53 protein-coding genes (2 of these 53 running past the window's edge) are annotated in these 57,039 nt (G+C 59.9%); 17 read left to right on the top strand and 36 right to left on the bottom strand.

Annotated features, from left to right (window positions below; genetic code table 11):
- The 4 genes in view from E4O97_RS24165 to E4O97_RS24180 are tightly spaced (each overlapping or abutting the next) and all read right to left on the bottom strand, a layout consistent with a single transcriptional unit that may run on beyond the window.
- Positions 1-373, bottom strand: partial view of an HlyD family efflux transporter periplasmic adaptor subunit gene (locus E4O97_RS24165; protein WP_248162456.1) — the start only. It extends 881 nt beyond the left edge of the window; only the first 373 of its 1,254 coding nucleotides appear in the window; its start codon is at positions 371-373; its stop codon lies off the left edge, out of view.
- On the bottom strand, positions 363-1,841 hold the full coding sequence (locus E4O97_RS24170; RefSeq protein ID WP_248162457.1) for a TolC family protein: 1,479 nt from the start codon (positions 1,839-1,841) through the stop codon (positions 363-365). The genes E4O97_RS24165 and E4O97_RS24170 overlap by 11 nt, the downstream gene beginning before the upstream one ends.
- Positions 1,834-3,033 carry an ABC transporter permease gene (locus E4O97_RS24175; RefSeq protein WP_248162458.1) on the bottom strand — a complete coding sequence of 400 codons (1,200 nt, stop codon included), beginning with the start codon at positions 3,031-3,033 and terminating at the stop codon, positions 1,834-1,836. The genes E4O97_RS24170 and E4O97_RS24175 overlap by 8 nt, the downstream gene beginning before the upstream one ends.
- Positions 3,030-3,737: an ABC transporter ATP-binding protein gene (locus tag E4O97_RS24180; protein ID WP_248162460.1), complete on the bottom strand. Its 708-nt coding sequence runs from the start codon at positions 3,735-3,737 to the stop codon at positions 3,030-3,032. Before E4O97_RS24180 ends, E4O97_RS24175 begins: the two co-directional genes overlap by 4 nt.
- Positions 3,738-4,094: 357 nt before the next feature.
- On the opposite strand from E4O97_RS24180, the gene E4O97_RS24185 reads away from it, so the two are divergent.
- The 3 genes from E4O97_RS24185 (at position 4,095) to E4O97_RS24195 (ending at position 8,984) form a co-directional block, all read left to right on the top strand.
- Positions 4,095-4,826, top strand: a complete 732-nt coding sequence (locus tag E4O97_RS24185) for a TetR/AcrR family transcriptional regulator (RefSeq protein WP_014718925.1) — start codon at positions 4,095-4,097, stop codon at positions 4,824-4,826.
- A gap of 31 nt (positions 4,827-4,857) precedes the next feature.
- Entirely contained in the window at positions 4,858-5,025 is a 168-nt protein-coding gene (locus E4O97_RS24190; protein ID WP_248132736.1) for a hypothetical protein, read from the top strand.
- Positions 5,026-5,240: 215 nt separating this feature from the next.
- Entirely contained in the window at positions 5,241-8,984 is a 3,744-nt protein-coding gene (locus E4O97_RS24195) for a hypothetical protein (RefSeq protein WP_216091715.1), read from the top strand.
- A 126-nt stretch (positions 8,985-9,110) separates the two neighbouring features.
- On the opposite strand, the gene E4O97_RS24200 is transcribed toward E4O97_RS24195, so the two are convergent.
- Positions 9,111-10,172, bottom strand: a complete 1,062-nt coding sequence (locus tag E4O97_RS24200) for an FUSC family protein (RefSeq protein WP_216091714.1) — start codon at positions 10,170-10,172, stop codon at positions 9,111-9,113.
- Positions 10,173-10,335: 163 nt separating this feature from the next.
- Entirely contained in the window at positions 10,336-11,952 is a 1,617-nt protein-coding gene (locus E4O97_RS24205) for an NADP-dependent glyceraldehyde-3-phosphate dehydrogenase (protein WP_078821670.1), read from the bottom strand.
- 138 nt (positions 11,953-12,090) lie between these two features.
- Here E4O97_RS24205 and E4O97_RS24210 point away from each other — a divergent pair, with 138 nt between their 5' ends.
- Complete coding sequence (locus E4O97_RS24210; protein WP_032880609.1) at positions 12,091-12,951, top strand: Dyp-type peroxidase; 861 nt, start codon at positions 12,091-12,093, stop codon at positions 12,949-12,951.
- 29 nt (positions 12,952-12,980) lie between these two features.
- On the opposite strand, the gene E4O97_RS24215 is transcribed toward E4O97_RS24210, so the two are convergent.
- Positions 12,981-13,502 (bottom strand): DUF3087 family protein, encoded by a 522-nt coding sequence (locus E4O97_RS24215; protein WP_103734493.1) that lies wholly within the window; start codon positions 13,500-13,502, stop codon positions 12,981-12,983.
- 115 nt (positions 13,503-13,617) lie between these two features.
- Between E4O97_RS24215 and E4O97_RS24220 the strand changes: the two genes are divergently transcribed.
- Positions 13,618-13,797: a hypothetical protein gene (locus E4O97_RS24220; protein WP_005789140.1), complete on the top strand. Its 180-nt coding sequence runs from the start codon at positions 13,618-13,620 to the stop codon at positions 13,795-13,797.
- Between the two features lie 12 nt (positions 13,798-13,809).
- The gene (locus E4O97_RS24225) at positions 13,810-14,004 is read left to right on the top strand and encodes a DUF6021 family protein (protein WP_005789138.1); all 195 of its coding nucleotides are present in this window, start codon (positions 13,810-13,812) and stop codon (positions 14,002-14,004) included.
- 30 nt (positions 14,005-14,034) lie between these two features.
- Here E4O97_RS24225 and E4O97_RS24230 read toward each other — a convergent pair whose 3' ends face one another.
- Positions 14,035-14,271 carry a DUF6555 family protein gene (locus tag E4O97_RS24230; RefSeq protein ID WP_005789137.1) on the bottom strand — a complete coding sequence of 79 codons (237 nt, stop codon included), beginning with the start codon at positions 14,269-14,271 and terminating at the stop codon, positions 14,035-14,037.
- A gap of 120 nt (positions 14,272-14,391) precedes the next feature.
- Here E4O97_RS24230 and E4O97_RS24235 point away from each other — a divergent pair, with 120 nt between their 5' ends.
- On the top strand, positions 14,392-15,225 hold the full coding sequence (locus tag E4O97_RS24235; protein WP_248162462.1) for an arylamine N-acetyltransferase: 834 nt from the start codon (positions 14,392-14,394) through the stop codon (positions 15,223-15,225).
- A gap of 125 nt (positions 15,226-15,350) precedes the next feature.
- Positions 15,351-16,103: an outer membrane beta-barrel protein gene (locus E4O97_RS24240; RefSeq protein ID WP_032880612.1), complete on the top strand. Its 753-nt coding sequence runs from the start codon at positions 15,351-15,353 to the stop codon at positions 16,101-16,103.
- Between the two features lie 59 nt (positions 16,104-16,162).
- Here E4O97_RS24240 and E4O97_RS24245 read toward each other — a convergent pair whose 3' ends face one another.
- The 24 genes from E4O97_RS24245 to E4O97_RS24360 all read right to left on the bottom strand — a co-directional run bounded on the left by E4O97_RS24245 (position 16,163) and on the right by E4O97_RS24360 (position 43,276).
- Positions 16,163-16,477: a transcriptional regulator gene (locus E4O97_RS24245; RefSeq protein WP_248162464.1), complete on the bottom strand. Its 315-nt coding sequence runs from the start codon at positions 16,475-16,477 to the stop codon at positions 16,163-16,165.
- Positions 16,467-16,817, bottom strand: a complete 351-nt coding sequence (locus E4O97_RS24250) for a toxin (RefSeq protein ID WP_043046578.1) — start codon at positions 16,815-16,817, stop codon at positions 16,467-16,469. The genes E4O97_RS24245 and E4O97_RS24250 overlap by 11 nt, the downstream gene beginning before the upstream one ends.
- Before the next feature lie 237 nt (positions 16,818-17,054).
- Entirely contained in the window at positions 17,055-18,518 is a 1,464-nt protein-coding gene (gene nuoN, locus E4O97_RS24255; protein ID WP_003192122.1) for an NADH-quinone oxidoreductase subunit NuoN, read from the bottom strand.
- A 7-nt stretch (positions 18,519-18,525) separates the two neighbouring features.
- On the bottom strand, positions 18,526-20,058 hold the full coding sequence (gene nuoM / locus E4O97_RS24260) for an NADH-quinone oxidoreductase subunit M (RefSeq protein WP_103734497.1): 1,533 nt from the start codon (positions 20,056-20,058) through the stop codon (positions 18,526-18,528).
- A 55-nt stretch (positions 20,059-20,113) separates the two neighbouring features.
- Complete coding sequence (gene nuoL / locus E4O97_RS24265; protein ID WP_046068643.1) at positions 20,114-21,967, bottom strand: NADH-quinone oxidoreductase subunit L; 1,854 nt, start codon at positions 21,965-21,967, stop codon at positions 20,114-20,116.
- The gene (gene nuoK / locus E4O97_RS24270; protein WP_003174727.1) at positions 21,964-22,272 is read right to left on the bottom strand and encodes an NADH-quinone oxidoreductase subunit NuoK; all 309 of its coding nucleotides are present in this window, start codon (positions 22,270-22,272) and stop codon (positions 21,964-21,966) included. Before nuoK ends, nuoL begins: the two co-directional genes overlap by 4 nt.
- Before the next feature lie 2 nt (positions 22,273-22,274).
- Positions 22,275-22,778 carry an NADH-quinone oxidoreductase subunit J gene (gene nuoJ / locus E4O97_RS24275; protein ID WP_003174726.1) on the bottom strand — a complete coding sequence of 168 codons (504 nt, stop codon included), beginning with the start codon at positions 22,776-22,778 and terminating at the stop codon, positions 22,275-22,277.
- A gap of 9 nt (positions 22,779-22,787) precedes the next feature.
- Entirely contained in the window at positions 22,788-23,336 is a 549-nt protein-coding gene (gene nuoI, locus E4O97_RS24280) for an NADH-quinone oxidoreductase subunit NuoI (RefSeq protein WP_003174725.1), read from the bottom strand.
- 11 nt (positions 23,337-23,347) lie between these two features.
- On the bottom strand, positions 23,348-24,355 hold the full coding sequence (gene nuoH / locus E4O97_RS24285; protein ID WP_003192116.1) for an NADH-quinone oxidoreductase subunit NuoH: 1,008 nt from the start codon (positions 24,353-24,355) through the stop codon (positions 23,348-23,350).
- Complete coding sequence (nuoG, locus tag E4O97_RS24290) at positions 24,352-27,066, bottom strand: NADH-quinone oxidoreductase subunit NuoG (protein ID WP_103734498.1); 2,715 nt, start codon at positions 27,064-27,066, stop codon at positions 24,352-24,354. Before nuoG ends, nuoH begins: the two co-directional genes overlap by 4 nt.
- Positions 27,067-27,201: 135 nt before the next feature.
- The gene (nuoF, locus tag E4O97_RS24295; protein WP_005789119.1) at positions 27,202-28,557 is read right to left on the bottom strand and encodes an NADH-quinone oxidoreductase subunit NuoF; all 1,356 of its coding nucleotides are present in this window, start codon (positions 28,555-28,557) and stop codon (positions 27,202-27,204) included.
- Complete coding sequence (gene nuoE, locus E4O97_RS24300) at positions 28,554-29,051, bottom strand: NADH-quinone oxidoreductase subunit NuoE (protein WP_003232080.1); 498 nt, start codon at positions 29,049-29,051, stop codon at positions 28,554-28,556. The genes nuoF and nuoE overlap by 4 nt, the downstream gene beginning before the upstream one ends.
- 2 nt (positions 29,052-29,053) lie before the next feature.
- Complete coding sequence (nuoC, locus tag E4O97_RS24305) at positions 29,054-30,838, bottom strand: NADH-quinone oxidoreductase subunit C/D (protein WP_033896875.1); 1,785 nt, start codon at positions 30,836-30,838, stop codon at positions 29,054-29,056.
- A 72-nt stretch (positions 30,839-30,910) separates the two neighbouring features.
- Positions 30,911-31,585: an NADH-quinone oxidoreductase subunit B gene (locus E4O97_RS24310; protein WP_003174719.1), complete on the bottom strand. Its 675-nt coding sequence runs from the start codon at positions 31,583-31,585 to the stop codon at positions 30,911-30,913.
- A 10-nt stretch (positions 31,586-31,595) separates the two neighbouring features.
- Complete coding sequence (locus E4O97_RS24315; RefSeq protein ID WP_003192109.1) at positions 31,596-32,009, bottom strand: NADH-quinone oxidoreductase subunit A; 414 nt, start codon at positions 32,007-32,009, stop codon at positions 31,596-31,598.
- A gap of 637 nt (positions 32,010-32,646) precedes the next feature.
- Complete coding sequence (aceA, locus tag E4O97_RS24320; protein ID WP_003174717.1) at positions 32,647-33,972, bottom strand: isocitrate lyase; 1,326 nt, start codon at positions 33,970-33,972, stop codon at positions 32,647-32,649.
- A gap of 494 nt (positions 33,973-34,466) precedes the next feature.
- Positions 34,467-35,204, bottom strand: coding sequence for a secretin N-terminal domain-containing protein (locus tag E4O97_RS24325; protein ID WP_032880618.1), 738 nt, complete (start codon positions 35,202-35,204; stop codon positions 34,467-34,469).
- A gap of 230 nt (positions 35,205-35,434) precedes the next feature.
- The gene (locus E4O97_RS24330; RefSeq protein WP_032880619.1) at positions 35,435-35,857 is read right to left on the bottom strand and encodes a GNAT family N-acetyltransferase; all 423 of its coding nucleotides are present in this window, start codon (positions 35,855-35,857) and stop codon (positions 35,435-35,437) included.
- Entirely contained in the window at positions 35,850-37,016 is a 1,167-nt protein-coding gene (locus tag E4O97_RS24335; RefSeq protein WP_248162465.1) for a cupin domain-containing protein, read from the bottom strand. Before E4O97_RS24335 ends, E4O97_RS24330 begins: the two co-directional genes overlap by 8 nt.
- Before the next feature lie 83 nt (positions 37,017-37,099).
- Positions 37,100-38,470, bottom strand: a complete 1,371-nt coding sequence (gene purB, locus E4O97_RS24340) for an adenylosuccinate lyase (RefSeq protein WP_005789106.1) — start codon at positions 38,468-38,470, stop codon at positions 37,100-37,102.
- A gap of 125 nt (positions 38,471-38,595) precedes the next feature.
- Positions 38,596-39,219 carry a high frequency lysogenization protein HflD gene (gene hflD / locus E4O97_RS24345; RefSeq protein ID WP_005789104.1) on the bottom strand — a complete coding sequence of 208 codons (624 nt, stop codon included), beginning with the start codon at positions 39,217-39,219 and terminating at the stop codon, positions 38,596-38,598.
- Positions 39,216-40,340, bottom strand: a complete 1,125-nt coding sequence (gene mnmA, locus E4O97_RS24350; protein WP_248162466.1) for a tRNA 2-thiouridine(34) synthase MnmA — start codon at positions 40,338-40,340, stop codon at positions 39,216-39,218. Before mnmA ends, hflD begins: the two co-directional genes overlap by 4 nt.
- 59 nt (positions 40,341-40,399) lie before the next feature.
- Complete coding sequence (locus E4O97_RS24355) at positions 40,400-40,846, bottom strand: NUDIX hydrolase (protein ID WP_032880622.1); 447 nt, start codon at positions 40,844-40,846, stop codon at positions 40,400-40,402.
- 204 nt (positions 40,847-41,050) lie between these two features.
- Positions 41,051-43,276: an NADP-dependent isocitrate dehydrogenase gene (locus E4O97_RS24360; protein ID WP_005789097.1), complete on the bottom strand. Its 2,226-nt coding sequence runs from the start codon at positions 43,274-43,276 to the stop codon at positions 41,051-41,053.
- A gap of 493 nt (positions 43,277-43,769) precedes the next feature.
- On the opposite strand from E4O97_RS24360, the gene icd reads away from it, so the two are divergent.
- Positions 43,770-45,026, top strand: a complete 1,257-nt coding sequence (icd, locus tag E4O97_RS24365; RefSeq protein ID WP_005789095.1) for an NADP-dependent isocitrate dehydrogenase — start codon at positions 43,770-43,772, stop codon at positions 45,024-45,026.
- A 74-nt stretch (positions 45,027-45,100) separates the two neighbouring features.
- On the opposite strand, the gene E4O97_RS24370 is transcribed toward icd, so the two are convergent.
- Positions 45,101-45,382: a cold shock domain-containing protein gene (locus E4O97_RS24370; RefSeq protein ID WP_050549411.1), complete on the bottom strand. Its 282-nt coding sequence runs from the start codon at positions 45,380-45,382 to the stop codon at positions 45,101-45,103.
- A 218-nt stretch (positions 45,383-45,600) separates the two neighbouring features.
- On the opposite strand from E4O97_RS24370, the gene clpS reads away from it, so the two are divergent.
- Together clpS and clpA are read left to right on the top strand one after the other, a co-directional pair.
- Positions 45,601-45,969 carry an ATP-dependent Clp protease adapter ClpS gene (clpS, locus tag E4O97_RS24375; protein ID WP_005789091.1) on the top strand — a complete coding sequence of 123 codons (369 nt, stop codon included), beginning with the start codon at positions 45,601-45,603 and terminating at the stop codon, positions 45,967-45,969.
- Between the two features lie 29 nt (positions 45,970-45,998).
- A complete protein-coding gene (gene clpA, locus E4O97_RS24380; RefSeq protein ID WP_032880624.1) occupies positions 45,999-48,269 on the top strand; it encodes an ATP-dependent Clp protease ATP-binding subunit ClpA in 2,271 nt (756 codons plus the stop codon).
- A 248-nt stretch (positions 48,270-48,517) separates the two neighbouring features.
- Here the strand turns inward: clpA and infA are convergent, their stop codons facing one another.
- The 3 genes from infA to aat form a co-directional block, all read right to left on the bottom strand.
- Positions 48,518-48,736 carry a translation initiation factor IF-1 gene (gene infA, locus E4O97_RS24385; protein WP_002553999.1) on the bottom strand — a complete coding sequence of 73 codons (219 nt, stop codon included), beginning with the start codon at positions 48,734-48,736 and terminating at the stop codon, positions 48,518-48,520.
- 100 nt (positions 48,737-48,836) lie between these two features.
- The gene (locus E4O97_RS24390) at positions 48,837-49,544 is read right to left on the bottom strand and encodes an arginyltransferase (RefSeq protein ID WP_005789087.1); all 708 of its coding nucleotides are present in this window, start codon (positions 49,542-49,544) and stop codon (positions 48,837-48,839) included.
- 56 nt (positions 49,545-49,600) lie between these two features.
- Positions 49,601-50,281 carry a leucyl/phenylalanyl-tRNA--protein transferase gene (gene aat, locus E4O97_RS24395; protein WP_248162472.1) on the bottom strand — a complete coding sequence of 227 codons (681 nt, stop codon included), beginning with the start codon at positions 50,279-50,281 and terminating at the stop codon, positions 49,601-49,603.
- A 499-nt stretch (positions 50,282-50,780) separates the two neighbouring features.
- On the opposite strand from aat, the gene E4O97_RS24400 reads away from it, so the two are divergent.
- The 6 genes in view from E4O97_RS24400 to cysG are tightly spaced (at most 56 nt apart) and all read left to right on the top strand, a layout consistent with a single transcriptional unit that may run on beyond the window.
- Positions 50,781-53,189, top strand: a complete 2,409-nt coding sequence (locus E4O97_RS24400) for a DNA translocase FtsK (protein WP_005789085.1) — start codon at positions 50,781-50,783, stop codon at positions 53,187-53,189.
- A 56-nt stretch (positions 53,190-53,245) separates the two neighbouring features.
- Entirely contained in the window at positions 53,246-53,869 is a 624-nt protein-coding gene (gene lolA, locus E4O97_RS24405; protein ID WP_223018501.1) for an outer membrane lipoprotein chaperone LolA, read from the top strand.
- 27 nt (positions 53,870-53,896) lie between these two features.
- Positions 53,897-55,219, top strand: coding sequence for a replication-associated recombination protein A (locus E4O97_RS24410; protein WP_032880626.1), 1,323 nt, complete (start codon positions 53,897-53,899; stop codon positions 55,217-55,219).
- Positions 55,219-55,593 carry a fluoride efflux transporter CrcB gene (gene crcB / locus E4O97_RS24415; protein ID WP_005789082.1) on the top strand — a complete coding sequence of 125 codons (375 nt, stop codon included), beginning with the start codon at positions 55,219-55,221 and terminating at the stop codon, positions 55,591-55,593. Before E4O97_RS24410 ends, crcB begins: the two co-directional genes overlap by 1 nt.
- A gap of 15 nt (positions 55,594-55,608) precedes the next feature.
- Positions 55,609-56,889, top strand: a complete 1,281-nt coding sequence (gene serS, locus E4O97_RS24420; protein ID WP_005789081.1) for a serine--tRNA ligase — start codon at positions 55,609-55,611, stop codon at positions 56,887-56,889.
- Positions 56,890-57,039, top strand: partial view of a siroheme synthase CysG gene (gene cysG, locus E4O97_RS24425; RefSeq protein ID WP_032880627.1) — the 5' portion only. It continues 1,245 nt past the right edge of the window; the window shows 150 of its 1,395 coding nt (coding positions 1-150); it begins with the start codon at positions 56,890-56,892; its stop codon lies beyond the right edge, outside the window.

Below are 57,039 nucleotides of genomic sequence, written 5' to 3' on the forward strand. Positions count from 1 at the left end.
TGTCCCAGTCCTGCATTTCCTGCACAGTGCGCCGGGCCTTGAGCTGGGCGGAGAGGGCGTCGCGCAACTGCACTTCAAGAGTCGCCGGGTCCATGCGCAACAGCACCTGGCCGGCCTCGACGCGCTGGCCTTGTTCGACCAGGTTGGCCAACACGTTGCCGTCGAACGGCGCCGTGAGGGTGACGGTAGTGTCAGGCTCGATCTTGCCCACCAGGCCGATCTGGTGCACCAGCGGGTCGGGTTTTACCGCTAGCCACTGCTCGGTCGGACCTGCCTGCTCGGCGCCGTTGCGCTGGTTGAGCAGACTGATTGCCGCGCCAGCCAACAGCAGGATCGAAACAACGACTAGCAGCGTTTTTTTCTTAGTAGTCATTGAGGGCGATTTCCCAACTTTCCAGCGTCATGCCCAGGGTCAGGTCGAGTTGAGTCTGGGCGTTCAAATAAGCGATCAGCGCGTTGAGCTGGGCATTTTCGGCGTTGCGAAGGTCGGTTTCGAAGCTCAACACCTGGAAGTTAGTGGAGCGTCCGGCACTGAGTTTTTCCCGTTCGATTTCGATCTTGCGCCGTGACAACTCCACGGCACGCTTGGAAATTTCATATTGGCGCCAGCGGGTGCCGAGGTCACGCACCACGTTGTTGACGTTGCGCTCCAGCTCCTGGCGCGCATCGGTAATGCGGATTTCCTGGTCCTCGACGTTCACTCGCGCACGTACTTCGGCCTGGCGCGTGCTGATGTCGCCAATGGGGATCTGCACCTGCACCCCGGCGTAGCTGTCCCAGGTACGGTTATTGTCATGGCCGTTGTTGTTGTCGGTGGCGGCGCGCACCTGGTTGGCGCCGGCGACCAGGTCCACTTGCCAGCGCCCGGAGTCCTTGGCGATCACCAGGTTGAGGTCGGCCTGTTGGCTACCGAGCAGGGCGGCGAGGTATTCCGGTTGCTGGTTTTGCGCCAGGTTGAAGGCTTGGCGTTGGTCAATTTCCATGGGGTTGGCCTCCAGGGCTTCGGTGGCGCGCACTGGTGTCGACAGGTCCAGCGCCAGCAGGCGCAGCAAGGCCAGGCGGCTGGTGTCCAGTTGATTGCGAGCTTCTTCCACGCCCAACTGCTGGGTGGCGATGTCGGCTTCGGTTTGGACGATCTCGAACTCGGCCATGCGCCCGGCGCTGATCAGTGCCTTGTTCACGTCCAGCAAGGTGTTGGAGCGCTTGAGCGCGTCCTGCACGATCACCAGTTGTTCCTGGGCACGCAGCAGTTCGCGATAGGTGGCGATGATTTGGCTGATGGTCTGCGCCACGGTGGCCTTGAGGTTCAGGCGGTTGGCCTGCTCGGCCAGGCGCGACAGGCGCAGCGGCGCGGTGGTGGCGTCCCAGCCGGCGCCGCGCATCAGCGGTTGGATGATCGCCAGGTCGAGCCCGTCGCTGCGGTAACGGCCGGCGCGGTTGGCGTTGTTCAACTGCTGGGTCCAGGCCATGCTCAAGCGCGTGCCGTATTCGCCGAGCAGGCTGCTGGTGGGCGCGACGTTGGCGTTGCGCGCATTGTCTTGGGAGCCGCGGGTGCTGCGGTAATAGCTGTTGAGGGTGAGCTTGGGGTTGAACAGATCTTCGGCCACGCGCAGATCGAACTTCTGCGCCACTCGTTGCAGGTAGGCGCTGCGAATCGCCGGGTTATTACGCAGGCCCAGGTACACCGCGTCACCCAGGGTCATGGTGGTGGCCTGGGCATTCAGCGACACGCCGCGCTCGTAGCCGCTGCGGGTACTGCTGGGCGCCGAAGGGTTGATAACCATCTCGGCAGTCATGCCCGGCAGGCTGATCAGCAGAAGGAGCAGCCCGCACTTATTCATCGCGCAGGGCCTCCACCGGCTGTAACCGCGAGGCCGAGACCGCCGGGTAGATGCCAAAGAACAAACCTACCAGTAACGTACTGCCCACCCCCAGGGGCAGGGCGGCCACCGCCAGGGCAAATGCCCAGCCCGACAGCCACGCATACAGCCAGGCGGCGGTCATGCCCAGCACCGCACCGCACAGCGCACCCACGGCGGTGAGCGTGACGGCTTCGAGCAGGAACAGGTTGCGGATATCGCGCTGGCGTGCGCCCAGGGCCATGCGTATGCCGATCTCGCGGCGGCGCTCCGAGACATTCATCAGCATCACGTTCATCACCCCGACACCGCCGCCCACCAGGGAAATCGCGCCAAGGGCCAACAGCAGGTAGGCGAAGGTGCGACTTTGGCGCGTCATGCCGTCGATCATCTGCTGGGGCACCGTGATATTGACGTCGTGGTCGCTGAGTTGGGGTTGCAGCGCAGCGGTGGCGTCCCTCGCGATACGCTCCATGTCCTGCCCTGGCGCCGCACGGATGATCACATTGCTGATCTGCGGGGTGGCATAGATGCGGCGCATACCTTCGGCCGGAATAAACAACGACTCGTTGGCCTGCACTGGCATCAGCATGGCCCGGGGCTGGTCGTGCAGGATGCCCACGATCAGAAACAGGTAGTCGTTGATGCGCACGCGGTCGCCCAGTTGCAGTGGGTCGCCCGGCGCACTGAGGGCCTGGGCAAGTGGGTCACCAATCACAGCGAAAGTTTCGCTGGCGTCGAAGGCCGACAGGAAGCGCCCCTCGCGCACGGCCAGGCGCATGGCGGCCTGTATATCCGGCGTGCTGCCGACCAGGTTGGCATTGGTGGTGCGCCCATGAAACACGATGGGCCCGCTGAACAGGCTGAGCGCGCCGATATGGGCAATGCCCGGTACGGCCAGGCGTACGGCGTCGAGGTCGAGTTGGGTACGTATCGGCACATTGCTGCTGCCCTTGGGCGGGAACTGGGCGATGAGGGTATCGGTGCCCATGTCCTTGAAGATCATCGCGGCATCCACTGCCGCGTTGTGGCCGATATTGATCAGCGCCACTACCGAGGAGCTGCCGATCACAATGCCCAGCAGCGCCAGGATCGAACGTTTGCCCAGGGTGCGCAGGCTGATCAAGGCTTCATGCAGCAGTTGGCTGAGGCTCTGCTCGACCCGCAGGCTCATGGGCGCTCGGCCTCGTGCACCACACCGTTGCGCACCAGGATCTTGCGCTCCAGGCGCTCGGCAATGTGGGCGTCGTGGGTGACGATGATCAGCGTCACCTGCTGCTCACGGTTGAGGCTCAGCAGCAGGTCCATGATTTCCTGTGCGGTGGTGCTGTCGAGGTTGCCGGTGGGTTCGTCGGCGAGGATCACCGAGGGTTTGCCGACCAGTGCGCGGGCAATGGCGACGCGCTGACGCTGGCCGCCGGAGAGGTCGGCCGGGCGATGGTGGGCGCGCTCGGCCAGGCCGACTTGATCGAGCATACGCTGGGCCTGTTCCACCGTTTCATGCCGCGATACGCCGCGATAACTCAAGGGCAGCGCGACGTTGTCCAGGGCGCTCAGGCGGGGCAGCAGGTTGAAGCTCTGGAACACAAAACCGATCTGCTGGTTGCGGATCGCGGCCAGTTCGTCGGGCGTGGCATTGAAAATATCGTGACCGGCAAAGTGGTACTGGCCGCAGTTGGGCAGGTCCAGCAGGCCGAGAATGTTGAGCAGGGTGCTTTTGCCGGAACCGGAGGCACCGAGGATGCCGCAGCTGTCACCGCGAGCGATGGACAGGCACACGTCATTGAGAATGCTCAGTTCCTGCCCGGCGAGCTGATAACGCTTGCCGATGCCTTGCAGGGAGATCAAGCCGGGTTGCGTGGGGGTGTCTGTCATCATGACTACGCCTGCAGTCACGACGGTACTGCCATGCCCCCGGAAAATCCTTGTAACAAGTTCGGGAGCTGCCTGTACGCGTCACGGACTGGTTTTATTTCTTGTTTTTAAAATATTGTTTGAATAGTACCTGCGTTCAATCTGCTTCGCCAGCCATGGATGTAGAGCGGTTTTACCCTTTGAAACGTTCTGCCGAATGCAGGTTTCGGACCGGTAGAAATCCTTTCAATAGGTCTCGATAGCCCGGTTATACAGGCTTTTAGTGATATGGCGGAGTGTCACTACTTGCTTTCGCCGGGCCGCCCCGGTATAAAAAAATCAAATTATTTTTTAAAACAATATTTCCGCCGTGGAACCCTTATGGTCGCGAAGAAACTCAGCGCTCCAAACGTTACCAAGACTCGATTGCTGGATGCGACAGAGGCCCTCTTCATCAAGTACGGCTACGACGCCGTGTTGCTACGCCAGATAACCGAACGCGCCCAGGTCAACCTGGCGGCGGTGAACTACCACTTCGGGGACAAGGACTCCCTGATGAAAACCTTGCTGATGCAACGCCTGGAGCCGCTCAACGAGCAGCGCCTGGAATTGCTCGCCCGCTGCGAAGCCGAATCCGATGGCCCGCTGGATTGCGACACGCTGCTCGGCGTGCTGTTCGCCCCGGCCATGGGCCTGGAACGCAGCGACCCGGCCAGCGGGGAAGGGCGCTCGTTCATTCGCTTCCTTGGCCGGGTTTACAGCGACACCTCGCCGTTTATCCAGGAATACCTCAAGGTGCATTACCAGCCGGTGTTCCAGCGCTTCTTCGAAGCCTTCGCCCTGGCACTGCCAGACCTGCCGCGCAATGAGCTGGGCGTACGCCTGCAATTTGCCCTCAAGGCGATTTCCGGGGTCATGGCCGGCACCGAACTGCGCCTGCTGATGAACTCCATGAGCCTGGGCCGCCCGGCCACGGATGCCGAGGTGATGGCCAAGCTGATCACGCTGGTGTCGGCGGCGATTCGGGTGCCGCAGCAAAGTGCAGAGGCTGAAACGGCGTTGGCGAAGGTGCTGGATACCCAGCGCGCCATTCGCGAACAAGCCACACGCTGAAGCCACTCCCCAAACCCCTGTAGGAGCGAGCTTGCTCGCGAAAAACGTCAACGATAACGCGGGCATTCTGGTTAACCGCGGCGTCATTGCGTTCTTCGCGAGCAAGCTCGCTCCTACAAAAGCGGGGCGTTTTCCAGCGCCAAAAAGCAGGCAAAAAAAAGCCCGCTGGGGCGGCGGGCTTGATATGCAACGTTTGTAACGGATGAGGCTTCACACTACGTCTCGGCTTGTGAATAAAACGTGAAAAATATGTAAGAGAAAGTGTGAATGTGCGGGCATTGTATCAACGGCACTTTTGTTCGCTGTATTACCACTCGTCGCTACTGTCATCTTTGACAGCTAGACGCCTATCCCCTTCAAGCGTCTGATTTCCTTGTTCCATAGCCGTCCAGGCCTCACCCAAGGAGTTCAGTCATGTCCAAATTACCAGCCCCCGAGGAACGTTTTCCGGTTGTGCGAAGCTCATCCACTCCCCGCAATGATCTCGACCTGCCGGTCTACTCGACCCCGGTGCTCAACGTGGTTGGGGCTGACAGGGGCCTAGGCGTGCGACATCTCGATACTTACCTATATGTAACCATTGTGCGCTGGACTAATTTGCAAGCGGGTGATACTTGCGAATACTTCCACGGCAGCCGTACGCTGCGTCTGGGCTTTCACATTGTCAAGCCAGAGGAAACAGGCAAAAGCTCTTTTCAACTGGCCATCAACGAGGAACGTATACCGCGGGGGCTATCCTTTCCTGTGTTTGTACGGGTTGTGCGTAATGGCCCAGGCACGCAGCCTACATCAGGCGACTTGACCGTCTTCGTCAAGGACGCACGGCCAGGCCTGGATGAGCAGCCCGGGCTGGGTTACCACGACAAATTGCTGCTGAGCTTGCCGGACGACCTGGCAGCGCCCGGCGCAGTGTTGACGCCGCAGCGCGCCGCCCAGGGCGTAGTGTTCACTCTCGATTACCCCGGTAAGCGAGTGCGCGATAAGGTCTATCTGTACTGGGACACGATCACGCAAGTGGTGGTTTTCGAACTCGATGAAGACCATGCAAGCGGCACAAAGCCGATTGAAGTGGAAGTTCCGGCAAGTGTCATCGGCACCGGCAGTGGCCTCCTACCGATACGCTATCAGGTGCTCGATGAAGTGGAAAACCGCTCTGGGCATGTCGAGCACTTTTCTCAGGCCGTGCATGTACAGGCCGAGCTTGACCCCAGCCTGCTCAGGCGGGCGCGCTTCCTCGTCGGCTCCACCTCGGTCACCTCGGTCAATTATGATCAGGATGCAGGGAAATTCTTTGCTGTTCAGGTGGTCACGCCTTTTCAGCTTCCGGATGGCCGTTTTGTCCCGGCGAATACTCGCGTCATTGCAACCTTGAGTGGTACTCACGCCGATGACTCAACGTTTGACCTCGATCTGCCCGATCAGGGCGCTGACCCGGGTTGGCCAACGTCGTTTCCTGTCGATGACGCCATCATCAAACAATTAATCCAAGGCTCGATGAAGATCACTTGGCGGCTTGAGTTCCCGCTGGGCACCTTACTGGCCAAGTCCCAATCCCTGACGATCCTGATCTCTGGCACGATTGCGGACATGCCGGCAGTCACGGTGGTGCAGGCCGATGCCGGCTTGATTGACCCCGAAGAGCCTTACATCACCATTAATTATCCGAACCCGGCCTATACACCCTACGATCCGAATAATCTGGTCAGGCTGCGGATGGAGGCTGTTCTACCGGGTGGCGGGTTGGTTGAATACGAACAACGCCATAACGCAGGCGCCCCACCACCGCCCACCCGTTTTCGTACCGTAACCCAAGCCAACTTCGCTCGGTTTATCGGGCTGGGCGATGTGCGGGTTTTCTACACGGTAGACGACGGCCTCATGCGGGCATTGGGCACAGGGACGCAGGCCATCCGCGAGTCAGAGTCGACGTATGTGCGGTTCGGCGAGCGTATCGCCGAAATGCCAAGGCCGGAAATCGACCGGGTCGATGAGGACGACAACCTAGACCCAGATGACTTGTTTGGCCAGCTCGACATCACGCTGCCCTACGCTGAAACTTACGATGGCGATGTCTTTACATGGCGCCTGACAGGCACTGCCGCGGACGGCAGCACCCAGGATGACATCCGCCTGAATCGCGCCACCGCGGGAGCCCCCGTCTCCTTTTCGCTGGACCGACACTACGCCGACACCAACCTGGGCGGCGTGATTCGCTTGAGCTATTCACTGATCCCCGCGAATGGTGGGCGCACCCTGCGCTCTGAAATACTCGAAGTGACTGTCGGTAAGGCGCTGGGCGACTTGCCTCGCCCGGAAGTCGTCGAAGCGTCCCAAGCCCTCGACCAATTGGCACCGGAAGCGGTCACCGCCGGTGCGACCATTCGAGTCACCTTCCCGCAAATGCTGCCCACCGACCGTATTCGAGCGTGCTGGACAGGCATACCCGACATCGGCAGCCACTGTGAAACCAAGGACGGCAACACCCGTAAAACCGTGGACTTCACCGTCCCGCCTGAAGTCGTGGGCGCCAGTATTGCGCCATTTGGCCAACGGATCAACGTGCAATACTTCCTGATACGTAACGGACGAGAAACGCCTTCTCCAATCCTCGACCTGCTGCTGCTCAACCTAACCACCTTGCCGATCCCGACCATCGAAAGGATCGGGGATGCCCCGGTGCTCGAGACTTCCAAGTTGAATGGATCCGAGCGCACGATGATCAATATCTGGCACTTCATTCATCGGGCTCAGCGCATCTGGATGGAGTACAGCGGCACCTATGACACCGTTCCAGAGACGCCATACTTTGAGGCCACCTACACCAACAACCTGGTGACCGAAGAAGGCGAAGCCAGTGGAATCCTGCCACCGACCCCCGTGGACGAACTGCGCAAGCTCAAGGATGGAACGCTATTGACCATCCGTTTCTGGGTCTGCTTTGATCGCAGTTTCAACAAGGCCAATGCGGTGTTGTTCCGCGAGCGCCACTACACCATCCAGTCCCTGCCGAGCGTATTGCCCCACCCGTTTATCAATGGCACCACCGACACCGGGCCGAACGTGACGGTGGACCCGCTGCCCATTGAACACAATACGACGGCAACGGTTCGCTATGACGGTATGAGTGGGCAAGATTTCATCACGCTTTACTGGTTTTTTGCCGACGGCACCTCTTATTCAACCCGCGAGCAGGGGCAGGATGGAGGCACGCTGGTATTCAACCTGACCTCGGCCAAGGTCTTGCACCGCAGTGTGAACAGTACCGTGTGCTTGAAGTATTCGGTAGAACGGCCGGGCGTGGCAGAGCCGATTCCGTCAAATGTGCAGACGGTGACGGTCAATACCATTCTTGCTGCCAGTTTGCCGCAGCCACGGATCAACAACATTGCTTCTGGCGGTACGCTGGATGTCAACAATTTCGCGGGTAGCGCCACGGCTGCAGTGCTCAAATGGTCGTTGAGTCACACAGGGCAACGGGTCTGGTTGATTTGCAGCGGTGCAGGCGTAACCCCGCTAACTGTTCTCAATGGTGTGGCAATCACCGCAACAGAGGCTGTTAATGGGCTTGCAAACAAGGAAGTACTGCGTAGTTGGCTGAAGCGCATAACGAATGGTACACGAATAACGATAACCTGTGAGGTAACGTTTGACGGCAGTAATGATAAGTCAAAAGCCGTTATTTTTAACAACGCTCAATATACCAAGGCAGACCCTTGGACAGATGTCGGCCATTACTTTAACACTGGAAATTTAGGCGGATGGACTTTAGGAAGAGGCGGTCTGGGCGCTACGTTTGGTGTCCTTGGTTTGTATGTGGATACTCCCCATCCCTCTAATGCTGGCGCAGTGATCTCAAGGACATTTAACTTTAATAGAGTGCATCGCTATAGCATCAGTTATTCCATCGGGAACACTAGTCCGTCCGGTGGTGTCCCGCCCATCACGGCTGTTCTCGTGGGCTCGCAGGTTGCTATACCGAAATTTACAGTTCCAAATTCCGGCTATATTGAAGGCCAACAAAATTTGTCCTTCATACCGGCGGCTAACGGGCCGGCTTCCGTTGTGCTTCATAACTATCAAGATCTAGGGGGCGGTTCAGGCTCTCAAGGGGGCAATGACTTTCACGTCTACTACATAGGCGTATATCGCCTCGATTAAATGAAAAATGAGAGTAAGAAGTAACGCGCAATGAAAAGGGGTGGATCTATTTTATTTGTGGGTCAGTCCTAACTAAAAACGGAACAGATCTATTCAAGATAGATCTGTTCCGTTTTTGCTGTGATATCAAATCTTCCAGCGCGCCGAACTTCTGAAGAGCCGCTCGCGCATCCCATCAATATTCGCGGCCAGTTGCAGCGTCAACAGCCGGTAGCCGTCCAGCCCGTTGTGTACCGGGGCCTCCAGCAGCGTGACGTTCGACGTAACACTACCCGATCGCTCCAACCGCTCCGTCACCCCCGACTTCAACGCCCGTGCCATCCCTACCAATTGCACCCGAATCTGCCGATGCTCGGCCTTCAACATCACCTGCATCCGTGCCATCGCTTGCTCATTCCGAGGATCCGGGCGGGTATTGCCGAGAATCTCCAGAGTGCTGATGCACATGCGCAGATGACGCTGGATCGCGTCCAGTTCGGTCATGGAAATCCGCACCTCCTTGGACACCGATGGCATCAATGAACGCAGTTGCAACATCGCCGCGTTCAAGCGGTTGAGCAGTTTGAGGTGTTCATCGTCGGTCACCGATTGGCCATTGATGATCCGACTATAAATTTGCGCGCAGTCGCGCAACGCACTGGCCAGGTTGTAACGCCACGAATATACGGCATACAGCGGCAAGGCAAAGGAAAACGCCAAGGCCAGCACGATACCGATCAGGATATCGACCGTGCGCCATAAGCCATCTGATATCGGGTTGTCACCGTGGCCGGCAACGATAAACACTGTGATAGCCGACAGCAGCGCGATGTAACCGCCCTTGCCGATGGCATGGTAGGAAAAGAACCCGCACACCAATGACATCAACAGATAGGTCAACAGCGGCAGGCCGAAGTAAGCCTGTTGCACCACCAGCAGTAAACCGACGCTGGCGCCGATCAAGGTGCCATAGGCGCGCTCGACGGCTTTCTTGCCGATATTGCCATGGTGCTGCAAGCCGCCGATCACGATCAGCATGGTCACCGATGCCCATTCCCCGTGGGGCAGGTTCAGGCCACTGGTGAGCAGGATGGTCGCCAGCAAACCGACGGATACGCGCGCGGCGTGGATCAGCTTGGCGTGGCGAAAGCGCCGGTACGGGTCGAGCAGGGGGCGCAGCAGGCGCCGGGCAAAAATGGGCAGGTTCATCGGTATTGAAGTGGCCTCAAATGTATGAATGTGCTCGACTCAATGTGGGAGCTGGCTTGCCTGCGATAGCATCACCGCGACCTGACTGAAAGACCGAGGCGCCGGCATCGCAGGCAAGCCAGCTCCCACACTGACCTGTCTGCACATTGGAACGGGGTTGGCTTCAGAAAATGTAATCGGTCGTCAGGAAGCTCGAGTCACGGTTGCGCAGGATATCGCTGACCAACGCCTTGTTACTCTCCTGGAACTTGGTCGCCACCAGGGTACGGATCGAAAACACGCGCAAGGCGTCATGCACCGACAGCGTGCCCTCGGCCGAGTTCTTGCGGCCGTTGAACGGAAAGGTGTCCGGCCCGCGCTGGCACTGGGCGTTGATATTGATGCGACCGACCTGGTTGGCAAAGGTGTCCACCAGGCGCCCGACGGCGACGGGGTCGGTGCCGAAGATACTCAACTGCTGGCCAAAATCCGAATCCAGCACGTAGTCGATCACGGTCTCCAGGTCACGGTAGGGCACGATCGGCACCACCGGGCCGAATTGCTCTTCATGGTAGACGCGCATCTGCGGGTTCACCGGATACAGCACCGCCGGGTAGAAGAACGAACCACGGCTGCTGCCACCCTCGGCATTCATCACTTTGGCCCCATGCCGTGCGGCATCGGCCACCAGTTCGTTGAGGTAATCCACCTTGCCCACCTCGGGCAGTGGCGTCAGCGCCACGCCGTCTTCCCAGGGCATACCGGGCTTGAGCGTCGCGAGTTTGGTGTTGAATTTCTCGATAAAGCTATCGACGACATCTTCATGCACGAACAGGATCTTCAATGCAGTGCAACGCTGGCCGTTGAACGACAACGAACCGGTGACCGCTTCACTCACCGCGTTATCCAGGTCCACCTCGGGCAGCACGATGCCGGGATTTTTCGCGTCCAGGCCCAGGGCGGCTCGCAAGCGGTGCGGCTTGGGGTGCAGCTTTTTCAGGTCGCTGGCGGCCTTGTTGGTGCCGATAAAGGCAAAGATATCGATCTTGCCGCTGGCCATCAGCGCGCTCACGGTTTCGCGGCCGCTGCCGTAGATCACGTTGATCACCCCGGCCGGGAAGCTGTCGCGGAACGCCTCCAGCAAGGGGCGGATCAACAGCACACCAAGTTTGGCCGGCTTGAACACCACGGTATTGCCCATGATCAACGCCGGGATCAGCGTGGTGAAGGTCTCGTTCAACGGGTAGTTGTAAGGCCCCATGCACAGCGCCACGCCCAGCGGTACGCGGCGGATTTGCCCGAGTGTGTCCTGTTCCAGCTCGAAACGGCTGCTACGGCGGTCGAGTTCCTTGAGGGCGTTGATGGTGTCGGTGATGTAGTCGCAGGTGCGGTCGAATTCTTTCTGCGAATCCTTGAGGTTCTTGCCGATTTCCCACATCAGCAGCTTCACCACCGCATCGCGCTGTTCGCGCATACGCCGTAAAAATGCCTCGACGTGCTGGATACGTTCGACAACGCGCATTGTCGGCCACTCACCCTGGCCACGGTCATAGGCACGCACGGCGGCATCCAGGGCGGTGAGGGCGGTGTCGGCATCCAGCAATGGCGTGCTGCCGATATGCACGCGCTCATCGCCCAGTTGCACCGGGCTTTGCACGCGAGCGAGCGGGCCGTTCCACACCCGCAACTGGCCATCGACCAGGTAATCACGCTGCTCAATGGGCGCCGCCAGGCGAAATTGCTCGGGAATCTGGGTGACGGAAGTGGGAAACAGCTGGGCGAGCAGGTTGCTGGTGGTCATGTCGCTACCCCTGGAATAGTTGCAAAACATGACTAGAGAGTCACCCAACTAGCGGCTCTAAGGCAAGGCTTACGCGCATTGTTGTTCGCAGCGCGGTGCGCGCCGGGTAAACTGCGCGGCTTTTCAGAAGGAGTTCACATGAGTCAGTACCAGCCGGGCATTCTTGCCGCACCGGTGCCTTTGCAGGCCCGCCATCTGTTTTTCGCCCTCGATTCCCTGCAAGCCGTGCCCGCGGCGCTGGACGCGCTGGTGCAGTTGACGGATGCGGCGGCCGTGGTCGGTTTCGGTGAACCGCTGGTAAAGGCGCTGGGCGCCGAAATTGAAGGGCTGCGTGCATTCCCCGCCGTCAGCGGCCCTGGCGCTGACAACCCTTCGACTCAACAGGCGCTGTGGGTATGGCTGCATGGGGTGGATCGTGGCGAGTTGCTGCTGCGTAGTCGTGCCATCGAGAAAGCCCTGGCCCCGGCGTTTCGCCTGGTGCAATCGACTGAAGGCTTCCGCTACAAGACCGGCTTTGACCTGACCGATTACGAAGACGGCACCGAAAACCCCCACGACGATGCCGCCGTGGAAGCCGCCTTGACCGACAGCGGTGCCAGCTTTGCCGCTATCCAGCAATGGCAGCACGACCTCGACGGGTTCGCCGCGTTGCCTGCGCAGGAGCGTGACCACATCATCGGCCGCCGCCATGGCGACAACGAAGAACTCGACGACGCTCCGGAATCGGCCCACACCAAGCGCACAGCCCAGGAAAGCTTCACCCCGGAAGCCTTCGTGGTGCGACGCTCGATGCCTTGGGCCGAGAATGGCCAGGCAGGATTGATGTTTCTTGCGTTTGGTCATTCCTTCGATGCATTTGAGGCGCAGCTTCGGCGTATGAGCGGGTTGGAGGATGGGATTGTCGATGGTTTGTATCGCATCAGTAAGCCATTGACTGGTGGCTATTACTGGTGTCCCCCGGTCAGGGAAGGGCGTCTGGACCTGAGTTTGGTTTTTTAACGACCTTTGCCTGCTCCCTGACGTACGCCTCAAGCGCTTTTGAGCGTTTCCAGCCACGCGGGGTCAAGCCGGGTTTGTTCGGTATCGATCCCCAGTGCGTGCATCTTGGTCTTGTGTGCGTCGATCTCGCCGACCAGTTGCGCCTGGGCGCTGGAGTTGGCATCCAGCTCATGCATTTGCGTCAGCCCCAGGTGATAGAAACGCAACAGTTTGATGGCGGCCGGGTCGTTGGCTTGTACCCGCTCGGTGACCTTGTGCATTACGTTGGTCACGCTCATCAGGCTGCGCTTGAGTTGCCAGCCATACACCGCCGGCGCCAGCCAGGGCTGGGACCAGAACGGGCCACGCACCAGTGCGACGGTGATCAACACCCCGGCAAATACACCGCCGACATTGAAGCGAAAGTTGTCCCCGCCAGGCTCACCGAACAGCATCACCGCGAGGCTCGACAGCAGCATGGCCAGGGCCAGGAACAGCACGGCCACTATCAGCGTGCTGCGGCGGGTCTGTTGACGGTAGGTGACAGGGTCGCAGGGTTTGAGCTCGAACATCCGGGTCAGGTCTCCAGAAAGGGCGGTCATCTTCTCATGCTTGCAGCAATGAAGTTGAACGATGACTGCGCACGGTTTCTCTAAACCTGTGAAGCCCCTCATGAGGTAAGCCATCATGTCTGAACACAAGCAGCCACCGCCAGGTACACCGGATCCGAACCGCACGCCGGGTGAGGAGGAGCGCGACAACGATGCGTTGCGCCCCAACGATCCCAAAGAGCGTGGCCCCGACAACGATGTCGAGCACGTCGAACAAGACCTGGAAAACCTCCACGACAAAGCGCGCCCGCTTTAGCAGGAGCATGTGATGAACAAACGTACCGATGGTCCCCACTCCAACGAGCACGCCAGTGGCAAGGATGAGCTGGGTTTCGACCCGGACTCGCCAGATGTGGCCGACCCTCAGGTCGACCCGGTAGGTCCGGCTATTGCGCCGCTGGATGAGAAAAAGTCATCTGAGAAAAAGCCGCCCTACGATCCGTTGGGCGACTTGAAGAAGTGAATCGAGCCCCGCCGTCGTGCGGGGCTTTGTTTATTTGGGGGGGGTCCAACTGACGTCGGTGATGCCGTATTTTTCCGCCCAGGGCCGGGTGGTTTTTTTCACTTGCTCGTGACCGACGCGGCCGATGCGGCTGACATGGGCAATGTCGGCATCAACGGCCGCCCAGTGCCAGGCTTCGGCGTTATTCATCACCTCGGCGCGCACCACGAAAGACTTGGGTTTACCGTGTAGCTGATAGTGGATGGTGTAGATTTTTGCGGTACTCATGTTGCCTCCCTGTCTTGTTATAGATGGATAGGCCAGCGTTCTAAAAGGTTCATTCAAAATGACAACGTACGCAGTGGCGCGGCATAGTGACGCTCTTGCCCTGCGCCCGAGGATCGCACCATGCTCACACCCACGGATAGCCGCCTGTACCTGCAACGCCTGGGCTATGCCTCGCCACCGGCACCCACCTTGCAGACCCTGCGGGACTTGCAGCTGCGCCATGTCTGCACCTTTGCCTTTGAAAGCCTGTCGACCCTGATGCACGCGCCGGTGCCGATTGACCTGCAAAGCGTCACACAGAAGGTGTTGCACCAAGGACGCGGCGGCTATTGCTATGAGTTGAACCAGCTGTTCCTGGCCTTGTTGCAGGAGCTGGGCTATGAGGCTCGCGGCATTACCGGTCGTGTGGTGATTGGCGGGCCACCGGACGCCCACACCGGCCGTACTCATCGTCTGAGCCTGGTGACCCTCGACGGCGTGCGCTATATCACCGATGTCGGCTTCGGTGGCATGGTCCCCAGCAGCCCGTTGCAACTGGACAACGAAGCTCCCCAAGCCACTGCCCATGAGCCTTTTCGCCTGACATGCAATCAGGGCAGCTACACATTGTGGGCCCAGGTCGGTGAAGAGTGGCGCGGCTTGTACGTGTTCGATCTGCAAGTGCAGGCAGATATCGACTACGAAATCGGCAACTGGTACGTCTCCACGCACCCGGGGTCGCCGTTCGTTGGGCAGTTGAAGGCTGCGCTGCTTGCCCCCGGTAAACGTCATACCTTGGCCAACGCCCACTATGCGCTTCATTACCTGGATCGGCCCAGTGAAAAGCGCACGCTTCAAAGCGCCGACGAGTTGCTGGCGCTATTGCACGACACGTTCGGGATTCAGCTGCCGGATCAGCCTCGACTTCGCGAAGCCGTTGGAAGCCTTATCCGCACGAATCCTCAAGAATATTGAGATAGAGCCTTCGCTGAACCGTTTTTTCTCCATTTTGGTGCAAATCCGTTCGAACTTTTTGCAAACGCCAAGGTTCGAACCGATTCCTGAATACTTTGCCCACCTTAAAATGGAGATGTAAAACGATGTCCAAACTATTCGGAAAATTTCTCAAGAACACCTCGTTGCTGGCCCTGGTCGCTGCGCCTGGCGTGGTGTTCGCTGCACCTTCCACCGACCCGATCTCCACGTTCGGGATCCTGGGCAGCTACAACGACTTCAAGCTGGAAGGCGGTAGCGAAAGCGACAAGGACCACATGCCTGAAGCGGGCCTGTTCTATAACTTCGGCAACAAGCTCACCGCCGAGTCCGGCTTCATCTACCAGGCCGGTATCGAAGCCAAGTACGGCGAAAAAAGCGACAACAAGCTCAAGGAAGGCCAGGCCGACCTTGACCTCGGCTGGCGTGCCGCGCTGGATGCGCGCAACTTCGTCGACGTGATCGTAGGCGGTGGCTACACCTGGACCCGCTATGAGCCGGACACCAATGGCTACGATATGAAGCTGACCAACAAGTCGCCGTTCGCCAAGGCTGCGCTGGGCTACAACCACCAGTTCGATGACATGACGCTGCGCGTTGAAGCCGGCGCCCGTCACACCATCGATGGCCGTGCCAAACTCAAGGTAGACGGCGTTGGCAGCGACAGCGTGGACCTCAAGGACCGCACCAACCCCTATGCTGAAGTCAGCCTGCTGATGAACCAGAAGGGCGACCTGCCAGTGATGGCGGGCCTGTACTACACCCGCACCGAGTACAAGCTCGACGACGACTCCTATGTGGCCGACAACACCAAGCTCAAGCGTGACGAATACGGCTTCAAGGTCGGTATTGCATTCTGACGCTGTTGTACTGCAAAAAACGCCTCGATAATCGGGGCGTTTTTTTTTGCTTTCGCAGGTCAGCCCAATGCGGCAAGTTGCGCCACGGTTTCAGGAAAACGCGCTACCAGACGGATCAGGGTGACGGCCTGGGCGTTGGGCTTGACCCGGCCTTGTTCCCAGTTCTCCAGGGTGCGGGTGTTGGTACGCAGGTACATGGCGAATACCGACCGGGAAAGGTTGAGTTGCTGGCGCACGGCGATCACCTCATCAGCGGTGAGCGGCGCCAGCTTGTTAAGGTGGACCTTGTGGTTGCGCAGGGTGATTTTACCCTGGCGCTCATCGGCCAGGGCGTCGAAGCCTTCGACCAGTTCGGAAAAGATGTCACGTTTCATGATGTGTTCTCGCTTTGATTTCCCTGTCCAGCATGTGTTTAAGAGCTTTCTTGTGGTGGGGTGTCAGGTCGCTCTGTTCGTGCTTGCCGTACAAGGTGAATAACCAGAATTGCGTGCCGCCTGACCACCAGTAGTAAATGACTCGCAGGCCACCACGCTTGCCTTTGTTTCGCCTTTCATCAACGAAGCGAACCTTTCTCAACCCGCCCGTTCCTTCGATCACATCTCCTGCTTCGGGGTTTTTCATTAACTCCTGTTGAAAACCCTGGAAAAGCTCCTCACTCAGATAGTCCTTGCGATGCCGCTCGAATGCCGGCAGTTCGATAAATAGAGCATCCATGTTCTGTACGTAGCCTGCGTAGAGTTTGGTGGCCCACTCGCGTTAGGTCAAGTGACCGCGCGGTGGGAACTTTCCTAAAACGCAAACACCATACGGCCGGCTTCATCGGGTAGATGCCGGATGAAGAGGCAGATCGAGGAGGAAAATTCAGCGAGCAGGGGAGGGGAAAAGCAGATCCTGGGAAACGCAAAACGGCGCCCAAAGGCGCCGTTCTGTTGACTGCATCAACCTAAGCGATCAAACCCCCAGCACCGCATGCTGCACCAAGGTGAGCAACGGTTGTGGGTACACGCCCAGGAAGAACGCGAGCAGGGCGATGGCCAGCAGCATCACGCCGCCTGCCTTCTGTTCCCAATGCAACTCGGCATCCACACGGCGCAGGTTGGGCTCGATCAGGTACAGGGTGACCATCACGCGCAGGTAGTAGAACACGCCGATGGCGCTGCCCAATACCAGGGACGCTACCAACCACCACTCGTGGGCTTCAACACCGGTTGCGACAATGTAGAACTTGCCGATAAAGCCCGCAGTCAGCGGAATACCGGCCAGCGACAGCATCATTACGGTGAGTACGGCGGTCAGGTACGGACGGCGCCAGAACAGGCCGCGGTATTCGTACAGGGCGTCGGCGTCACGGCCTTTGTAAGGCGAAGACATCAGCGTGATCACACCGAAGGCGCCGAGGCTGGTGATCACGTAGGTGACCAGGTACACGCCAATGGCTTCCACGGCCAGGCCCTTGCTCGCCACCAGGGCGATCAGCAGGTAGCCGAAGTGGGCGATGGACGAGTAACCCAGCAGACGCTTGAGGTTGTTCTGGGTCAGCGCCAGCAGGTTACCGAACAGGATCGACGCAATGGCGATCACGGTCAGCACGTTGCTCAGCACGCCGGTGTTGGCGGCAGGGGAGATCTGGAACAGACGCACCATCACCGCAAATACCGCTACCTTCGACGCAGTCGCCAGGAACGCGGCCACCGGCGCCGGGGCGCCTTCGTACACGTCCGGGGTCCACAGGTGGAAGGGTACCAGCGACAGCTTGAACGCCAGGCCGATCAGCATCATCGCCAGGCCAAGTTGGGCGATTGGCGCCGGGCTGTTGGTGGCGGCCAGGGCGTGGCCGATACCGGTGAAGCTCAGGCTGCCGGCTTCTGCGTAGAGCAGGGCCATACCGAACAACAGGAACGCGGAACCGGCCGCCGACAGCACCATGTACTTGATGCCGGCTTCCAGGGAGCGCTTGTTGAAGAAGGCGTAGGCCACCAGGCCGTAGGTCGGGATCGACAGCAGTTCCAGGCCGATGAACAAGCCGGCCAGGTGCTGCGCGCTGACCAGCACGATACCGCCGGCCGCAGCCAGCAGGATCAGCAGGTACAGCTCTTCCTTGTTACCCGGGTAGCCGGTGCCGCCTTCGCCGAGGTAGGCGTGGGCGAGGGTGACGCAGGCCAGGGTCGCCACCAGGATCAGGGCGATGTACAGCAGCGCGAAGTCATCGACCATCATCAATGGCGTGACCGCCAGTGGCGCGACCTTGAGGGCCGGGATGATCGACAGCAGGGCCAGGTTCAACCCGGCGCAGGACAGCAGGAACGTTTGCGAGTGATTGCGGCGCCAGGCGATTGCCAGCATCACCACCACGATGGTGAGGCTGGTAATCAGCAGCGGCGCAAGCGCGATAAAGTGTTGGATCGTGAATTCCATAGCGCTCTTACCGGGCCGAAGCGAGTTGAGAGAAGGCGGTGCCGAACCACTGCTGCACGCCATGCATCGTTGCGGCAGAAGTGTCCAGGAACGGTTGCGGGTACACGCCGATGAAGATCAGCAACACCGCAAGGCCGAGCACCATGATCAGTTCGCGCGCATCCATCCCTTGCAGGACGGTGTCGGACTTGGCCGGGCCGAAGTAGGCGCGGTGGATCATGATCAGCGAGTACACCGAACCGAACACCAGGCCGGAGGTAGCAATGGCGCTGATCCACGGCGTCTGCACAAAGGCACCCATCAGGATCAGGAACTCGCCGATGAAGTTACCGGTACCCGGCAAGCCCAGGGATGCAGCGGCGAAGAACAGGCTGATCGCCGGCAGGTAAGCAATGCGCGACCACACGCCACCCATTTCACGCATGTCACGGGTATGCAGGCGCTCGTACAACTGACCACTGAGGATAAACAGGGCAGCGGCCGAAACACCGTGGGCCAACATCTGGATCACTGCGCCTTGCAGCGCCAGTTGGCTGCCGGAGTAGATGCCGATCAGTACGAAACCCATGTGGGAAACGGACGAGAAGGCAATCAGGCGCTTGATGTCGGTTTGCGCGAAGGCCAGGAACGCACCGTAGAAGATCCCGATCAGACCCAGGGTCATGGCGATCGGCGCGAACTCGGCCGAGGCATTCGGGAACAGCGGCAGGGCGAAACGCAGCAGGCCGTAGGCCGCCGTCTTCAACAGGATACCGGCCAGGTCCACGGAACCGGCAGTCGGCGCCTGGGCGTGAGCGTCAGGCAACCAGGAGTGAAACGGCACCACTGGCAGCTTCACCGCGAAGGCGATGAAGAAGCCGAGCATCAGGATGTACTCGGTGGTCAGCGACATCTTGGTTTTCAACAGGTCGGCGTAGTTGAACGTAATCACGCCGGTGCTGTTGAAGTTGACCAGGACCAGGCCCAGGATCGCCACCAACATGATCAGGCCGGAAGCCTGGGTGAAGATGAAGAACTTGGTCGCCGCGTAGATCCGGGTTTTCTTGCCGTCCGAAGAACTGTGACCCCAGAGCGCGATGAGGAAGTACATCGGCACCAGCATCATTTCCCAGAAGAAGAAGAACATGAACAGGTCCAGCGCCAGGAACACGCCGACCACGCCGCCCAGGATCCACATCAGGTTCAGGTGGAAGAAGCCCACGTGACGCTGGATCTCTTTCCAGGAGCAGAGTACCGAGAGGATACCCAGCAGGCCGGTCAGCAGGATCATCAACAGCGACAAGCCGTCGAGAGCCAGGTGCACGTTGATGCCGAAGCGCTGGATCCACACGTGCTTGAATTCAAGCGCGAAGGTGGGATCGACACCCGGTGCCGGAGCGAATGAATAGTCACCATGGGCCCACAGCCAGAGGCCGAGTGCGAGTTCCAGGGACATGGTCAGCAACGCAATCCAGCGGGGGAGGGTGGCGCCGAAGCGTTCACCCATCCAGCAGAGCAGGCCGCCGATAAAGGGGATCAGGATTAGCCAGGGCAGAATCATGACGGGCTCGTTTCCTTTCGCAAGTTTGCAAAGTACGCAGTGCACTTAAACATAGTCAGACCGCTACCACGACGATGGCGCCGATCACCAGCACGGCACCGGCCGCCATGGACGCTGCATACCAACGCAGTTGGCCAGTCTCGCTGCGGCTCAGGGCGGTGTGACCGGCCTTGGCGGCGCGCGGGATCAAACCGATGGTCTGGTCGAGTGGGTCTTTGCGCAGTACATGGCTGATGGCGAGGTATGGCTTGACGAACAGTTTGTCGTAGAGCCAATCGAAGCCCCAGGCAGCGAACCACCAGGCCGACAGGAAGCGCCCGATGCCACTGTTGGCCACGGCGGTCACGAAGCGACGCTTGCCGAGGAACAGCAGGGCGGCCAGCAGGATACCGGCGATGGCAATGGCGCCCGAGGCGATTTCCAGGCTGTGCTTGTCTGCGCCGCCGGCATGGCCGACGCTTTCTGGCAATACGCCGGCCAGTGGTGGAGTGATCATGGCGCCGATGAAGGTCGACAGGATGATCAGCACCGACAGTGGCAGCCAGTGGGAGATGCCATGGCCTGCGTGTGCTTCGGTCTTGGCTTCACCGTGGAAGGTGATGAAGATCAGGCGGAAGGTGTACAGCGAGGTCATGAACGCACCCACCAGGCCTGCGTAGAGCAGGTTCTGGTTACCGCTGGCAAACGCTTCCCAGAGGATTTCGTCCTTGGAGTAGAAACCGGCGGTCACCAACGGCAGGGCTGCGAGTGCGGCACCACCGACGATGAAGCTGGCGTAGGCCAGTGGCAGTTTCTTCCACAGGCCGCCCATCTTGAAGATGTTCTGCTCGTGGTGGCAGGCGACGATCACCGCACCGGAGGCGAGGAACAGCAACGCCTTGAAGAACGCGTGGGTCATCAGGTGGAAGATCGCCGCGTCCCAGGCGCCGACGCCCAGGGCCAGGAACATGTAGCCGATCTGGCTCATGGTCGAGTAGGCGAGGATACGCTTGATGTCGGTCTGTACCAGGGCAGCAAAACCGGCCAGTACCAGGGTCACGCCACCGACGATACCTACAAGATGCAGGATGTCCGGCGCCAGGGTGAACAGGCCGTGGGTACGGGCGATCAGGTAGACACCGGCGGTCACCATGGTGGCGGCGTGGATCAGTGCCGATACCGGGGTAGGGCCGGCCATGGCATCCGCCAGCCAGGTTTGCAGCGGCAGTTGCGCGGATTTACCCACGGCGCCGCCCAGCAGCATCAGGGTCGCCAAGGTGATCCAGAAGTCGCCGACCTGGAATTTCTGCGGTGCCAGCACCAGCAGTTCCTGGATGTTCAGCGTGCCCACCTGTTGGAACAGGATGAACAGGCCAATGGCCATGAACACGTCGCCGATACGGGTGACGATAAATGCCTTGAGTGCCGCATTGCCGTTGTTGCGGTTGCTGTAGTAGAAACCGATCAACAGGTACGAGCACAGGCCCACGCCTTCCCAGCCGAAGTACAGGAACAACAGGTTATCGCCGAGCACCAGGAACAACATGCTGGCGATAAACAGGTTGGTGTACGAGAAGAAGCGCGAGTAGCCCGCTTCACCGCGCATGTACCAAGACGCGAACAGGTGGATCAAAAAGCCTACACCGACCACCACGCCGAGCATGGTGATCGACAGGCCGTCGACGTAGAGGGCGAAGTTGGGCTTGAAGCCTTCCACCGACATCCACTGCCACAGCACCAGGGTGTAGTGACCGCCTTCTGGCGGCGCCACGTTGAATTGCCAGATGACATAGGCGGCCACGATGGCCGACAGGCCGATGGAACCCACGCCGATCAAGGCCGAGAGGTTTTCCGACCAGCGCCCGCGAGAGAACGACAGCAGCAGGAAACCGATCAGGGGGAATACGAAAGTCAGAAAGATCATGTTCATCCGCGCATCTCACTGGCAGCGTCGATATCAAGCGTGTGGAAGCGACGATACAGCTGCAGCAGGATCGCCAGGCCAATACTGGCTTCGGCGGCTGCAAGGCTGATCACCAGGATGAACATGACTTGTCCATCCGGCTGGCCCCAACGTGCGCCCGCCACGATGAACGCCAGTGCCGCGGCGTTCATCATGATTTCCAGGCTCATCAACACGAACAGAATGTTACGGCGCACCATCAGGCCGACCAGGCCAAGGCAGAACAGGATGCCGGCGACCGCCAGACCATGCTCCAAAGGGATAGCAGGCATCGTCATTGCTCCTTGGCTTCGTTGCGGCCCAAGTGGAAGGCGGTGATGGCTGCGGCGAGCAGCAGCATCGAAGCCAGTTCGACCACCAGCAGGTACGGGCCGAACAGGCTGATGCCCACGGCTTTGGCGTCTACGGTGGTGTGGCCGATGGCCTGGCCGCTCTGGTGAGCGAACAGTACATACAGCAGTTCACCCAGCAGCAATGCTGCGAGGACAACCGGGCCGAGCCAGATGCCGGGCTTGAGCCAGACGCGCTCCTGGGCGACCGAAGCCGGCCCCAGGTTGAGCATCATCACCACAAACACGAACAGCACCATGATGGCGCCGGCGTAGGCGATCACTTCCAGTACACCGGCGAACGGTGCGCCGAGGCTGAAAAAGGTCATGGCCACGGCGATCAACGAAATGATCAGGTAGAGCAGGGCGTGCACGGGGTTGGTGTTGGTGATCACGCGAAGCGTGGACACCACTGCAATACCCGATGCGAAATAGAAAGCGAATTCCATCTTTCTTCCTTAAGGCAGCAAGCTCTTCACGTTGATCGGCTCGGCTTCGTTTTGTGCGGCGCCCTTCGGCTTACCGGCAACGGCCATACCTGCAACACGATAGAAGTTGTAATCAGGGTTTTTACCGGGACCAGAGATCAGCAGATCTTCTTTCTCGTACACCAGGTCCTGACGTTTGAACTCGGCCATCTCGAAATCCGGTGTGAGCTGGATCGCGGTGGTCGGGCAAGCTTCCTCGCAGAGGCCGCAGAAAATGCAGCGCGAGAAGTTGATACGGAAGAAGTCCGGGTACCAGCGACCGTCTTCGGTTTCAGCTTTCTGCAGGGAGATGCAACCCACCGGGCACGCCACGGCGCACAGGTTGCAGGCTACGCAACGCTCTTCGCCATCGGGGTCGCGGGTCAGTACGATGCGGCCGCGATAGCGCGGCGGCAGGTACACCGCTTCTTCGGGGTATTGCAGGGTGTCGCGTTTGCGAAAGCCGTGACCGAACACCATCACCAGGCTTCGCAACTGGGTACCGGTACCCTTAACGATGTCGCCAATATATTTGAACATGGGTCAAATCCTCACTGAACCGCGGCAGCTGGCGTGTTCAACAACACGACGGCAGCCGTCACCAGCAAATTGATCAGGGTCAGCGGCAGGCAGAATCTCCAGCTGAAATCCATCACCTGGTCATAGCGTGGGCGCGGAATCGAGGCGCGCAGCAGGATGAACAGCATGATGAAGAACGCGGTCTTCAAGAAGAACCAGAAGAAGGCCAACTGCGGCAGGATGCCGAACGGACCGTGCCAGCCGCCGAAGAACAGCGTGACCAGCAGGGCCGAGATCAAGATGATGCCGATGTACTCACCGACGAAGAACATGCCCCACTTCATGCCGGCATATTCAATGTGGTAACCGTCGGCCAGTTCCTGCTCCGCTTCCGGCTGGTCGAACGGGTGACGGTGAGTCACGGCCACGCCAGCGATGAAGAAGGTGCAGAAGCCAAAGAACTGCGGAATGATGAACCACAGGTTCTGTGCCTGGTACTCGACGATATCGCGCATGTTGAACGAGCCGACCTGCACCACGATGCCCATCAGGGCCAGGCCCATGAACACTTCGTAGGACACGGTCTGGGCCGAGGCCCGCAAGCTGCCCAGCAGGGCGAACTTGTTGTTACTGGCCCAACCGGCGAACAGCACCGCATACACCGACAGACCGGCCATGGCGAAGAAGAACAGCAAGCCGATGTTCAGGTCCGCCACGCCCCAGGTCGGGGTGATCGGGATGATCGCGAAGGCGATCAGCAAGGCGCTCATGGCTACCACCGGTGCCAGGGTGAAGATCACCTTGTCGGCGAACGGCGGGGTCCAGTCTTCCTTGAAGAACATTTTCAGCATGTCGGCCGCGATCTGGAACATGCCGAATGGGCCAACGCGGTTCGGACCGTAACGGTCCTGCCACCAGCCCAGCAGGCGACGTTCGACGAAGCTGAGCAGCGCGCCCGCGACGACCACGGCCAACAGGATCACGATGGCCTTGACCACCGAGATGATCACGTCAATTACTTCCGGCGTGAACCAAGTCATTGCGCTGCCTCCTGCAGACCGTCAACGGTTTTGCCGAAAATGGCAGGCGGAATACCGGCGATGCCTTTAGGCAGTGCAACCAGGCCGGCACCCAGCTCGTCATTGATACGCAGCGGCAGACGCAGGGTCTGGCCGGCCACGTTGAGGCTGAGCAGCGCACCGTCGTTGACGCCCAGGCGGTCGGCTTCGGACTTGGCCACGGACACGTAAGCGGCAGGAATGCGCTCTTGAACCGGCGCGGCCTTGGAAGAGGTTTCTTCGCTGCCGAACAGGTGGAAGAACGGCACGACCTGCCAGGTACCCGGAGCCGGGTTGAACGGACGCGGTACCGCAGTGAACCAGTTCAGCGCGTCACCGGTGCTTTCGATCAGGCGGGTGCCCGGGTCGCCAGCACGGATGTGACCACCGACTTCATCCTGGAACTTGTTCCAGGCCTGCGGCGAGTTCCAGCCCGGCGACCAGGCAAACGGCACCTGCTGACGCGGCTCGGCCGAGCCCGAGTAACCTTCCATGGAGAAGGCGAACGCAGTGTCGATGTCTTGCGGGGTACGCGGTTCGTGCACGCTGATGTCGGCGCGCATGGCGGTACGACCGGAGTAGCGCAGCGGTTCACGGGCCAGTTTCAGGCCCTTGATACGGAACGCGGCAGACGGCGCGGCATCGACAATACGAGCCAGCTGCGGCGCGCTGGCGGCGGTGGCAGCGGTCACGTGGTCGAGCTGGGTCCAGTCGATCGGCTGGTTCAGCAGGGTCGCGCGCAGGGCGTGCAGCCAGCGCCAGCCTTCGTGCACCAGGATGCTGGCATCCATGTACTTCGGATCGAACACCTGGAAGAAGCGCTGGGCGCGGCCTTCCTGGCTGACCAGGGTACCGTCGCCTTCGGCGAAGGTGGCGGCTGGCAGCACCAGGTCGGCACGCTCGCTGGTGGCGGTCTTCTGGTGGTCGGCCACGATCAGGACTTTGGCAGCGTCCAGCGCAGCGTCAACCTTGGCGGCAGCGGTGCGGGTGTACAGGTCGTTTTCCAATACCACAATGGCGTCGGCGCTGCCGTCGGTCACTGCTTGCAGGGCGGCGTCCAGGGACTCGCCACCGAGCATGGCCAGGCCCAGGCTGTTGGCTTCCGGCACCACCAGGCTGATGGAGCCGTTCTTGTCGCGCAGCTTCAGGGCTTTGGCGATGTTGGCAGCGGCTTCGATCAGCGCCTTGGAACCCAACGAGGTACCGGCAATGATCAACGGGCGCTTGGCCGCCAGCAGGGCGTCGGCGATGCGCTGGGCCAGTTCGACGGCTTCGGTGTCCAGGCCGTCGACGGCAGGCGCGCTGGCGTCGAGGGCGTGGGCCACGGCGAAACCGAGGCGTGCCAGGTCGTCCGGTGCGGCGTGCACGCATTCTTCGGCGATGTCGTCGAGCTTGGTTTCAGCCAGCGAGGCGATAAACAGCGGGTTCAGCGCGTGCTGACCGATGTTTTTCACCGCCGCGTCAAGCCACGGCTGTACGCGCATGGCGTCGGCCATTTCTTCGGCCTTGCCTTTGACCGACTGGCGCAGCGACAGGGCAATGCGCGCCGCGGTCTGGGTCAGGTCTTCACCGAGCACAAAGATGGCATCGTGGTCTTCGATGTCGCGCATGTTCGGAACCGGCAGCGGGCTGTCGTTCAGCACTTGCAGGACCAGGCGGATGCGCTCCAGCTCGCCGGCTTCGATACCGCAGTAGAAGTGCTCGGCACCGACCAGCTCGCGCAACGCGAAGTTGCTTTCGAGGCTGGCACGCGGCGAACCGATACCGACGATATTGCGCCCGCGCAGCAGGTCGGCGGCTTTATCCAGCGCGGCGTCCAGGCTCAGCTTGGCACCATCGGCCAGCAGCGGCTGGCGTGGGCGGTCTTCGCGGTTGACGTAGCCATAGCCGAAACGGCCACGGTCGCACAGGAAGTACTGGTTGACCGAACCGTTGAAGCGGTTTTCGATGCGACGCAGTTCGCCGTAGCGCTCGCCCGGGGAGATGTTGCAACCGCTGGAGCAGCCATGGCAGATGCTCGGCGCAAATTGCATGTCCCACTTACGGTTGTAGCGCTCGGAGTGAGTCTTGTCGGTAAACACACCGGTCGGGCAGACCTCGGTGAGGTTGCCGGAAAACTCGCTCTCAAGCACGCCGTCTTCAACGCGACCGAAGTACACGTTGTCGTGGGCGCCGAAGACGCCCAGGTCGGTGCCGCCGGCGTAGTCTTTATAGAAGCGCACGCAGCGGTAGCAGGCGATGCAGCGGTTCATTTCGTGGGAAATGAACGGGCCGAGGTCCTGGTTCTGGTGGGTACGCTTGGTGAAGCGATAACGGCGCTCGTTGTGGCCGGTCATCACCGTCATGTCTTGCAGGTGGCAGTGACCGCCTTCCTCACAGACCGGGCAGTCGTGGGGGTGGTTGGTCATCAGCCATTCGACAACGCTGGCGCGGAACGCCTTGGACTCTTCATCGTCGATGGAGATCCAGGTGTTGTCGGTGGCTGGGGTCATGCAGGACATGACGATACGACCACGGGTGTCGTTCTCGTCGGTGTATTGCTTGACCGCACACTGGCGACAGGCACCGACGCTACCGAGCGCGGGGTGCCAGCAGAAATACGGAATATCGAGGCCGAGTGACAGACACGCCTGTAACAGGTTGTCCGCCCCATCGACTTCGAGCGCTTTGCCGTCTACGTGGATAGTGGCCATGGTTCAAAGTTCTTCGTTGGCCCGTTGTCAGCGGGCGTGGCTAATGGAATCTTGTTATTCATGTGCATCTACACAGCCTTTACGGCGTCAGCACATGAGCAGGCGAAGGGCACGGACCCTTCGCCTGTTTAAGCGTTACGCGCCGACTACGATCGGCTTCGCCAGAGGCGGGACGGCGGCGCTGGTGGGCGCGATGCCGGCTTCGAACTCCGAGCGGAAGTATTTGATTGCGCTGCCCAATGGCTCTACGGCGCCCGGTGCGTGAGCACAGAAGGTCTTGCCTGGGCCGAGGAAGCCGACCAGGCCCAGCAGGGTTTCGATATCACCCTCGCGGCCTTCGCCGTTTTCCAGGGCCATCAGCAGCTTGACGCTCCACGGCAGGCCGTCGCGGCATGGGGTGCAGAATCCGCAGGATTCACGGGCAAAGAACTGCTCCATGTTGCGCAGCAGCGAGACCATGTTCACGGTGTTGTCGACCGCCATTGCCAGGCCGGTACCCATCCGGGTGCCCACCTTGCCGATGCCGCCGGCATACATTTGTGCGTCCAGGTGCTCAGGAAGCAGGAAACCGGTGCCGGCGCCGCCTGGCTGCCAGGCTTTCAAGGTGTAGCCGTCGCGCATACCGCCGGCGTAGTCCTCGAACAGCTCGCGTGCGGTCACGCCGAACGGCAGCTCCCACAGACCCGGGTTCTTGACCTTGCCGGAGAAGCCCATGAGCTTGGTGCCCATGTCTTCGCTGCCCTCGCGAGCCAACGATTTGTACCAGTCCACGCCGTCGGCGATGATCGCCGGCACGTTGCACAGGGTCTCGACGTTGTTCACGCAGGTCGGCTTGCCCCACACGCCTACGGCGGCGGGGAAGGGCGGCTTGGAGCGCGGGTTGGCGCGGCGACCTTCGAGGGAGTTGATCAGTGCGGTTTCTTCACCGCAGATATAACGCCCGGCGCCGGTGTGCACGAACAGTTCGAAATCGAAGCCGGAACCGAGGATGTTCTTGCCCAGCAGGCCCGCGGCCTTGGCTTCTGCCACTGCACGGTTGAGGTGCTTGGCGGCGGTGGTGTACTCGCCACGCAGGAAGATGTAGCCACGGTAGGTCTTGAGCGCACGGGCGCTGATCAACATGCCTTCGATCAGCAGATGGGGCAGTTGCTCCATCAGCATGCGGTCTTTCCAGGTGTTGGGCTCCATCTCATCCGCGTTGCACAGCAGGTAGCGGATGTTGATGGATTCGTCTTTGGGCATCAGGCCCCACTTCACACCCGTGGGGAAGCCTGCGCCGCCGCGGCCCTTGAGGCCGGCGTCCTTCACGGTCTGGACGATATCGTCCTGGGCCATATCGGCGAAGGCTTTGCGCGCTGCGGCGTAACCGTTCTTGGCCTGGTATTCGTCAAGCCATACCGGCTCGCCGTCGTCACGCAGGCGCCAGGTCAGCGGGTGGGTCTCGGCCGAACGCTTGATCAGGTTGGCCGGGCCGAAGGAAGTCAGGGTCATGGGTAGCCCTCGAGCAATTGGGTCACGCCAGCAGGCTGTACGTCACCGAATGTGTCGTCGTCGATCATCAACGCCGGCGCCTTGTCGCAGTTGCCCAGGCAGCACACCGGCAGCAGCGTGAAGCGGCCGTCGGCGGTGGTCTGGCCGAGGCCGATACCCAGCTTGGCCTGGATTTCGCTGACCACGGACTCATGGCCGCCGATGTAGCAGACCATGCTGTCGCACACGCGAATGATGTGACGGCCGACCGGCTGACGGAAAATCTGGCTGTAGAACGTCGCCACGCCTTCAACGTCGCTGGCGGGGATGCCGAGGATCTCGCCGATGGCGTAAAGGGCGCCGTCGGGCACCCAGCCACGTTCCTTCTGGACGATCTTCAAGGCTTCGATCGACGCCGCGCGCGGGTCTTCGTAGTGATGCAGCTCGTGCTCGATGGCCGAGCGCTCGGTTTCACTGAGGGTGAAACGGTCTGTCTGGATAAGCGTGCTGTTCATGCTTAGCGGTCCACGTCGGCCATAACGAAATCGATACTACCCAGGTACGCAATCAAGTCCGCGACCATCTCGCCTTTGATCACCGAAGGGATCTGCTGCAAGTGGGCGAAGCTTGGAGTACGAATCCGGGTGCGGTAGCTCATGGTGCCGCCATCGCTCGTCAGGTAATAACTGTTGATACCCTTGGTCGCTTCAATCATCTGGAAGGACTCGTTGGCCGGCATGACCGGGCCCCACGAGACTTGCAGGAAGTGCGTGATCAGGGTTTCGATGTGCTGCAGGGTGCGCTCTTTAGGCGGCGGCGTGGTCAGCGGGTGATCCGCCTTGTACGGGCCGGCCGGCATGTTGCGCATGCACTGCTCGATGATTTTCAGGCTCTGGCGCATTTCTTCGACGCGCACGATGCAACGGTCGTAGGCATCGCCGTTGGCCGCCAGCGGGACTTCGAACTCGAAGTTCTCGTAGCCGGAGTACGGGCGCGCCTTGCGCAGGTCGAAATCGCAACCGGTGGAACGCAGGCCAGCACCGGTGACACCCCACTCCAGGGCCTCCTTGGTGTTGTACTGGGCGACGCCGATGGTCCGGCCCTTGAGGATGCTGTTATCCAGCGCAGCCTTTTGGTACTCGTCCAGACGCTTGGGCATCCAGTCGATGAATTCCTTGACCAGGCGCTCCCAGCCGTTCGGCAGGTCGTGGGCCACACCGCCGATGCGGTACCAGGCCGGGTGCAGGCGGAAGCCGGTGATGGCTTCGATGACCTTGTACGCACGCTGACGGTCGGTGAAGGTGAAGAACACCGGGGTCATGGCGCCGACGTCCTGGATATAGGTACCCAGGAACAGCAGGTGGCTGGTGATCCGGAAGAACTCGGCCATCATGATGCGGATGGTGTCGACGCGGTCCGGCACTTTAATGCCGGCCAGCTTCTCGACCGAGAGCACGTACGGCAGGTTGTTCATCACGCCGCCGAGGTAGTCGATACGGTCGGTGTACGGGATGAAGCTGTGCCAGGACTGACGCTCGGCCATCTTCTCGGCGCCACGGTGGTGGTAGCCGATGTCCGGTACGCAGTCGACGATTTCTTCGCCGTCCAGTTGCAGGATGATGCGGAAGGCACCGTGGGCCGAAGGGTGGTTCGGGCCCAGGTTGAGGAACATGTAGTCCTCGTTGGTGCCGGAGCGTTTCATGCCCCAGTCTTCCGGACGGAAGCGCGCCGCTTCTTCTTCAAGCTGTTGCTTGGCCAGGTTGAGGCTGAACGGATCGAATTCGGTGGCGCGGGCAGGGAAGTCCTTGCGCAGCGGGTGACCTTCCCAGGTTGGCGGCATCATGATGCGCGTCAAGTGCGGGTGGCCCGGGAAGTCGATGCCGAACATGTCCCAGACTTCGCGTTCGTACCAGCTGGCGTTCGGCCAGATACCGGTCACGGTCGGGATGCTCAGGTCGCTTTCCGACAGGGCGACCTTGATCATCACGTCGCTGTTACGTTCCAGCGACATCAGGTGATAGAACACGGTGAAATCAGCGCCGCTCGGCAGCCCCTGGCGCTTGGTGCGCAGACGCTCGTCCACGCCATGCAGGTCATAGAGCATGACGTACGGCTTGGGCAGGTTGCGCAGGAAGGTCAGGACTTCGACGAGCTTGGCACGCGCCACCCACAGCACCGGCATACCGGTGCGTGTGGCCTGGGCAGTGAAGGCGTCAGGGCCAAAACGGTTATTGAGTTCGACGACCACATCCTGGTCGTCTGCCTTATAAGGCGGGATGTACAGAGCACTGCCTGTAGTCATGGTTTTTTATCGCTTTCGGTCAACGTAAAGAATGAAGCCAGGTTTTCGTTCTATAAAAGAAGCGGTGCTGGATCAGACTTCGTCGGGGCTGCGCAGGTTGGTGACTGCGATTCGCTGTTCGCGGCGCTGTTCCTTTTGTGACGGCATCTCGGCGCGGTACACGCCTTGATCGCCGACAACCCAGGACAGTGGGCGACGCTCCTTGCCAATCGACTCCTGCAGCAGCATCAAGCCTTGCAGGAAAGCTTCAGGGCGGGGCGGGCAGCCAGGCACGTAGACGTCCACGGGCAGGAACTTGTCCACCCCTTGAACGACCGAGTAGATGTCGTACATGCCACCGGAGTTGGCGCACGAACCCATGGAGATGACCCACTTCGGTTCGAGCATTTGCTCATAGAGACGCTGGATGATCGGCGCCATCTTGATGAAGCAGGTACCGGCGATAACCATGAAATCCGCCTGGCGCGGTGATGCCCGGATAACTTCGGCGCCAAAGCGGGCGATGTCATGGGGTGCCGTGAAGGCGGTGGTCATTTCTACGTAGCAGCACGAAAGGCCGAAGTTGTACGGCCACAGGGAGTTTTTACGCCCCCAGTTGACCGCGCCACTCAGCACGTCTTCCAGCTTGCCCATGTAGATGTTTTTGTGGACTTGGTCTTCTAACGGGTCGGAAACGGTTTCCCGTTCGCCGATGGGGTACTGCTCGTTAGGAGCATCCGGGTCGATCCTGGTGAGATTGTATTGCATTGCCAAAGCCTCATTGTTTCAGCTTCGCCTGCCGCTTGCGACGAGCTTCCGGAGCCCAGTCAAGGGCGCCCACTCGGAACAGGTAGACAAGACCTGCCAACAGAATTGCTATGAAAACGAGAGCTTCGACGAATCCGGTCCAGCCGCTTTCGCGGACGGACACAGACCATGCAAAGAGAAAGAGGGCTTCGATATCGAAGATCACGAAGAGCATCGCGACCAGATAGAATTTGGCTGAGAGCCGCAAGCGGGCGCCACCTGTAGGTAGCATGCCGGACTCGAACGGTTCGTTTTTGCTGCGGCCCCAGGCTTTTGACCCGAGTAGGCTGGAGACGCCAAGCATGAAGGCGCAAAGGCCCACAACACCGAGGAGGAAAATGGCAAAGCCCCAGTTGTGGGCCATGAGTCCTGTCGCGTCGGTCATGCTGGAAATCCTTAACAGAGAGCAAAGGTCTCTGAGCTCGAAAAAGTAACGATGCAGTGACGATATGTCGCACTGCAATCAATCGCGGTGATTTTATGGCTAAACACCGGGCAAGTAAAATTCCCAGGGCGAAATTATTCGGTGGAATAAGCACATAGTGCACCTTCTTGGGGCTGTAGCCCTTGTGCCGTGGGCATTAGCGGGCTTTTCATCAATTATGTTTTGTTTAAGCTGTAACGAAGTTTTCAGGCGCCAAATGATAATGAATATTGTTTGCGTGGGGTTTAAGCGATTGTTTCTCATGTGGCGGGGGAAGTTGCCGTTACTTGCTTGAGTGTCGCTTAGTTGTCGCAACGGTTCTTTTAACCGATTGGATGTGTGCGAATACCGCTCTGGATCAATGTTTTGCGCAAAATTCCTTGTGGGAGGGGGCTTGCTCCCGATAGCTGAGTATCAGCCAACCCAACTGTTGCTGATCCACCGCTATCGGGAGCAAGTCCCCTCCCACATTTGGTCCGCAGTGCATCGGTAGGTTTTGTGCAGGCAAAAAAACGCCCCGAACCAGTCGGGGCGTGATTGTTGTGCGGCACTGCGGTTAGGTCTTCCCTGGGGCCGCAGTGGCCGTGTACTCAGTGGATCAGTGGAACTGCTCTTCTTCGGTCGAACCGGTCAGCGCGGTCACGGACGAGGTGCCGCCCTGGATCACGGTGGTCATGTCGTCGAAGTAGCCGGTACCCACTTCCTGCTGGTGCGCCACGAAGGTGTAGCCTTTGGCGGCGTCAGCGAATTCCTGCTCCTGCAGCTTCACATAGGCAGTCATGTCGTTGCGGGCGTAGTCATGCGCCAGGTTGAACATGCTGTGCCACATGTTGTGAATGCCGGCCAGGGTGATGAACTGGTGCTTGTAGCCCATTGCCGACAGTTCACGCTGGAACTTGGCGATGGTCGCGTCGTCCAGGTTCTTCTTCCAGTTGAAGGAAGGCGAGCAGTTGTAGGACAGCAGTTGGTCCGGGTATTCCTTCTTGATCGCTTCGGCGAAGCGACGAGCTTCGTCCAGGTCCGGCTTGGCGGTCTCGCACCAGATCAGGTCGGCGTACGGCGCGTAGGCCAGGCCGCGGGCAATGGCCTGGTCGAGGCCGGCGCGGACTTTATAGAAACCTTCCTGAGTACGCTCGCCAGTCACGAACGGCTGGTCGTACGGGTCGCAGTCCGAAGTCAGCAAGTCAGCGGCGTTGGCATCGGTACGGGCCAGGATGATGGTCGGTGTACCGGCAACGTCAGCGGCCAAACGCGCAGCGGTCAGCTTCTGTACGGCTTCCTGGGTCGGTACCAGTACCTTGCCACCCATGTGGCCGCATTTCTTCACTGACGCAAGCTGGTCTTCGAAGTGCACGCCGGCAGCGCCTGCCTCGATCATGCTCTTCATCAGCTCGTAGGCGTTGAGTACGCCGCCGAAACCGGCTTCGGCATCAGCCACGATTGGCGCGAAGTAGTCGATGTAGCCTTCGTCACCCGGGTTCTTGCCGGCTTTCCACTGGATCTGGTCGGCACGACGGAACGAGTTGTTGATGCGCTTGACCACGGTTGGAACCGAGTCCACCGGGTACAGCGACTGGTCGGGGTACATGGATTCAGCGGAGTTGTTGTCCGCTGCCACTTGCCAGCCGGACAGGTAGATCGCCTGGATGCCGGCTTTTACCTGTTGGACTGCCTGGCCGCCAGTGAGGGCGCCCATGCAGTTGACGAAATCTTTGTCGGGACGGAAGGACGGCTTGGCACCTTGGGTGACCAGGTTCCACAGCTTCTCGGCGCCGAGTTTTGCAAAGGTGTGCTCAGGTTGGACCGAGCCACGCAGGCGGACGACGTCAGCAGCGGAATAAGCGCGGGTCACGCCTTTCCAGCGTGGGTTTTCAGCCCAATCTTTTTCAAGGGCTGCAATTTGCTGTTCGCGTGTCAGTGCCATGGGGAAAAACCTCGTCGCATAGGTCTAGGTGGAAAATTCCATTTGCCAGCCACGTAGAAAGTGCGTGGTGATGGCTGCTCGCTGACCAGAAGCTTGGGTGTTCAAGTCAAGTTCGGCGGGGTAGGCGACGGGATGAACGATTGGCTCAAGGCGGAGTTGAGCAGGTAAGGGCAAACTGCAAACGGTCTTCGGGCGTCGTGGGCCTTTGTACGATTCATCAGTGCGTAGCCGGGTTACCTGGTTAGCTTCCGTCCCTCGGGACAACTTCGTTCCAGTCGCAACCTCGTCCAACGTGCCTTGTGGGCGGTACAGACACGAATCGGCTCAGGTGGGTAACTTGGAGCGGCGATCCGAAGGCCCTTGCCAGGGCCCCTGATTAGCGGGAGCGAGGCCATCATGCCCATGCTTTTTTGGATCGTCAAATGTTTTGTAGTGCTTTTTTCAAGGCACTACATCTTTGGTCTAATACGACTCGCCAGTCAGTTTTTGGTGCTTCAGTTCAGGGTGTCGACCTTGACCCGTACCGTCAGGTCATCGCGGCCCTGAGTAGAGTAGCTGCGGGTTGTAGAAGATTTGTCGGCTTGGGTTTCGCCATTGATGCCTGCCAGGGTAATCCATTCGCCCAAGCGTCCGCTGACGGTTGTGTCGGTGCTCTGCACGTTCACTACATCAGGACGTTCCTGGCTCATACGGTCACGGTTGGTACTGATAGCCAGGTGTACGGTCTCGCCGGTGACGCTGGCGGTGACGTAAAAGCCCTGGGTGACGTTGCGATACTGGGTCTGGTTCTGCAGGCGGCCATAGCCATCCTGGTGCGTGGTGGTCAGCGGTACGCTCTGGCCGATCTGAATAAGCGCCGGCACGCCTTCGCTGGCCTGGATCTGCTGGATGCCGCCATCGCGGCTGACGGTGCCATAGCTGATGATGCGGGTCTGGCTGTCGCCGCTGTTCTGCTGGTTGGTTTCGTTGGTGTCGACGGTGATCAGCAGGCGCTTGGCCGGCGTGTCCAGTTGGGAGAGCAGGGTACGCAAGCCCTCGATCTTCGCAGGGTCGGCGTTAACGATAAGCTGGTTGCCGTAGGCGCTGACGGTGCCGTCCTTGCCGATGAAGTTCTGCGCCACGGGCAGTAGGTCGGCGCTGGTGCGGTTGCTCAGGTTGACGACCTCGGTGGCAGCCATGGCCGAAACACTGGCGGTCAGGAGCAGGGCGGTGAGCAGGGTGCGTAGGGACATGTCCGTTATCTCTGCGAGTCATTTGGCTTGATAGTGCCAGTTTGTCGGCCTGGCGGGGCGCAAGTTGAATCGTAGACGGCAAAACGCCCTGGCAGGCAGGGCATTTTGAGGTGTTGCTGATATGGCTATCGGGAGCAAGCCCCCTCCCACATTTTGACCGCATTTCAAAGGATGGACTCAGTCAAATGTGGGAGGGGGCTTGCTCCCGATATAGGCGACTCGGTCTTGAGTCAGCCCCCGCGCACCATATCCACATGCGGAATCCCGACTTCAAGAAACTCATCGCTGACGATCTTGAAACCCAACCGCTCATAAAACGGCGCCGCATACACCTGCGCACTGAGGAACTGCCGGGTCTGGCCGCGCTTTTCAGCCACTCCAATCACTGCTTCCATCAGCTTGTCGCCCACCTTCAGCCCGCGCCAGTCCTTGAGCACCGACACGCGACCAATCTCGCCGCTGGGCAGCAGGCGTGCGGTGCCAATCGGAAAGTCGCCTTCGAATGCGAGGAAATGCATGGCGCCAGCGTCGTCCGCATCCCACTCGAGCTCGGCTGGAACCGATTGCTCGGCGATAAATACCGCTTCACGAATGCGCCGAATCTCGTCGATATCCTTTCGCCAGTCCGCGACACTTACGTGAATCTTATTCATCCGCGAACCCCAGGCTGCCTTGCTTGACCAGCTCGCACAGCAGGTCGCGGCCATCTTCGTCGGCCAGCCATTCGCTGAGGTTTTCGCTGTGCAGTGCGTCGGCCGAGCACACCAGCTTCAGCAGTTCACGCAGCTTGCCGGGCAGGTAACGGCTCTGGCCACTGGCAAACAGCAATACATCGTCGTCGACTTCAGACCAGGCCAGGCGCGCGCTTGGGTTGCGTACCAGAATCGCGCCATCTTGCAGGCTGTTGATGAAGTCTTCTTCGCCCAGCTCTTCACCAGCGACCAGTTCCGGGTAGCGCGGCTCGGTCATGAACTGGCCGAACCAGGTCAGCAACATGCGCTCGTCGCTCATGTGCTCAGCCAGCAGACCCTTGAGGCGATCCAGAGCGTCGACCTGAATCTGGTGTGGGTCGCTGACCGGCTGGGCGTCGGCGTCGGTGTAGCGCTCTTCGTCAGTCAGGTACTGGCTGAGGAAGTCGGTGAAGTGGGTCAGCACTTCGGCGGCGCTCGGGGCGCGGAAACCCACCGAGTAGGTCATGCAATCGTCTTCGGCAATGCCGAAGTGCGCCAGGCGCGGTGGCAGGTAGAGCATGTCGCCTGGCTCCAGCACCCATTCGGCGCTTTCTTCGAATTCGGCGAGGATGCGCAGGTCAGCGTGTTGCAGCAGCGGGCTTTCGGAGCTGCACATCTGGCCGATCTTCCAGTTGCGCTTGCCCTGGGCTTGCAGCAGGAACACATCGTAGTTATCGAAGTGCGGACCGACGCTGCCGCCGGGCGCGGCGAAGCTGATCATCACATCGTCGATACGCCAGCTTGGCAGGAAACGGAAGTGCTCCAGCAGTTCGGCGACTTCCGGCACGAACTGGTCGACCGCCTGCACCAGCAGGGTCCACTCACGCTCTGGCAGGGCGCTGAAGGCATCTTCGGCGAATGGGCCGCGACGCAGTTCCCACGGGCGCTCGCCGTGTTCGATCACCAGGCGCGATTCGACTTCTTCTTCCAGGGCCAGGCCTGCCAGTTCGTCGGCGTCGATCGGGCTTTCGAAGTCAGGGATGGCCTGACGGATCAGCAGGGGTTTCTTCTGCCAGTAGTCGCGCAGGAATTCCCGTGCCGTGATGCCGCCCAGAAGTTGAAGAGGGATATCAGGATTCATGTGTAACCTATTGAAAAAAAGCACTTTTAAGACTGGAATAAAAACGCCCGGCGCGGCCGGGCGTCTCAAGGGTCTTGCGGTAATCAGATGCGCTTGGCTTGCTCTACAGCGTTACCGATGTAGTTGGCCGGGGTCAGCAGTTTCAGCTCGGCCTTGGCGGCAGCTGGCATGTCCAGGCCGTCGATGAAAGTCTGCAGCGCTTCAGAGGTGATCCCCTTGCCGCGTGTCAGTTCTTTGAGTTTTTCGTACGGGTTTTCGATGTTGTAGCGACGCATCACGGTCTGGATCGGCTCGGCCAGGACTTCCCAGCATGCATCCAGGTCAGCGGCGATTTTCTGCTCGTTGAGCTCAAGCTTGCTGATGCCTTTGAGGCTGGCTTCGTACGCGATCACGCTGTGGGCAAAGCCTACACCGAGGTTGCGCAGTACGGTGGAGTCGGTCAGGTCGCGCTGCCAGCGAGAGATCGGCAACTTGCTGGCCAGGTGCTGGAACAGCGCGTTGGCGATGCCGAGGTTGCCTTCGGAGTTCTCGAAGTCGATCGGGTTGACCTTGTGCGGCATGGTCGACGAGCCGATTTCACCGGCAATGGTGCGCTGCTTGAAGTAGCCCAGGGAGATGTAGCCCCAGATATCGCGATCGAAGTCGATCAGGATGGTGTTGAAGCGCGCAATCGCGTCGAACAGCTCGGCAATGTAGTCGTGGGGTTCGATCTGCGTGGTGTAAGGGTTGAAGCCCAGGCCCAGTTCGTCTTCGATGAAGGCGCGGGCGTTGGCTTCCCAGTCGATCTCGGGGTAGGCCGACAGGTGGGCGTTGTAGTTGCCCACGGCGCCGTTGATCTTGCCCAGCAATGGCACGGCGGCCACTTGAGCGATCTGGCGCTCCAGGCGGTACACCACGTTGGCCAGCTCTTTGCCCAGGGTGGTCGGCGAAGCCGGCTGGCCGTGGGTGCGCGAGAGCATCGGCACATCAGCGAAACGGATCGCCAGTTCACGGATAGCGTTGGCGGTCTGGCGCATCAGGGGCAGCATGACGTCATCGCGGCCTTCGCGCAGCATCAGGGCGTGGGACAGGTTGTTGATGTCCTCGCTGGTGCAGGCAAAGTGGATGAATTCGCTGACTTGGGCCAGTTCCGGCAGCTTGGCCGCTTGCTCTTTGAGCAGGTACTCGATGGCTTTGACGTCGTGGTTGGTGGTGCGCTCGATCTCTTTCACACGCTCGGCGTGCTCCAGGGAGAAGTTTTCCGCCAGGGTGTTCAATACAGCGTTGGCCTCGGCGGAAAACGCCGGCACTTCGCCGATGGCAGGGTGAGCGGCCAGGCGCTGGAGCCAGCGCACTTCAACCAGTACACGCGCACGGATCAAACCGTATTCGCTGAAAATAGGGCGCAGGGCCTGGGTTTTGCCGGCGTAGCGGCCGTCAACAGGGGAAACCGCAGTGAGCGAAGAGAGCTGCATGGGGTGTTCTCGGACAGTCGGGCAACGAAATGGGGCGCGTATCATACATGAAAAAATCCGCCGGTCCGTTGCCAACTGACCGGCGTATTACGCGTAACGGCTTGAAAATGGCCTGCTGATGCGACTTATTCGTTGCGCATCAACGGGTAAAGCTCTTTAAGCAATTTGCGTCGGCTGATCACCAGTTGCCAGCGATGTCCGCCCAACTGCCGCCACAACCGCGCCGAACGAATGCCGGCCAGGAGCAGCGCGCGGATCTTCGAGGCGTTATTGGGTTGCTGCAGGTTGCGCATGTCGCCGTGCACCTGGATGCGCTGGCGCAAGGTGCTCAAGGTGTCCTGGTAAAGCGCCCCGCAGGCCGCGATTACGTTCTCGTGGGCCGGGCCGAAGTGCTCAACCTGGGACTGGATTTGCGGCAGGCGCTTGCCGATGGTTTCCAGCAGGTCGTCGCGCTTGGCTAGCTGCCGTTCCAGGCCGAGCATCGACAGGGCGTAGCGCAACGGCTCGCGCTGCAGGGTGCTTGGGTCGCGTTCGAGGGCGCCGATCAGGGCGCGATAACCTTCGCGCAGGCTCAGGTCGTCGCCGCCGTACACGTCCAGGGTATCCTTCGGATCAACCACCAGCAGGCTGCCGAGCATGCACGTCAGGCCGGCCTCGGTCACCTGGCCGGTCTTGGCGATCTTGTCCACCAGGACTGCCGCGAGGAAGACCCCGCCCAGCGCCGTCAATTGCTCCTGGGTCGGGCTCATGCCGGATGGCTCCAGGCTTGCGCAACTTCAATCACGCCGCCGCCCAGGCAGATTTCGCCGTCGTAGAACACCACGGATTGGCCTGGGGTGACCGCACGTTGCGGGTCGTCGAAGGTCGCGCGGTAACCTGTGGCGGTTTTTTCCAGGGTGCACGGCTGGTCGCTCTGGCGATAGCGCACTTTGGCGGTCAGGCGGCGTGGCGTGCTCAGGTCGATCGGGTTGACCCAGTAGATCTCGGAAGCGAGCAGGGCGCCGGAGAACAGCAACGGATGTTCGTTGCCCTGGCCGACCACCAGCACGTTGTTTTCCAGATCCTTGACCAGCACGTACCAAGGCTCTTCACCTGCGTCTTTCAGGCCGCCGATGCCCAGGCCCTGGCGCTGGCCAATGGTGTGGTACATCAGGCCATGGTGACGGCCGATCACTTCGCCCTCGGTGGTCTTGATCTCGCCCGGCTGCGCCGGCAGGTACTGCTTGAGGAAATCGCTGAAGCGGCGCTCGCCGATAAAGCAGATCCCGGTGGAGTCTTTCTTCTTGGCGGTGGCCAGGCCGTGTTTCTCGGCGATCTTGCGCACTTCGGGCTTTTCCAGTTCGCCGACCGGGAACAGGGTCTTGGCAATCTGTTCACCGCCGACGGCGTGCAGGAAGTAGCTCTGGTCCTTGTTCGGGTCCAGGCCCTTGAGCAATTCGGTGCGGCCATCGATATCGCGACGGCGCACGTAGTGGCCCGTGGCAATCAGGTCGGCGCCAAGCATCATGGCGTAATCGAGGAACGCCTTGAACTTGATTTCGCGGTTGCACAGGATGTCCGGGTTCGGCGTGCGGCCGGCCTTGTATTCGGCCAGGAAGTGCTCGAACACGTTGTCCCAGTACTCGGCGGCGAAGTTGGCAGTGTGCAGCTTGATGCCGATCCTGTCGCACACGGCCTGGGCGTCCGCCAGGTCGTCCATGGCGGTGCAGTATTCGGTTCCATCGTCTTCTTCCCAGTTCTTCATGAACAGGCCTTCCACCTCATAACCCTGCTCCATGAGCAGAACGGCGGAAACGGAAGAATCCACGCCGCCGGACATACCGACGATGACGCGCTTCTTTTGTGTGTCAGAAGGGGCTGGATCACGCATAGGGTTTCAACGGGTGTCTTGAAAAAGGACGCGATTCTATCAGGCCCGAGCCGCTAAGGCTAAAGAGAAGGGCGGATCAATTCGAGACTGTGCCGGTGGCCGGCCAGATAATCATCGATACAGCGGATGATCAGCTCGCTGCGCCAGTCATCGCGCACGGTCATCAGCTCGTCACGGGTCAGCCAGCGGGCGCGCAGGATGCCTTCGTCGAGTTGATAGTCCGGGTGATGTTTCAGCGCCTTGGCGATAAAGCATACGCGCTGATAGGTCACGCCATTGCTCGGTGCGGTGTACAGGTAAATGCCGACGATGCCAGTGGGCTCGACATCCCAGCCGGTTTCTTCGAGGGTTTCACGCACCGCGGCCTCGGTGAGGGTTTCGTTCGGGTCCAGGTGGCCGGCGGGCTGATTGAGTACGGCGCGGCCGCCCTTGAGTTCTTCAACCATCAGGAAGCGGCCGTTGTCTTCGACGATGGTGGCGACGGTGATGTGGGGGAGCCAGGTCATTGCAAACCTCGGTATCGGGAAGGTGACTCGGTCAATGTGGGAGCTGGCTTGCCTGTGATGGCGGTGGGTCAGCTGCACCTGTATGAACTGACAGACTGTAATCGCAGGCAAGCCAGCTCCCACATTTGATTGGGTTTCTTCAATGAAGTCCCTACAAACAGAAACCCCGGCACTGGGCCGGGGCTTCTTTGCATCCTTACAACCTTACTTCAACTTGGCAATCGCCGCATTGAGGGTGTTGCTTGGGCGCATGGCCTTGCTGGTCAGCTCGGGGTTCGGCGCGTAGTAGCCGCCGATGTCCACGGGCTTGCCCTGTACCGCGTTGAGCTCGGCAACGATGGTTGCTTCGTTCTCAGCCAGGGTTTTTGCCAGTTCGCCGAACTGCGCTTGCAGTGCAGCGTCTTCGGTCTGGGCGGCCAGGGCTTGGGCCCAGTACAGCGCCAGGTAGAAGTGGCTGCCGCGGTTGTCGATGTTGCCGACTTTGCGCGATGGCGACTTGTTGTTGTCCAGGAACTGGCCGGTAGCCTGGTCCAGGGTCTTGGACAGTACCAAGGCTTTGGGGTTGTTGTAGGTCACACCCAGGTGCTCAAGGGAAGCGGCAAGGGCCAGGAACTCGCCCAGGGAGTCCCAACGCAGGAAGTTTTCTTCCAGCAGCTGCTGAACGTGCTTGGGAGCCGAACCGCCAGCGCCGGTTTCGAACAGGCCGCCGCCGTTCATCAGCGGCACGATCGACAGCATCTTGGCGCTGGTGCCCAGTTCCATGATCGGGAACAGGTCGGTCAGGTAGTCGCGCAGCACGTTGCCGGTCACCGAAATGGTGTCCAGGCCCTTGCGGGTGCGCTCCAGGGTGAACTTCATCGCATCGACCGGGGCCATGATGCGGATGTCCAGGCCTTCGGTGTTGTGGTCTTTCAGGTACGCCTGAACTTTCTCGACCACTACGCCATCGTGAGCGCGCTTGGGGTCCAGCCAGAAAATGGCCGGGGTGTTGCTGGCGCGGGCACGGTTGACGGCGAGCTTGACCCAGTCCTGGATCGGCGCGTCTTTGGTCTGGCACATGCGGAAGATGTCGCCGGCCTCGACTTTCTGTTCCATCAGCAGGTTGCCCTGACTGTCGGTGACGCGAACAACGCCGTCAGCCTTGATCTGGAAGGTCTTGTCGTGGGAGCCGTACTCTTCGGCTTTCTTGGCCATCAGGCCAACGTTTGGCACGCTGCCCATGGTGGTCGGGTCGAAGGCGCCATTGGCCTTGCAGTCTTCGATGACCGCCTGGTAGATGGTGGCGTAGCAGCGATCCGGGATCACAGCCTTGGTGTCGTGCAACTGGCCGTCGGTGCCCCACATCTTGCCGGAGTCACGGATCATGGCTGGCATCGAGGCGTCGACGATCACGTCGCTCGGCACGTGCAGGTTGGTGATGCCTTTGTCGGAGTTGACCATCGCCAGGGCAGGACGAGCGGCGTAGACGGCCTGGATGTCGGCTTCGATCTGCGCTTGCTGGTCGGCCGGCAGGGCCTTGATGCGGGCATACAGGTCGCCGATGCCGTTGTTCAGGTTGAAGCCGATCTGCTCAAGCACGGTAGCGTGCTTGGCCAGGGCATCTTTATAGAACTCGGCAACGATCTGGCCGAACATGATCGGGTCGGAGACCTTCATCATGGTGGCTTTGAGGTGAACCGACAGCAGCACGCCTTGCTTCTTGGCGTCCTCGATTTCGGCGGCGATGAAGCTGCGCAGCGCTTTCTTGCTCAGCACGGCGGTGTCGATGATCTCGCCGGCCTGGACGCTGGTCTTTTCTTTCAGGACGGTGGTGGTGCCGTCCTGGGCAACCAGCGCAATTTTGACAGCATCGGCGGCTTCGATCTGTACGGCTTTTTCGCTGCCGTAGAAGTCACCATTGCTCATGTGGGCAATGTGCGACTTGGAGTCGGCAGCCCAGGCGCCCATCTTGTGCGGGTGCTTGCGTGCGTAGTTCTTGACCGACAGCGGCGCGCGGCGGTCGGAGTTGCCTTCGCGCAGTACCGGGTTCACGGCGCTGCCCTTGACCTTGTCGTAACGTGCACGGGTTTCTTTTTCCGCGTCGGTGGTTACGGTTTCCGGGTAGTCCGGCAGGGCGTAGCCCTGGGCCTGCAGTTCCTTGATCGCGGCTTGCAGCTGCGGGGTCGAGGCACTGATGTTAGGCAGCTTGATGATGTTGGCTTCAGGGGTTACGGCCAGGTCGCCCAGTTCGGCGAGGTGGTCCGGGATAGCCTTGGTGCCCAGTTGCTCGGGGAAGCTTGCGAGGATGCGCCCTGCGAGGGAGATGTCGCGGGTTTCAACGGCAATATCAGCGGAAGCCGTGAAGGCCTCTACGATAGGCAACAGTGAATAGGTGGCGAGGGCTGGAGCTTCGTCGGTGAAGGTGTAGATGATCTTCGAGCGGGTGGGCATATTCGGATTAACTCTCTTCTTTGCTGAAAGCGTGCGCAGAAACTCGAGATGCGCCGGGTGGAGCGCGTTCGTTCAAAGTCATCCATGAGCGAAATGTCGAGGTTTCTTCGCGGTGATGTTGGGTTGCATCAGTCGAGCGTCAAGCGTTTGGACTATTGTAATAGTCCTGCTTTCTGGCTGAAGGCTACTGTCTAGAGCGGTCAACCGTCGTGACTCTTTGGTCAGCGGCGGCATTATACATAGGTCGCTATGCTTACGCAGAGCCTTCATACAAAAGGTGTGTCGTCCATTGGTCTAAAGGTCGCAGGGGCGGGGTTACGCCGAAAGTTGAATGATGTGCTCAAGATTGGCACTTTTCCCTTTGCTTTCAGGCTTGTAGGCGACAATTTATGCTGTTTTCGATGCAAATGAGCATGGCGCGAGGTTTCGGTCGCCATTTATCTGGAGTAGGCTCGAACGCAGCCAGATGTTCAATCCATAGATGGAGTTCAGCATGGGATACAAGAAGATTCAGGTTCCGGCAGTCGGCGACAAAATCACCGTCAATGCAGACCATTCTCTCAATGTTCCTGACCAACCGATCATCCCCTATATCGAAGGTGACGGTATTGGCGTCGACATCAGCCCGGTGATGATCAAGGTAGTCGACGCAGCTGTTGAAAAGGCTTACGGCGGCAAGCGCAAAATCTCGTGGATGGAGGTGTATGCCGGCGAAAAGGCGACCCAGGTCTACGACCAGGACACCTGGTTGCCCCAGGAAACCCTGGACGCGGTCAAGGATTACGTGGTGTCCATCAAGGGCCCGCTGACCACGCCGGTCGGTGGTGGTATTCGCTCGCTGAACGTGGCTCTGCGTCAGCAGCTCGACCTGTATGTGTGTCTGCGCCCGGTGCGCTGGTTTGAAGGCGTGCCCAGCCCGGTCAAGAAGCCAGGCGATGTGGACATGACCATCTTCCGTGAGAACTCCGAGGATATTTACGCGGGTATCGAGTGGAAAGCCGGTTCGCCTGAGGCGATCAAGGTGATCAAGTTCCTCAAGGAGGAAATGGGCGTTACCAAGATCCGTTTCGACCAGGATTGCGGGATTGGCGTCAAGCCGGTGTCGAAAGAGGGTACCAAGCGCCTGGCGCGCAAGGCCCTGCAGTATGTAGTCGATAACGACCGCGACTCGCTGACCATCGTGCACAAAGGCAACATCATGAAGTTCACCGAAGGTGCCTTCAAGGAGTGGGCCTACGAAGTGGCGGCTGAAGAATTCGGCGCGACGCTGCTCGACGGCGGCCCGTGGATGCAGTTCAAGAACCCCAAGACCGGCAAGAATGTGGTGGTCAAGGATGCGATTGCCGATGCCATGCTCCAGCAGATCCTGCTGCGTCCGGCTGAGTATGACGTGATTGCCACGCTCAACCTCAATGGCGACTACTTGTCCGATGCCTTGGCGGCGGAGGTTGGTGGTATTGGTATCGCGCCGGGAGCCAACCTGTCGGACACCGTGGCGATGTTCGAAGCCACTCACGGTACTGCGCCCAAGTATGCGGGCAAGGACCAGGTCAACCCGGGTTCACTGATTCTGTCGGCAGAAATGATGCTGCGTCATATGGGCTGGGTCGAGGCGGCTGACTTGATCATCAAGGGCACCAATGGTGCGATTTCTGCCAAGACCGTGACCTATGACTTTGAGCGCCTGATGGATGGCGCTACGTTGGTGTCGTCGTCGGGCTTTGGTGATGCGCTGATCAAACATATGTAAGCAGGCAGAGAAAACCGGCCGCCCTGATGATTCGGGGTGGCCGGTTTGCTTTCAATGCTTTGTTCAATAATTGATCAGGCGTGTTGCTTTTTTGAATGTAAGTCGGTGTTTCTGCTTTTCTTTTCGACGTTCGTAGTGGCAGGCGTATCAACGAGAACGATATTCGTGGCCTGCATACCCTTTGGGCCTTGAACGATATCAAAGGTGACAGGCTGATTCGCTTTCACCGTTTTGTAGCCTTCCACTTGAATCGCCGAATAATGCGCAAAAAGGTCTTCAGTCTTGCCGTCTTCATTGATGAAGCCGTACCCCTTGGCATTGTTGAACCACTTGACCTTACCACTAGCCATTCCCATATCCCTCTGCACCAGACTCCATCACTGGAGTATCATCCAGTTTATCCGTCCTAACCCGAATAAATAAGGTTGACTGCGCGGACCTTTTTTACCCACTGTGGGCTCTATTGGTTGTAACACCGATTTGCCGATAGTCAAGGCGACCAGTCGGTCAGAGTTGAAATTCTGACAGCTCGCCCCCACCACTGTAATTGAACCACTGACGAACCTTTCTTTCCATGCATGCAAATAGCCAGATTCGACTAACATTCAATCAGGATCGCCCGGATCAGGAACATGACGACGACGGTTCTGCAGGCATTGCTGTTCAGGAGGCCAAGCCTGCTTTACAGGCACCGCCGATGTACAAGGTGGTTTTGTTCAATGATGACTACACACCGATGGATTTCGTCGTCGAAGTGCTCGAGGTGTTTTTTAACCTGAACCGCGAGTTGGCGACCAAGGTAATGCTGGCCGTTCACACAGAAGGACGGGCAGTATGTGGAGTGTTTACCCGCGACATCGCCGAGACAAAGGCCATGCAGGTCAACCAGTACGCCAGGGAAAGCCAGCATCCGCTACTCTGTGAAATCGAGAAGGACGGTTAACGCCGACCACTTGGGTATGAGGTGAAGCTATGTTAAACCGCGAGCTCGAAGTCACCCTCAATCTTGCCTTCAAGGAGGCTCGTTCGAAGCGTCATGAGTTCATGACCGTCGAGCACCTTTTGCTGGCACTTTTGGATAATGAAGCTGCCGCCACCGTTCTGCGTGCGTGCGGCGCCAACCTCGACAAACTCAAGCATGATCTGCAGGAGTTTATCGACTCCACCACGCCACTGATCCCCGTGCATGACGAGGACCGCGAGACCCAGCCAACCCTGGGCTTCCAGCGGGTATTGCAGCGTGCTGTCTTCCACGTACAGAGCTCCGGTAAGCGTGAGGTCACAGGCGCAAACGTGCTGGTGGCAATTTTCAGCGAACAGGAAAGCCAGGCCGTGTTTCTGCTCAAGCAGCAGAGCGTTGCCCGTATTGATGTCGTCAATTACATCGCCCACGGTATCTCCAAGGTGCCCGGGCACGGCGATCATTCCGAGGGCGAGCAGGATATGCAGGACGACGAGGGCGGTGAGTCTTCTTCTTCAAGCAACCCGCTGGATGCCTATGCCAGCAATCTCAATGAGATGGCGCGACAGGGGCGGATCGATCCGCTGGTCGGGCGTGAGAGCGAGGTCGAGCGTGTAGCGCAGATCCTCGCGCGGCGTCGCAAGAACAACCCGTTGCTGGTGGGTGAGGCGGGCGTGGGTAAAACCGCGATTGCCGAAGGCCTGGCCAAGCGCATTGTCGACAACCAGGTGCCGGACCTGCTGGCCAACAGCGTCGTCTACTCCCTTGACCTGGGCGCATTGCTCGCCGGGACCAAGTACCGTGGCGATTTCGAGAAGCGCTTCAAGGCGCTGCTCGGCGAGCTGAAAAAACGCCCGCAGGCGATCCTGTTCATCGACGAGATCCACACCATCATTGGTGCCGGTGCGGCCTCCGGTGGGGTGATGGATGCCTCCAACCTGCTTAAGCCATTGCTGTCTTCGGGTGATATCCGCTGCATCGGCTCAACCACCTTCCAGGAGTTTCGCGGCATTTTCGAAAAAGACCGTGCCCTGGCGCGTCGCTTCCAGAAAGTCGACGTGTCCGAGCCTTCGGTTGAAGACACCATTGGCATCCTGCGTGGGCTCAAGGGGCGTTTTGAAGCGCACCACGGCATCGAGTACACCGATGAAGCCCTGCGTGCGGCGGCCGAGCTGGCGTCGCGCTACATCAATGACCGGCACATGCCGGACAAGGCCATCGACGTGATCGACGAGGCGGGCGCCTACCAGCGCCTGCAGCCGGTCGAGAAGCGTGTGAAGCGTATCGATGTGCCTCAGGTCGAGGACATCGTGGCGAAGATCGCGCGGATTCCGCCAAAGCACGTCACCAGTTCCGACAAGGAGCTGCTGCGTAACCTGGAGCGCGATCTCAAGCTCACTGTGTTCGGTCAGGATGCGGCGATCGACTCGCTGTCCACTGCGATCAAGTTGTCCCGTGCGGGCCTCAAGTCGCCGGACAAGCCGGTCGGTTCGTTCCTGTTCGCAGGGCCTACCGGCGTCGGCAAGACCGAGGCGGCGCGGCAGTTGGCCAAGGCCATGGGTATCGAGCTGGTCCGTTTCGACATGTCCGAGTACATGGAGCGTCACACCGTGTCGCGCCTGATCGGTGCGCCGCCGGGCTATGTCGGTTTCGATCAGGGCGGCTTGTTGACCGAGGCGATCACCAAGCAGCCGCATTGCGTACTGCTGCTCGATGAAATCGAAAAGGCTCACCCGGAAGTCTTCAACCTGCTGTTGCAGGTCATGGATCACGGGACGCTGACCGATAACAACGGGCGCAAGGCGGACTTCCGTAATGTGATCGTGATCATGACCACCAATGCCGGTGCTGAAACTGCTGCGCGAGCGTCTATCGGCTTCACGCATCAGGATCACTCTTCCGATGCAATGGAAGTGATCAAGAAGAGCTTCACGCCGGAGTTCCGCAACCGTTTGGACACCATTATCCAATTTGGTCGCCTCAGCCATGAGGTTATCAAGAGCGTGGTGGACAAGTTCCTCACCGAGCTTCAGGCGCAGTTGGAAGACAAGCGCGTGCAGCTGGATGTGACGGAAGCGGCTCGCAGTTGGATCGCAGAGGGCGGCTACGATGCGGCAATGGGCGCTCGCCCAATGGCGCGTCTGATCCAGGACAAGATCAAGCGGCCGCTGGCCGAAGAGATCCTGTTCGGCGAACTCTCCGACCATGGCGGCGTGGTGCATATCGATCTGAAGGACGGCGAGCTGACCTTCGAGTTCGAGACCACGGCAGAAATGGCCTGATCGTTCTGCAGCAACACAAAAAGGCGCCGAAAGGCGCCTTTTTGCTGACTTGAAATGCAATTCTCAGAACAATCGAGATCCAATGTGGGAGGGGGCTTACTCCCGATAGCAGTGGTTCAGCAACAGATTAGTTGCTTGGCCCATTGCTATCGGGAGCAAGCCCCCTCCCACAAGGGTTTTGTGTTGTTGGGGCAAATGGCGCGCACACAAAAACGCCCGGCATAACCGGGCGTTTTGTATTGACTTGCTTAGCGAGCGCGGTAAGTGATGCGCCCTTTGCTCAAGTCATAGGGCGTCAGCTCGACGCGCACTTTGTCACCGGTAAGAATACGAATGTAGTTCTTGCGCATCTTGCCGGAGATATGCGCGGTTACGACGTGCCCATTTTCCAACTCCACACGAAACATGGTGTTGGGCAGGGTGTCGACGACAGTGCCTTCCATTTCGAAGCTGTCTTCTTTCGACATGCAGTAAAGCCCTCGGTATCCAGTGAATGGCCCGGTGCAACTGCGCCAGGCAAAAGCGGCGTGCATTGTGCCCGAAAAAGAGGGTTCAAGCCAAGGGGTTCTAGTTAAGTGTGACCCATCTTTGATTAATCAGCAGCTCAATGGGCCGATATTGGGTCTTGTAGTTCATCTTTTTGCAGTTCTTGATCCAGTATCCGAGGTACACCGCTTCCAGTTCCAGGCGCAGCGCTTCACCTATTTGCCAGAGGATCGCAAAGCGCCCGAGGCTGCGGCGTTCCTCTTCGGGTTCATAGAAGGTGTACACCGCCGACAGGCCGTTGGGCAGCAGGTCGGTCACCGCCACGGCCAGCAGCCGTCCATCGAGGCGGAACTCGTAGAAGCGCGAGAACGGCAGGTCACGTACCAGGAAGGTGGAAAACTGATCACGGCTGGGCGGGAACATGTCGCCATCGGCATGACGTTGCTCGATGTAGCGCTGATAAAGGTCGAAATACTCTTCGCTGTACTGCGGCTTGACCGCGTTTACCGTCAGGTCGGCGTTGCGTTTGAGAATGCGTTTCTGATTGCGATCGGGCAAAAATTGCGCGGCAGGGATGCGCGCGGGCACACACGCGTTGCAATTCTGGCAGTGAGGTCGGTACAGATGATCGCCGCTGCGCCGAAACCCCATCTCCGAGAGGTCGGCGTACACGTGCACGTCCATCGGCTGGCTGGGATCGAGGAACAGCGTGGTGGCCTGCTCGTCGGGCAGATAGCTGCAAGAGTGGGCTTGAGTGGCATAGAACTTCAAGCGCGCCAGCTCGGTCATGATCAACCCTCGGGATAAGCTTTGGAATAAGTGTAAGCCAGGTAGGCGAAAGTCGCCTACGAAACCCACGGTCCAGAGCTGGGTTGGTCCAAATGCTTGCGCAGCAAGTCAGCGAAGTCGCTGCGCGGTATGGCGCGGGCGCCCAGGCTTTGCAGGTGGTCATTGGGCATCTGGCAGTCGATCAGCACGAAGCCCCACGCCTGCAATTGACGGGTCAATGTGGCGAAACCGAATTTCGAGGCGTTGTCGGCGCGGCTGAACATGGATTCGCCAAAAAACAGCTGGCCCATCGCCAGGCCATACAGGCCACCTACCAGTTCGCCCTGGTCCCACACTTCCACGGAGTGGGCGTAGCCGCGCTTGTGCAGCGCCAGGTAGGCGTTCTGGATGCCTTCGGTGATCCAGGTGCCGTCCGCGTAGGCGCGCGGTGCAGCGCAGGCCTGGATGACGGCGGCGAAATCCTGGTCGAACGTCACGGTATAACGCTGTTGGCGCAGCAGTTTGCCGAGGCTGCGGGACACATGCAGTTCGTCGGGGAAGATCACCGTGCGTGGGTCGGGTGACCACCAGAGGATGGGCTGGCCTTCGGAGAACCACGGAAAGCAGCCATGGCGATAGGCCTGGATCAGGCGTTCGGCCGACAGGTCTCCACCGGCGGCGAGCAGGCCATTGGGTTCGCGCATGGCCTTGGCCAGGGGCGGGAAAGTCAGGTTGTCGCGTTGTAACCAGGTCAGCATGGCATCCAGGCTTATGGAAGGGGAGGGGAGTGACAGGCAAGGCGTCTGCCGCACAAGCGTTGATTATTGTCGACCCGGCGCCAAGGGGCCAGCCCGATTAAGCGGTGAGGCCGGATTAGCATGAGCGGGTGTTTCTGCAACTCTGCGCATAAGGCGCGGTCGTAATCGGGGCTGGCACATGCCAGCCATTTGCCAAGTTTGCCTGGATTGCCAGATACAGCTCATAAGCCTTTGTCAGCAAAGGCAATGCATGCTCAAATTGAACAGGCTTTGACACTTCGATTGCCAAGGCTGCCAGGTGGAGGGCAAGTGTGTGGCATCGCGCACGCAAACCCGTACAATGCGCCCATTGTGGCGTTATCGCCATTTCACCTATCCGTGACCTGGTGTTAAAAGTAGATTCAGCAACATACGTTCATTTTTCAGCTGCTCGGGATAGGGCAGTCATGTGTAGTCATTCAACAGATGGACGCGCTAAAGGCGCAGGAAAAGACCCGTTTTGAAGAAATCCGCCGCAGCACCTAAAGCAGCAGTCGTACCGGCCTGGCGCCAGCACCTGCATTACCGACTCAAGGAAGGCGCACTGATTGCCATCGGTGCCCTGTGCCTGTTCCTGATGATGGCCTTGCTCACCTATGGCAAGGACGATCCGGGCTGGAGCCATAACAGCAAGATCGACGACGTGCAGAATTTCGGCGGGCCGGTCGGGTCCTACAGCGCCGATATCCTCTTCATGATCCTGGGTTATTTCGCGTACATTTTCCCGCTGTTGCTGGCGATCAAGACCTGGCAGATCTTCCGCCAGCGTCACGAGCCGTGGCAGTGGAGCGGCTGGCTGTTTTCCTGGCGCCTGATCGGCTTGGTGTTCCTGGTGCTGTCCGGCGCGGCGCTGGCGCATATTCACTTCCATGCCCCCACCGGCCTGCCGGCGGGGGCGGGCGGGGCGCTGGGCGAAAGCCTCGGTGACCTGGCGCGGCGCACGCTGAATATCCAGGGCAGCACCTTGATGTTCATCGCGCTGTTCCTGTTCGGCCTCACGGTGTTCACCGACCTGTCATGGTTCAAGGTGATGGACGTGACCGGCAAGATCACCCTTGATCTGTTCGAATTGTTCCAAGGCGCCGCCAACCGCTGGTGGGCTGCCCGTGTGGAGCGCAAGCAGATGGTTGCGCAGCTTCGCGAGGTGGACACTCGTGTCAACGAGGTGGTGGCCCCGAGCACGCCGGATCGGCGCGAGCAGGCCAAGGTCAAGGAGCGCTTGATCGAGCGTGAGCAAGCCCTGAGCAAGCACATGTCGGACCGCGAGAAGCAGGTGCCGCCAGTGATCGCTCCGGCACCGCCCAAGGCGCCGGAACCCAGCCATCGCGTACAGAAAGAGAAACAGGCCCCGCTGTTTATCGACAGCGCCGTCGAAGGCACCTTGCCGCCGATCTCGATTCTTGACCCTGCTGAAAAGAAACAGCTCAATTATTCCCCCGAGTCCCTGGCAGCCGTTGGCCATCTGCTGGAAATCAAGCTCAAGGAGTTCGGCGTCGAAGTGTCGGTGGATTCGATCCATCCCGGCCCGGTGATTACCCGTTACGAAATCCAGCCGGCCGCCGGTGTAAAAGTCAGCCGTATTTCCAACCTGGCCAAAGACTTGGCCCGTTCCCTGGCCGTGACCAGCGTGCGCGTGGTGGAAGTGATCCCGGGCAAGACCACCGTGGGTATCGAGATTCCCAACGAAGACCGCCAGATCGTGCGTTTCTCCGAAGTGCTGTCGACCCCCGAGTACGACAATTTCAAATCGCCGGTCACCCTGGCCCTCGGCCATGACATCGGCGGCAAGCCGGTGATCACCGACCTGGCGAAAATGCCTCACCTGCTGGTAGCCGGTACCACCGGTTCCGGTAAGTCGGTGGGTGTCAACGCAATGATCCTGTCGATCCTGTTCAAGTCCGGGCCGGATGACGCCAAGCTGATCATGATCGACCCGAAGATGTTGGAACTGTCGATCTACGAAGGCATTCCGCACCTGTTGTGCCCGGTGGTTACCGACATGAAGGACGCCGCCAACGCCCTGCGTTGGAGCGTTGCCGAGATGGAGCGCCGCTACAAGCTGATGGCCAAGATGGGCGTACGTAACCTGTCGGGCTTCAACGCCAAGGTCAAGGAAGCCCAGGACGCCGGCGAACCGCTGACCGACCCGCTGTACAAACGCGAAAACATTCATGACGAGGCCCCGCTGCTGACCAAGCTGCCGACCATCGTGGTGGTGGTCGACGAATTCGCCGACATGATGATGATCGTCGGCAAGAAGGTCGAAGAACTGATCGCGCGTATTGCCCAGAAGGCACGTGCCGCCGGGATTCACTTGATCCTCGCGACTCAGCGCCCGTCGGTGGATGTGATCACCGGCCTGATCAAGGCCAACATCCCGACACGCATGGCGTTCCAGGTATCGAGCAAGATCGACTCACGGACCATCATCGACCAGGGTGGCGCCGAGCAACTGCTGGGCCACGGTGACATGCTCTACATGCCGCCGGGCACCAGCCTGCCGATTCGCGTTCACGGTGCCTTTGTGTCCGATGACGAAGTACACCGCGTGGTCGAAGCCTGGAAACTGCGCGGCGCCCCGGAATACAACGACGACATCCTCGCAGGCGTCGAAGAGGCCGGCAGCGGCTTTGACGGTGGCAGCGGCGGTGGCGACGATGATGCCGAAACCGACGCGCTGTACGATGAGGCCGTGGCCTTCGTGCTGGAAAGCCGTCGCGCCTCTATCTCCGCAGTGCAACGCAAGTTGAAAATCGGCTACAACCGCGCTGCCCGCATGATCGAAGCCATGGAACACGCCGGCGTTGTCACTGCAATGAACACCAACGGCTCGCGTGAAATCATCGCCCCCGGGCAGATGCGCGACTGACCCCGGTGCCGCGTGGTAACACGCGGCACCGCCCTGACTACTCAATGAGGACTCCCATGCGCTTTATCCGCATGCTGTTGTTGCCGGCACTGGCCCTGACCGCTGTTTCGGCTCACGCTGACCCGGCTTCCGTCGCCAGCCTGAAGAATCTGTTGGACAAATCCCAGACCCTGACCGCGCGCTTCTCCCAACTGACCCTGGATGCCGGTGGCACCCAGTTGCAGGAAACCGCCGGTGAGATGGCTGTGCAGCGCCCTGGGTTGTTCTACTGGCATACCGAAGGCAAGGCTGAGCAGACCATCGTTTCCGATGGCCAGAAGGTCACCCTGTGGGACCCGGACCTGGAACAGGCGACCATCAAGAAGCTCGATCCACGCCTGAACCAGACACCCGCACTGCTGCTGTCGGGTGACGTGTCGAAAATCAACGACAGCTTCGACATCACTTCCAAACAGACCAGCAACGTGATCGAGTTCACCCTCAAGCCAAAATCCAAGGACACGCTGTTTGACACGCTGTCCCTGTCGTTCGGCAACGGTGTGATCAATAACATGCGCCTGGTCGACAGCGTTGGCCAGCGCACCGATATCCTGTTTTCCGGGGTCAAGGCCAACCAGCCGGTGCCCGCGTCCAAGTTCAAGTTCGCCATCCCCAAGGGTGCCGACGTGATCCAGGAATAACCTGCCGAGAGGTTTCAAGCGCTGCCCATGGATCTGTTTCGAAGTGACCCGATTGCCCAGCCCCTGGCCGCACGCTTGCGTTCGACCAACCTGGATGAGTACGTCGGTCAGGAACACCTGCTCGCTCGCGGCAAGCCCTTGCGCGAAGCGCTGGAGCAGGGCGCGCTGCACTCGATGATTTTCTGGGGCCCGCCGGGCGTGGGCAAGACCACCCTGGCGCGGCTGCTGGCGAAAGTCTCGGATGCCCACTTTGAAACGGTCTCGGCGGTGCTTGCCGGGGTCAAGGAAATCCGCCAGGCGGTGGAAGTCGCCAAGCAGCAGGCCGGCCAGTACGGCAAGCGCACCATCCTGTTTGTCGACGAAGTGCATCGCTTCAACAAGTCGCAGCAGGATGCGTTCCTGCCGTATGTTGAAGACGGCACCTTGATCTTTATCGGCGCCACCACTGAAAACCCTTCGTTTGAACTCAACAACGCCTTGTTGTCGCGAGCGCGTGTCTACGTGCTCAAAAGCCTGGACGAGGCGGCGATGCAAAAGCTGCTGCAGCGGGCCTTGAATGAAGACAAGGGCCTGGGCAAGCGCCATCTGAGCGTCAGTGAAGAAGGCTTCAAGATCCTGCTCACCGCCGCAGATGGCGATGGCAGGCGTTTTCTCAACCTGCTGGAAAACGCCTCGGACCTGGCTGAAGACGGCGGCGAAATTGGCGTCGATCTGCTGCAAAGCCTGCTGGGTGATACGCGCCGGCGCTTCGACAAGGGCGGTGAAGCTTTCTACGACCAGATTTCCGCGCTGCACAAGTCCGTGCGCGGCTCCAACCCGGACGGTGCGCTGTACTGGTTCGCACGCATGATCGACGGCGGTTGCGATCCGTTGTACCTGGCCCGTCGCGTGGTGCGCATGGCCAGCGAAGACATCGGCAATGCCGACCCACGAGCCCTGAGCCTGTGCCTGGCGGCCTGGGAGGTGCAGGAGCGCCTCGGCAGCCCGGAAGGCGAGTTGGCGGTGGCCCAGGCCATCACCTACCTGGCCTGCGCACCGAAAAGCAACGCGGTGTACATGGGCTTCAAGTCGGCGCTGCGAGCGGCGGCTGAACATGGTTCGCTGGAAGTGCCGATGCACTTGCGCAACGCGCCGACCAAACTGATGAAGCAGCTGGGTTACGGTGACGAATATCGCTACGCTCATGACGAACCGGATGCCTATGCAGCCGGCGAAGACTACTTCCCCGATGCGCTGGAACCGTTGCCGCTCTACCAGCCAGTGCCCCGTGGGCTGGAGCTGAAGATCGGCGAAAAGCTCAACCATCTGGCCCAACTCGACCGTCTCAGCCCCCGTCAGCGGAGAAAGTAGTGCTCAAGACGATTCTTGCCGTGTCCGCAGCCGGCATCGCTGGTACATTATTGCGTTTCGCCACCAGCACCTGGGTCAGCGCCCAGTGGCCGAAGCATTTTTATGCGGCGACCCTGGCAGTCAACCTGGTGGGCTGTTTGATTATCGGGCTGTTGTACGGCTGGTTCCTGTTGCGCCCGGAAGTGCCGATTGAAATTCGCGCCGGCTTGATTGTCGGTTTTGTAGGCGGTCTGACGACCTTTTCATCCTTTTCACTGGATACGCTGCGCCTGCTGGAAAGCGGGCAGGCCCTGGTCGCCTTCGGGTACCTGGGCATCAGCGTATTCGGCGGGCTGCTCGCCACCTGGGCCGGCCTGTCCTTGACCAAACTTTGATAACGAGAGACCGATATGCTCGATTCCAAACTGTTACGTAGCAACCTTCAGGACGTAGCGGACCGCCTGGCATCCCGTGGCTTTGCCTTGGATGTTGCGCGCATCGAAGCGCTGGAAGAACAGCGCAAGACCGTCCAGACCCGCACCGAAGCACTGCAGGCTGAGCGTAATGCGCGTTCCAAATCCATTGGCCAGGCCAAACAGCGCGGCGAAGACATCGCACCGCTGATGGCGGATGTCGAGCGTATGGGCACTGAGCTGTCCAACGGCAAAACCGAGCTGGAAGGCATCCAGACCGAGCTGGACTCGATCCTGCTGGGCATTCCGAACCTGCCCCACGAATCCGTGCCGGTAGGCGAAGATGAAGACGGCAACGTTGAAGTACGCCGCTGGGGCACGCCCAAAGCCTTCGATTTCGAGATCAAGGATCATGTGGCCCTGGGCGAATTGACCGGTGGCCTGGACTTCGAGACCGCGGCAAAAATGTCCGGTGCCCGTTTCGCTTTGCTGCGTGGCCCGATCGCCCGTATGCACCGTGCGCTGGCGCAGTTCATGATCAACCTGCACACCGGTGAGCATGGCTACGAAGAAGCCTACACCCCGTACCTGGTCCAGGCGCCGGCGCTGATGGGTACCAGCCAGTTGCCGAAATTCGAGGAAGACCTGTTCAAGATCACTCGCGACGGCGAAGCCGATCTGTACCTGATCCCGACCGCCGAGGTGTCGCTGACCAATATCGTCGCCGGCGAAATCCTCGATGCCAAGCAACTGCCATTGAAGCTGGTTGCCCACAGCCCGTGCTTTCGCAGTGAAGCCGGCGCATCGGGTCGCGATACGCGCGGCATGATCCGCCAACACCAGTTCGACAAGGTCGAGATGGTGCAGGTGGTCGAGCCGTCGACTTCCATGGAAGCCCTGGAAGGCCTGACCGCCAATGCCGAACGCGTTCTGCAACTGTTGGAGCTGCCGTACCGCGTACTGGCGCTGTGCACCGGCGACATGGGCTTCAGCGCTGTGAAGACCTACGATTTGGAAGTGTGGGTACCGAGCCAGGACAAGTACCGCGAAATTTCGTCGTGCTCCAACTGCGGTGATTTCCAGGCCCGTCGTATGCAGGCGCGTTTCCGCAACCCGGAAACCGGCAAGCCGGAGTTGGTGCACACCCTTAACGGTTCGGGCCTGGCCGTAGGCCGTACCTTGGTGGCCGTGCTGGAAAACTACCAGCAGGCTGACGGTTCGATCCGTGTACCTGAGGTGCTCAAGCCGTACATGGGCGGCGTTGAGGTCATCGCCTAAATGGAATTTCTGCCGCTGTTTCATAACCTGCGCGGCAGTCGAGTGTTGGTCGTCGGTGGCGGGGAGATTGCCTTGCGCAAATCCCGGCTGCTGGCCGACGCCGGTGCGTTGCTGCGGGTGGTTGCTCCCCAGATCGAAGACCAGTTGCGT

Source organism: Pseudomonas sp. W15Feb34, assembly GCF_023127765.1.
GTDB lineage: Bacteria > Pseudomonadota > Gammaproteobacteria > Pseudomonadales > Pseudomonadaceae > Aquipseudomonas > Aquipseudomonas synxantha_A.

Excerpts from the sequence above, each read along its gene's own strand:
- E4O97_RS24200 (WP_216091714.1), bottom strand. The coding sequence starts at position 10,172 with ATGAACCTGCCCATTTTTGCCCGGCGCCTGCTGCGCCCCCTGCTCGAC.
- E4O97_RS24195 (WP_216091715.1), top strand. The coding sequence starts at position 5,241 with ATGTCCAAATTACCAGCCCCCGAGGAACGTTTTCCGGTTGTGCGAAGC.
- nuoK (WP_003174727.1), bottom strand. The coding sequence starts at position 22,272 with ATGCCTGCTATCCCTTTGGAGCATGGTCTGGCGGTCGCCGGCATCCTG.
- E4O97_RS24205 (WP_078821670.1), bottom strand. The coding sequence starts at position 11,952 with ATGACCACCAGCAACCTGCTCGCCCAGCTGTTTCCCACTTCCGTCACC.
- icd (WP_005789095.1), top strand. The coding sequence starts at position 43,770 with ATGGGATACAAGAAGATTCAGGTTCCGGCAGTCGGCGACAAAATCACC.
- E4O97_RS24325 (WP_032880618.1), bottom strand. The coding sequence starts at position 35,204 with ATGTCCCTACGCACCCTGCTCACCGCCCTGCTCCTGACCGCCAGTGTT.
- E4O97_RS24215 (WP_103734493.1), bottom strand. The coding sequence starts at position 13,502 with ATGTTCGAGCTCAAACCCTGCGACCCTGTCACCTACCGTCAACAGACC.
- mnmA (WP_248162466.1), bottom strand. The coding sequence starts at position 40,340 with ATGCGTGATCCAGCCCCTTCTGACACACAAAAGAAGCGCGTCATCGTC.
- E4O97_RS24370 (WP_050549411.1), bottom strand. The coding sequence starts at position 45,382 with ATGGGAATGGCTAGTGGTAAGGTCAAGTGGTTCAACAATGCCAAGGGG.
- infA (WP_002553999.1), bottom strand. The coding sequence starts at position 48,736 with ATGTCGAAAGAAGACAGCTTCGAAATGGAAGGCACTGTCGTCGACACC.
- nuoM (WP_103734497.1), bottom strand. The coding sequence starts at position 20,058 with ATGATTCTGCCCTGGCTAATCCTGATCCCCTTTATCGGCGGCCTGCTC.
- lolA (WP_223018501.1), top strand. The coding sequence starts at position 53,246 with ATGCGCTTTATCCGCATGCTGTTGTTGCCGGCACTGGCCCTGACCGCT.
- E4O97_RS24335 (WP_248162465.1), bottom strand. The coding sequence starts at position 37,016 with ATGAATCCTGATATCCCTCTTCAACTTCTGGGCGGCATCACGGCACGG.
- clpS (WP_005789091.1), top strand. The coding sequence starts at position 45,601 with ATGCATGCAAATAGCCAGATTCGACTAACATTCAATCAGGATCGCCCG.
- aat (WP_248162472.1), bottom strand. The coding sequence starts at position 50,281 with ATGCTGACCTGGTTACAACGCGACAACCTGACTTTCCCGCCCCTGGCC.
- E4O97_RS24360 (WP_005789097.1), bottom strand. The coding sequence starts at position 43,276 with ATGCCCACCCGCTCGAAGATCATCTACACCTTCACCGACGAAGCTCCA.
- aceA (WP_003174717.1), bottom strand. The coding sequence starts at position 33,972 with ATGGCACTGACACGCGAACAGCAAATTGCAGCCCTTGAAAAAGATTGG.
- E4O97_RS24315 (WP_003192109.1), bottom strand. The coding sequence starts at position 32,009 with ATGACCGACGCGACAGGACTCATGGCCCACAACTGGGGCTTTGCCATT.
- E4O97_RS24390 (WP_005789087.1), bottom strand. The coding sequence starts at position 49,544 with ATGACCGAGCTGGCGCGCTTGAAGTTCTATGCCACTCAAGCCCACTCT.
- E4O97_RS24235 (WP_248162462.1), top strand. The coding sequence starts at position 14,392 with ATGCTCACACCCACGGATAGCCGCCTGTACCTGCAACGCCTGGGCTAT.
- clpA (WP_032880624.1), top strand. The coding sequence starts at position 45,999 with ATGTTAAACCGCGAGCTCGAAGTCACCCTCAATCTTGCCTTCAAGGAG.
- E4O97_RS24225 (WP_005789138.1), top strand. The coding sequence starts at position 13,810 with ATGAACAAACGTACCGATGGTCCCCACTCCAACGAGCACGCCAGTGGC.
- serS (WP_005789081.1), top strand. The coding sequence starts at position 55,609 with ATGCTCGATTCCAAACTGTTACGTAGCAACCTTCAGGACGTAGCGGAC.
- nuoC (WP_033896875.1), bottom strand. The coding sequence starts at position 30,838 with ATGACTACAGGCAGTGCTCTGTACATCCCGCCTTATAAGGCAGACGAC.
- nuoH (WP_003192116.1), bottom strand. The coding sequence starts at position 24,355 with ATGACTTGGTTCACGCCGGAAGTAATTGACGTGATCATCTCGGTGGTC.
- E4O97_RS24170 (WP_248162457.1), bottom strand. The coding sequence starts at position 1,841 with ATGAATAAGTGCGGGCTGCTCCTTCTGCTGATCAGCCTGCCGGGCATG.
- hflD (WP_005789104.1), bottom strand. The coding sequence starts at position 39,219 with ATGAGCCCGACCCAGGAGCAATTGACGGCGCTGGGCGGGGTCTTCCTC.
- E4O97_RS24245 (WP_248162464.1), bottom strand. The coding sequence starts at position 16,477 with ATGAAACGTGACATCTTTTCCGAACTGGTCGAAGGCTTCGACGCCCTG.
- E4O97_RS24210 (WP_032880609.1), top strand. The coding sequence starts at position 12,091 with ATGAGTCAGTACCAGCCGGGCATTCTTGCCGCACCGGTGCCTTTGCAG.
- nuoI (WP_003174725.1), bottom strand. The coding sequence starts at position 23,336 with ATGTTCAAATATATTGGCGACATCGTTAAGGGTACCGGTACCCAGTTG.
- E4O97_RS24355 (WP_032880622.1), bottom strand. The coding sequence starts at position 40,846 with ATGACCTGGCTCCCCCACATCACCGTCGCCACCATCGTCGAAGACAAC.
- nuoL (WP_046068643.1), bottom strand. The coding sequence starts at position 21,967 with ATGAACATGATCTTTCTGACTTTCGTATTCCCCCTGATCGGTTTCCTG.
- E4O97_RS24175 (WP_248162458.1), bottom strand. The coding sequence starts at position 3,033 with ATGAGCCTGCGGGTCGAGCAGAGCCTCAGCCAACTGCTGCATGAAGCC.
- E4O97_RS24185 (WP_014718925.1), top strand. The coding sequence starts at position 4,095 with ATGGTCGCGAAGAAACTCAGCGCTCCAAACGTTACCAAGACTCGATTG.
- E4O97_RS24180 (WP_248162460.1), bottom strand. The coding sequence starts at position 3,737 with ATGATGACAGACACCCCCACGCAACCCGGCTTGATCTCCCTGCAAGGC.
- E4O97_RS24410 (WP_032880626.1), top strand. The coding sequence starts at position 53,897 with ATGGATCTGTTTCGAAGTGACCCGATTGCCCAGCCCCTGGCCGCACGC.
- E4O97_RS24230 (WP_005789137.1), bottom strand. The coding sequence starts at position 14,271 with ATGAGTACCGCAAAAATCTACACCATCCACTATCAGCTACACGGTAAA.
- E4O97_RS24220 (WP_005789140.1), top strand. The coding sequence starts at position 13,618 with ATGTCTGAACACAAGCAGCCACCGCCAGGTACACCGGATCCGAACCGC.
- nuoE (WP_003232080.1), bottom strand. The coding sequence starts at position 29,051 with ATGAACAGCACGCTTATCCAGACAGACCGTTTCACCCTCAGTGAAACC.
- E4O97_RS24330 (WP_032880619.1), bottom strand. The coding sequence starts at position 35,857 with ATGAATAAGATTCACGTAAGTGTCGCGGACTGGCGAAAGGATATCGAC.
- E4O97_RS24250 (WP_043046578.1), bottom strand. The coding sequence starts at position 16,817 with ATGGATGCTCTATTTATCGAACTGCCGGCATTCGAGCGGCATCGCAAG.
- nuoN (WP_003192122.1), bottom strand. The coding sequence starts at position 18,518 with ATGGAATTCACGATCCAACACTTTATCGCGCTTGCGCCGCTGCTGATT.
- nuoJ (WP_003174726.1), bottom strand. The coding sequence starts at position 22,778 with ATGGAATTCGCTTTCTATTTCGCATCGGGTATTGCAGTGGTGTCCACG.
- nuoG (WP_103734498.1), bottom strand. The coding sequence starts at position 27,066 with ATGGCCACTATCCACGTAGACGGCAAAGCGCTCGAAGTCGATGGGGCG.
- purB (WP_005789106.1), bottom strand. The coding sequence starts at position 38,470 with ATGCAGCTCTCTTCGCTCACTGCGGTTTCCCCTGTTGACGGCCGCTAC.
- E4O97_RS24240 (WP_032880612.1), top strand. The coding sequence starts at position 15,351 with ATGTCCAAACTATTCGGAAAATTTCTCAAGAACACCTCGTTGCTGGCC.
- nuoF (WP_005789119.1), bottom strand. The coding sequence starts at position 28,557 with ATGACCCTGACTTCCTTCGGCCCGGCCAACCTGATCAAGCGTTCGGCC.
- E4O97_RS24310 (WP_003174719.1), bottom strand. The coding sequence starts at position 31,585 with ATGCAATACAATCTCACCAGGATCGACCCGGATGCTCCTAACGAGCAG.